The sequence below is a fragment of the Sphingorhabdus sp. genome, assembly GCF_044239665.1.
Taxonomy (GTDB): Bacteria; Pseudomonadota; Alphaproteobacteria; order Sphingomonadales; family Sphingomonadaceae; genus Sphingorhabdus_B.
Map to the genome: position 1 here is coordinate 55328 of NZ_JBIIBA010000002.1, position 57671 is coordinate 112998.

A 57671-nucleotide genomic window follows, 5' to 3' on the forward strand; every position below is an offset into this window, starting at 1 on the left:
GCGCGCACGCACTTAACCTGCTGTATGAAATCGTGACGCAGGAGACGTCCAATTACAATTGCAGTCAAAGATACCAACCTAAATTTTGCAGTTAGGGTCAATGCAGAGCGTGACATCGTTTTATCCAGCGCTGTGTTTCAACGTTCGCCCGCTTTGTCGGGTTTGCTGCGTTATCTTATCGACGAAACAATTGCCGGTCGCGCTAAAGCGTTAAAATCATTCATCGTCGCGGTCGATGCTTTGGGCCGTAAGAAAGATTTTGATTCTGCATCGGACAGTTCGGCCCGTGTGCAAATGGGACGGCTGCGCAAAACACTGGAAATTTATTACGCGCAAAATGCGCCAAGCGCGGGTTGCTGCATCTACCTGTTGTCGGGTTCTTATGTCGTCCATTTGGGTCCGCGCGAACTGGCCTATCCAAAACTGCCGCCCTTACCCAAAGTACAAGAATCTTCCTTTGCTGAAAACGCCGCAATTGCATCGCCGCCTAAAGGTTGGGCACAAACGTCAATTCCCTTTTACCGCCGGTCTTTGGTCGTACTTTTCCTCATCCTCCTCTTCTTCTCCATCGTTGCAGCAGCAACTTACTTCGCGCAAAAAAAACCAGCAGCCGTCTCTGTCTATCGCAGCCCAATCCTAGAAATAATTGCCGCCGACACTGGCAAAGACCCACAAGCGGCGCAAACCTCGCGCCGCATTGCGGGGTTACTGGCCGATGATCTCAGCCGCTTTGAAATATCGCGCGTCCGGCTCGGCACCGGACCTTCTTCACCTGCTGAACGCAATGATAGTTCCCATGTCTATCGTCTTTACTCACGGCTCGTAACCGACGAGAATAATGTCACCTTATATCTGAATATTGACGATGCGCAGGCTGATATCCTGATTTGGTCGCGTGTCGTGGTCATGCCGCCTGAGCCCGAAAAAATGCAGGCCGCACTTATTCCTATTTTGGGAGAGATTAATGGCGGGCAAGGCATCATTGCATCTTATGAGGCGGTGCAGACGCGCAACCAAAATGATGGCGGCTATCCATGCCTCCTAAAATATTTCGAATTTGTACGATATCGCAGCGATAGCTTAGAGGACAAGGTTGCCGCCTGTCTGGAAAAGCCAGTGCTGGAAACACATATCCGTGGCACAATGCTGGGCTTTCGCGCTTTATTCGAAATGGAACGCAAAAGCGCGGCGGCAGATGTTGATGCGGCTTATGCCCGCGGCACGTTGTTTGCGCGCGCTGCGGTCATCGTCGACCCCAATGACAGCTGGGCCAATTTTGCTGTCGCCAACCTGTCTTATTTGAAACGGGATTGCCCCACCGCACGACTTTACACCCAGCGGGCCATGGCAGCAAACCCAAACAGCCCGGCATTTTCGGCCGTTCTTGCCGGCCTCGCGCCCATATGTGATTATCCGGACGCGGAAAAACTGCTCGATCAGGCGATTCTAACACAAAGCCCCTATTTCGCCAGGGCACGACTTCAGTTGGTTTTGGCGGCGATATCACAGAATCGGCCAGACAAAATTGCAGAGATTTATGATGCAGAATTACCTCTATCGCCCTATAATCGCTCCAATTTTTACCTGACAGAGGCCATGATTGCCGCAAGCATGGGGCAAGGTCCTAAAGCCGCGCGCTATTGGGGCCTGTTTGAAACCACCACGGCGGGGCAAAGCAATGCGGCGGATGACAAGATGCGCCATTTCGTCGTCGTCCCGGCGGTGCGCCAACAAATGATTCAATATCTTCGCAATGCAGGCGTTACGATCTCCTGAGCCGACGGCACGCATGAGTCACCCCCACCCCCATCCCGCCGCCCCAGCGCAGGCTGGGGCCCATCACGCCTCGCGGGCGCGCACAAAACATGGTAGGCAGTGCCTTCCGCGCGCGCGACCGTCCCCCGCGCCGCATTATGTTAAGGAAATTGCATGATCCCCTTTGTCACCATGACCGATGTGCGCGGCCAAAAAATCTCGGTCAATCCGGAAATCGTGCAGTTTGTCCGCGTCGCCGACAATGCACATGACGAATGCTTGATCGTCTTTGGAAAAGACCAATTGCTGCGCGTGCGCGGCAGCCTAGATGAGGTGACGGACGCATTGCGGCACGGTTAATCGCCGGATGAATCCGCCCGACATATCCACAGCGTAATCCACAGGTTAATCCACATTCAGCGCATCAGGGTCAACCAACCCGCCCCACATTCTCCGCCAACACATTCGCCACATAGCTGTTCAACGAAACGCCCTCACGCGCGGCGACGATCTTGAGCTTCTCATGCAAGGAACGCGGCACGCGTTGACGCCATTGGCCGAGCGATGATGGTCCCGGCAATTCGCGGCCAAGTGCCTTTGCCGCGTCCATCCATTCGCCAATCGCGCGTTCGGCATCCGCCAAGGCTTCTTCGGGCGTCTCGCCATCGCCGATGCAGCCGGGTAGCGCCGGAACGCTTGCCAACCAGCCGCCGCCATCGGCCTCTGCCAAGGGTTCGACCATGATTGCATATTCAGTCATTTTCTGGACCATCATTTTCACCCTTCGTCATTTCAACCAGCTTGCGGATATAAATCGGTTTAATCGGCCGCTTTGCCGGGATGGTGAGGATCATATCTGCCCCCGGTGCGGCAATTTTCCAATGAGACCCGCCGCCCGTGGGCGGAAGGCAGCGCCAGCCAAGCGCCCTACACACCGTCTGGACATCCGATATTGTCCAATCCCCTGCAGGATTGCGGCGCATTTTGTCCAAGAGCCGGTCGGTTTTATCCATATTTATAATGATACCTTATGCGGTATCAATATTCAATATCTTTTCATTGCCCGCCACTTGCACCCCACCCCCAACCGCGCTAAGGCGCGGCCAGCAAACGAATCTCCCGCTTTTACGCTGGTTTGACGCGCGTTTATTGGCCGCAGATAGCGGCAACCGTGCTGTCTTCCCCATCCGGCCGAAAGCCCAAATTTTAAGGGACAATATCACCATGACCGCAATCGGATTAGACAGCCTGCAAACCCGCTCCACCTTGACCGCTGGCGGCAAGACGGTGGATTATTTCTCGATCAAGAAAGTGTCGGCGAAATTGGGCGATGTGTCGCGTCTGCCGTTTTCGATGAAGGTATTGCTCGAAAATCTGCTCCGTTTTGAAGATGGCGGCTTTACCGTGTCGGTGGACGATGTGCAGGCGTTGATCGATTGGCAGAAGGACGCCAAGTCTACCCGCGAAATTCAATATCGCCCTGCCCGCGTTTTGTTGCAAGATTTTACAGGCGTGCCGTGCGTGGTCGATCTAGCCGCAATGCGCGATGCGATGACCGCGTTGAAGGCGGACCCGTCGAAGATTAACCCACTTGTCCCTGTGCATCTGGTCATTGACCATAGCGTCATGGTGGACGAATTCGGTCACCCCAAGGCGGCGGAACAGAATGTGGAAATCGAATATCAGCGCAATGCCGAACGTTATGACTTTTTGAAATGGGGTTCCAAGTCGCTCAATAATTTCAAGGCAGTCCCCCCCGGCACGGGCATTTGCCATCAGGTCAATCTGGAGCATATCGCGCAAGCCGTTTGGACCAGCACTGGCGAAGATGGCGCGACCATCGCCTATCCCGACACCTGCGTGGGCACAGACAGCCACACGACGATGATCAACGGCCTTGGCGTCCTTGGCTGGGGCGTAGGCGGGATTGAGGCTGAGGCCGCGATGCTGGGCCAGCCGGTATCGATGTTGATCCCTGAAGTTGTCGGCTTCAAGCTGACCGGTGCATTGGCCGAAGGCGTGACCGCAACCGACCTTGTGTTGACCGCAACGCAAATGCTGCGCGCCAAGGGCGTGGTTGGCCGCTTTGTCGAATATTATGGCCCCGGCCTTGCATCGCTTAGCCTTGCCGACCGGGCGACATTGGCCAACATGGCGCCGGAATATGGCGCGACCTGTGGTTTCTTTGGCATTGATGAAAAGACCATCGAATATCTGCGCCTGACCGGCCGTGATGAGGACCAAATTGCGCTTGTGGAGGCTTATGCCAAAGAACAAGGCCTATGGGCCTATGCCGATATGGCCGACCCGATTTTCACCGACACGTTGGAACTGGACATGGGCAGCGTGGTCCCGTCGCTGGCTGGCCCCAAGCGCCCGCAGGACAAGGTTGTCCTCACGCAAGTCGACAATGTGTTCAACGATGACCTCATCAACGTCTACAAGCATGACAGCGCAAAGCGCGTCGCGGTTGAGGGCAAGACGCATGATATCGGCGATGGCGATGTCGTGATTGCGGCGATCACCAGCTGTACCAACACTTCGAACCCAAGCGTTTTGGTTGCCGCCGGATTGGTGGCGCGTAAGGCCAATGCCTTTGGACTGAAGCCGAAGCCATGGGTGAAGACATCGCTCGCGCCGGGATCACAAGTCGTGACCGATTATCTCGATCGTGCGGGATTGACGGCGGATCTGGATGCGGTCGGCTTTAACTTGGTTGGCTATGGCTGCACGACCTGCATCGGTAACTCCGGTCCATTGGCAGAGCCGATTTCGGCAGCGATTAACGGCCATGACATTGTGGCCGCTTCGGTCATTTCTGGCAATCGCAACTTTGAAGGCCGCGTGTCCCCCGATGTGCGGGCGAATTTCTTGGCCTCACCGCCATTGGTAGTGGCTTATGCGCTCAAGGGCACAGTGACCGAAGATTTCACCACCACGCCCATTGGGCAAGCGACCGACGGTTCGGACGTGTTCCTGCGCGATATATGGCCCAGCAATCAAGAGGTGCATGATGTCATGACCGCAAACATCGACCGTTCGATGTTCACCGCGCGTTATGCCAAAGTCTATGAAGGCGATGCGCATTGGCAGAAAATTCAGGTTGAAGGTTCGGACACCTATCAATGGCGCGCCGGGTCGACTTATGTCGCCAATCCGCCTTATTTTGAAGGGATGAGCATGACGCCCGCGCCGGTGATGGATATCATCGAGGCAAAGCCGCTGGCGATCTTGGGTGATTCCATTACCACCGACCATATCTCGCCTGCCGGAAGCATCAAGGCGGACAGCCCTGCTGGAAAATTCCTATTAGAGCATCAGGTGAGCAAAGCAGATTTCAACAGCTATGGCGCGCGGCGTGGCCACCATGAAGTCATGATGCGCGGCACCTTTGCCAATATCCGCATCAAAAACGAAATGGTCCCCGGTATCGAAGGCGGCATGAGCAGCTACCAAGGCGCAGTCATGCCCATCTACGACGCCGCCATGAAGCATAAAGCCGACGGCACGCCCTTAGTGGTCATCGCTGGCAAGGAATATGGCACCGGTTCTTCGCGCGATTGGGCCGCCAAGGGCACAAACCTGCTTGGCGTCCGCGCCGTCATCGTCGAAAGCTTCGAACGTATCCACCGTTCGAACTTGGTCGGCATGGGCGTCTTGCCTCTCCAGTTCATGGAAGGCGAAAGCCGGACAACGCTGGGCCTGACAGCCGACGACAGCTTCACAATCACCAGCGTCGGAAAGCTTCAGCCGCGCCAGATCGTGAATGTGATGGTCACGCGCAAGGACGGCTCAACGTTCAATTTCGACACTTTGTGCCGCATCGACACCGCGAACGAAGTGGAATATTTCATGAACGGCGGCATCCTGCATTATGTGTTGCGGAAGCTGGCGGCTTAAGCATAACGCCGGTTCAGTTTGCCCATCACCCCGGCGCAGGCTGGGGTGATGCATTATGTTGACCGCCTAAACGCGCGATAACGTCGAAAGCGCCGCTTTCAAATGCGGCGCGTCGATCATTTTACCATCAATTTGCAGCACCCCGGCTCCGGGGTTGGCGGCGAATGCATCGACGATGGATTGGGCATGCGCGATCTGCGCCGGCGTAGGCGTAAAGCCAGCGTTGATGGCGGCAACCTGCGATGGGTGAATGGCGAGCATACCCGTAAAGCCATCCCGCGCAGCGCGGGCGACATATGCGGCAAGGCCATCCTGATCACTGATGTTCGGAAACACTGTGTCAATCGCCGCAACGCGTGCGGCATGGGCCGCAAAAAGCGTTAACGCGCGGACCATTTCATAGGGTGCAGTATAGCTGCCATCCGCCTCAAGCGCGGTCGCTGCGCCAACTGAGGCCGGCAAATCCTCTGCGCCCCAGCTGACACCAGCGAGATAAGGTGCGACATCACGCAAGCTGCCAAGGTCAAACACTGCGCCTGGCGTTTCGGTCGCGATCGGCAAGATCGGCGGTGCTTCGCCATCCTGACTGTCGGCCACCGCCGCGGCTTCGGCGCGCAGCCAATGGACCGAGCGCGCGCCCTCTGCCTTTGGCAACACTATGCCATCGGGCATATAAGGCAAGATCGACGCCAAATCGTCATGCGTCAATTGGCTATCCTGCGGATTGACACGGACGAACACGGGCACTGGTCGGTCGCCGGACAGATATTCCGCCGCCGCCTCGCGTGCGGCCACCTTGCGGTCAAGCGCAACCGAATCTTCCAGATCGATGATAATCGCATCAGCGCCGCTGGCGGCGGCCTTGGCAAAGCGGTCGGGCCGGTCACCCGGGACGAAAAGGAGCGATCTTAGTTTCATATTTCTACCTCAGCAAAATTCACCTTAGTGCTGCACGCCTATCCGATAAGCGCCCTTCGACAGGCTCAGGGCTTCGGTACTAGCTTTCACTCCGCTTTAACAACGCAGCCCGTTCCGTTTGGCAAACAAGTTCGTCACGTTGATTGAGGCATCGGTGCAGGAACGTCACAACACCGGCATCGGGCCGTGATTTGCTTTCCTTCAACCCAATAACCTCAGTTTCGGCGCGCAATGTATCGCCGATAAACACAGGTTTTGGCATCACCAATTTATCATAGCCCAGATTGGCGACCAGCGTGCCAAGCGTCGTGTCACCCACCGATAGCCCGACCATCAGCGCGAAAGTGAAGGTGCCGTTGACGAGAATCTGACCAAACTCGCTAGCCTTGGCCGCCTCTGCGTCAATATGCAGCGGCTGCGGATTATGGGTCATGACCGAGAACAAAAGATTGTCTGTCTCGGTCACCGTGCGGCGAATGTCATGGGCGATGGTGTCGCCGATTTGCCATTGGTCGAAATATTTGCCTGCCATCTATCCCACCTCACAAAAAATCACTGTGTCATTCCCGCGAAAGCGGGAATCCATGGCCGGATCTGAAAGCTTGAACACAGACCGTTCGGTGACCCGATAGCTCAGGCCGTGGATTCCCGCTTTCGCGGGAATGACAAACAGGTGGTGAGAGATGTTCACGCCACCCCCTCAATCCGCACCAACACCGCCTCAACCTGCACCTGCGCGCCAGCCTCTGCGTTTAGCTCTTTTACCACACCGTCGAACGGCGCGGTGAGGCTGTGTTCCATCTTCATCGCTTCGAGCGTCGCGAGTTTCTGGCCCTTGGTCACTATGTCGCCCGCCGCGACCTCGACCGCGATGATGCGGCCTGGCATCGGCGACAATATTGCGCCGTCGCTTGCGGCACTGTGTCCAGACCCACGCGGTTCATCCAAGACATAGCGGCGGGCAAAGCCATCGGCAAAGGCGAGCACATCTGCGGTTGGTGCGTCGGCCTCAATCTCATCAAACGCGACGATATATAGGTTGCCCGCGTCGTCCAAGAGGCGTGCTTGTGCCCGTGGCGGTGCATTTAAACGGAAGCCAAGAATTGCGCTGACGGGACCGTCGCCGGGGCTGGCGCACAACAACGCCGCCGCCTCGGCAAGTTCTTCTGGCTCTGGCTTGGATGGATGAACAAGATTATCGACTTCGCGCGCAATCAGACCCGTATCAACATCACCAAGTCCGAAGTCGTCCAAGTCAAGCAACCGGCCCAAGAAACCGGCGTTCGTTTTCACTGGCCAGACTTCCGTGCCGTCAATGCCATCGCGCAATCGGTCCATCGCCGCGTCCCGCGTTTCGCCCCATGCGATCAACTTGGCGACCATCGGGTCGTAAAAGGGCGAGACTTCGCCGCCTTGCTCTACGCCTGTGTCGATGCGCAATTCTTCGGGAAACTCCAAATGGTCGAGCGGACCAGTCGAGGGTAAAAAGCCAGTCGCCGGATTTTCGGCATATAACCGCGCTTCCATCGCCCAACCGTTAATGCACAGTTCGTCCTGCCGCTTGGGCAAGGCCTCTCCGCTCGCCACACGCAATTGCCATTCAACAAGGTCAACGCCCGTAATCTCTTCGGTCACCGGATGTTCAACCTGCAACCGCGTGTTCATCTCCATGAACCAGATGCGGTCGGCGCGTAGACCCTCTGATGCGTCGGCAATGAACTCAATCGTGCCTGCGCCGACATAGTCGACGGCTTTTGCGGCCTTTACCGCGACCGCGCAAAGCTGCGCACGGGTCGCTTCGTCCATGCCCGGTGCGGGGGCTTCTTCAATCACCTTCTGGTGACGGCGTTGCAGCGAACAATCGCGTTCGAACAAATGGACGATGTTGCCATAGGTGTCGCCAAACACCTGCACCTCAATATGGCGTGGGCGCTGGATATATTTCTCGATCAAGACATGGGCGTTGCCGAATGAGGCGCTGGCCTCACGCTGGCACGAAGCGAGCGCGTCGGCAAAGTCTGCCGCGCCATCGACCTTGCGCATTCCCTTGCCGCCGCCGCCCGCAACGGCCTTGATGAGGATAGGATAACCGATCTCGGCGGCGCGTTCCTTAAGAAACGCTGGGTCTTGATTATCGCCCATATAGCCCGGCGTCACGGGCACGCCCGCTTGGGCCATCAATGTCTTGGCTGCATCCTTCAGGCCCATCGCGGTGATGCTGGCAGGGTTCGGCCCAACCCAGATGAGGCCAGCGTCAATTACAGCCTGCGCAAATTCGGCGTTTTCGGACAGGAACCCATAGCCCGGATGGATCGCATCTGCTTTGGTGGCTTTTGCAGCAGCGATAATCTTTGCGCCGACCAAATAGCTCTCCCGCGCCGCAGACGGCCCAATATGCACGGCCTCATCCGCCTCCCGCACATGCAACGCCTTGGCATCCGCATCCGAATAGACCGCTATTGTGCGAATACCCATATCGCGCGCAGTGCGGATAATCCGACAAGCAATCTCGCCCCGATTGGCGATGAGGAGGGATTGGATCATCTGACTCACATCCTAAACACCCCAAAGCGGGGTGCCTCCTCTACGGGGGCGTTTAGGGCGGCGGCGAAGGCTAGCCCCAACACATCGCGGGTTTGCGCTGGGTCGATGATGCCATCATCCCATAAACGCGAGGTCGCATAATATGGGTTGCCTTCATCCTCATATTTCTGACGGATTGGGGCTTTGAAGGCTTCGGCTTCCTCCGGCGTCCATTTTTCCGCATCGCGGTGGACGGTGGCGAGGACGGAGGCGGCTTGCTCGCCGCCCATCACCGAAATCCGCGCATTGGGCCAAGTGAACAGGAAGCGCGGGGAATAGGCCCGCCCACACATGCCGTAATTGCCCGCGCCAAAGCTGCCGCCGATCAGCACAGTGATCTTCGGCACGCTTGCGGTGGCAACGGCAGTGACGAGCTTTGCGCCATGCTTGGCGATGCCCTCCGCCTCATATTTGCCGCCGACCATGAAGCCGCTGATATTCTGCAAGAACAAGAGCGGTATCCGGCGCTGGCAGGCAAGCTCAATGAAATGCGCGCCTTTGACCGCGCTTTCCGAAAACAGCACGCCGTTGTTGGCAAGGATTGCGACTGGCATCCCCCAAATATGTGCAAAGCCGCAGACCAAGGTCGTGCCATACAGCGCCTTGAACTCATGAAATTCGCTGCCGTCAACCAACCGCGCGATGACTTCATGCACATCATAAGGCGCACGGACATCATCGGGGATGACACCGTAAAGTTCTTCGGTGTCGAACTTTGGCGGACGGGGTTCTTTTACATCAATGTCCGGTTTGTGGATTGGGCCTAAATGCGAGATGATATCGCGCACGATGGTCAGGGCATGTTCGTCATTTTCGGCGACATGATCGACCACCCCCGACTTGCGACCATGCAGGTCGCCGCCGCCTAAATCCTCCGCGCTAATCTCCTCGCCTGTCGCGGCCTTCACCAATGGCGGGCCAGCCAAGAAAATCGTGCCTTGATTGCGGACAATCACGCTTTCGTCCGACATCGCAGGGACATAAGCGCCGCCTGCGGTGCAACTGCCCATAACGCAGGCGATTTGCGGAATGCCCTTGGCGCTCATATTGGCTTGATTGAAAAATATGCGGCCAAAATGGTCGCGGTCGGGAAAAACCTCGTCCTGATGCGGCAGGTTGGCGCCGCCGCTGTCGACCAGATAAATGCACGGCAAATGGTTCGCCTCGGCAATTTCCTGCGCGCGCAAATGCTTTTTGACGGTCATTGGGTAATAAGTGCCGCCTTTGACGGTCGCGTCGTTGCAGACGATCATGCACTGACGGCCCGAAACGCGGCCTATTCCCGTGATGAGGCCTGCACCGGGGATTTCGCTATCATACAGGTCGCAGGCTGCAAGCTGGCCGATTTCTAGGAAAGGCGAACCGCTATCCAGCAGGCGCTCGACGCGCTCACGGGGGAGCAACTTGCCACGCGCAGTGTGCCGCTCACGCGACTTCTCGTTACCACCCAGCGCGGCTTCGGCAACCTTGGCCCAAAGCGCATCGCGCAACGCTCGGTTGTGTGCGGTGCGCGCCTTAAACTCCTCGGAGTCAGGGTTGATCGACGTTGGCAAGACGGGGGCGCTCATGCTGACACTCCGTCATGCTGAACCTGTTTCAGCATCCATTTTTCCTCTCAAGCCCGGCCGTTAGAGGCGCGATGGACCCTGACCCAAGTTCAGGGCGACAAAATTGCTATACTTAGGAAGTATATAACGGGGAAAGCAGGAAAAGGAATGCGCAACCTTATTACGCAAACCAATTTTTGGTCACCCGAATTTATTTTGTAACGCCAACAAGGCCATTGCCGCAATGGCCGCCTCCCCGCCCTTGTCCTTTTGCTTAGGATCAGCGCGGACTATGGCCTGGTCTTCGTTTTCAACCGTCAATATGCCATTGCCAATGGCGATACCATCCATCGTCAACGCCATGATACCGCGCGCGCTTTCGCCAGCGACGATCTCAAAATGATAGGTTTCCCCGCGAATAACAACGCCAATGGCGACAAAACCGTCATATATCTGCGCCTCTGCGGCCATCGATATGGTGCCGGGAATTTCGAGCGCGCCGGGCACAGTAATTACCTCAACCTCATGCCCCTTGGCCTTTAACGCCGCCTTCGCACCTGCCACGAGCATATCGTTCAGATGGTCATAAAACCGTGCTTCGACTATTAAGAATTTCGCCATTACTCGCCTCCGGTGCCGGGAATAGGCCGTTCGCCTACAATGGAAAGGCCATAGCCTTCAAGGCCAACCAGCGTGTGGTGGGTGTTGGTCAGCAATATCATGTCTTGCACGCCCAATTCCGTCAGGATTTGCGCACCCCCGCCATAATCGCGCAGTTCTTCGATTTCCGGCGCACCAGCTTGCTTGCCCTCGGCGCGCAACTGCATGAAGCGGGAGACGACACCCTTCATCGGCTTGTTAATAACTACGATGACGCCAGCGCCTTCGTCCGCAATGGCCTCCATCGAGCGCGAAAGCAGACCAGACCGCTCGCTTTCTTCGCCAAACACGTCAACGAACATCGACATGGTGTGCATTCGTACCAGTGTCGGTTTTTCAGGATCAATGCGTCCCTTGAGCAAAGCCATGGTCTCATCGCCCGTCGCTTTGTTGTAAAAGGTCATGGCGGTCCAATCGCCGCCCCAGCGGCTGTTGAACTTCATCTCCGCGCGCTTTTCGACGAGATGGTCATGCTGGCGGCGATAGGCAATCAAATCGCGGATCGTGCCCATTTTCAAATTATGCATATGGGCAAAGGCGACAAGGTCGTCCATCCGCGCCATTGTGCCGTCGTCTTTCATGATTTCACAAATCACGCCCGACGGGTTCAGGCCGGCAAGCCGGCTGATGTCGACAGCGGCCTCTGTGTGTCCGGCGCGAACCAACACGCCGCCATCGCGGGCAGTAAGCGGAAAGACATGTCCCGGTGAAACAATGTCGTCAGGCCCCATAGAAGCATCTACAGCGACAGAAATGGTGCGCGCGCGATCTGCGGCGCTAATGCCTGTCGTAACGCCCTCACGGGCTTCTATGGACACCGTAAAGGCGGTCTGCATGCTTTCGCGGTTTTCCCGCGCCATCGGCGTCAGGCCAAGCTGTTCACAACGTGCTTTGGTCATCGAAAGGCAGATGAGGCCACGGCCATGCGTGGCCATGAAATTGATCGCATCCGGCGTTGCCATTTGCGCAGGGATAATCAGGTCGCCTTCATTTTCACGATCCTCATCATCGACAAGAATATACATGCGGCCATTGCGCGCCTCTTCAATGATTTCCTCAATCGGCACGAGCGCCGGCGTGTCATCGTTGGAGAATAAATAGCTTTCCAACTTGCGCAAAGTCTCAGCGGTCGGGTTCCAGCCCGGCTCATCCAAGTCACGCAAAGTGTTGGCATGCAGGCCAGCAGCGCGGGCCAAGCCCGACCGTGACAAGCCACCGTCGTTGACGAGGCTACGAAGTTTAGTGATCAATTGTGTGCTCATGATTCGCCTTTTTTCACACTACGATGTGATTGTCAAAGCGGATAATCACATCAATGTGCACAATTGACGCCCTTGAACGCATAAGTTCAGCGCGTTATGCCCACCGCAGGAGAACCAAAAACATGGCATCGACAATCTGGGTAAACAAACAAGCGCTTACACAAACGCTATTGCATGAGGCTGCATTACCGCCGCTCAGCGAAGGTACGGTTCGTTTGCGTATCGAAAACTTCTCCGTGACTGCGAATAACATCACCTACGCCGTCATCGGTGACATGTTTGGCTATTGGAACTTCTTTCCAGCGGAAGGGGATTTTGGCGTCGTGCCAATGTGGGGCCATGCCATGGTGGAAGAATCACATTGCCCCGATATCGCGGTCGGTGAGCGCGTATATGGATATTTACCGATGGGGACGCATCTTGATGTTCTGCCCGGCAAGATCAGCGCGGGCGGCTTCACGGACATGGCTGCGCATCGCCAACCCATGAGCCCCATCTATAACCAGTATAGCCGCCTTGCCGCTGACCCCGAACATGACCCCGCAAAAGAAGCAGAGCGTATGTTATTTGGGCCTTTGTTCAAAACCGGGTTCCTCATTGAAGCCATGCTCCGCCGCGAAGGCTGGTTTGGCGCAGAAAACTTGCTCATCACCAGCGCTTCATCCAAAACGGCCATGGGCCTTGCGAGTGTTGCTAAGGATCTATCGCCCAGCGTAAAACGCATTGGCCTGACCTCAAAAGGCAATATGGGCTTTGTCGTCGCAACTGGCCTTTACGACGAAGTCATCTCTTATGATGCAGTCGGCACCCTGCCCAAGACCGCTTCGGTATGCGTCGATTTTGCCGGCAACTCGCGGTTGCTCCGTAGCGTTCACGAAACATTGGCCAGCCATCTAAAATATAGCTGCTTGGTCGGCGCCACCCATGTTGACGCGCGCGGCCCAAACAGTGCTGGTGCAAGTGGCGGCGAGATGCCGGGGCCGAAGCCCATCCTGTTCTTCGCCCCTGATCACGCGGTCGCAACTATTCAGGAACTGGGACCAAAGGGCTTTGGCGAAGCCGTCGGCCGCAGTTGGAAAAGCTTCCTAACCGCAGCCGATGGCGTTGTGGACATTGAAACCCATGCGGGATTGCAGGCTGCCGCAAGCGTCTTTGTGGAAACGCTTCAAGGCCGGACAGACCCGCAAAAGGGCATCATTATTCAGCCTTAAAAACCCGCCCATCTTTCATAACAAAACGCACGGATTTTAATGTAGTGATGTCCGCTATGGGGTCACCGGCTACGGCGATTAAATCCGCCGCCTTTCCGGGTTCAAGCGAGCCAACCTCTTTTTCAACGCCCAATAAGGTCGCGGCATTCATGGTCGCGGCCTGAATGGCGGCGCTGGCGGGCATGCCATGCTTGACCATCAATTCAAACTCGTCTGCATTCCGGCCATGTTTGGAAACACCGGCATCTGTGCCAAACGCAATTTTTACGCCTGCGGGATAAGCCTTGGCAAGGCTCTTGCCGGTCACACCAATCCGCCATTGTACTTTCGCCAGCACGTCGGGCGGATAGGCATTAGGGTTTGCGGCAAGCCGCTCAAGATAGCCATTTACCGTTGAGAGGGTCGGCACATAATAAGCACCTGCAGCCTTGAACAATTTGATGCTCTCGTCGGTCATCATAGTGCCGTGCTCAATCGAGTCCGCGCCTGCGGCTAAGGCGATATTGACGCCGTCGTCGCCATGGGCATGCACGGCAACTTTCTTGCCATAAAGATGCGCGGTATCAATTAACGCCTTCACCTCGTCATCGAATAATTGCCGTCCAAGTCCAGCGCCAATGCGACTGTTCACGCCACCTGTCGTTGCGATCTTGATGACGTCCACGCCGCGCCGGACTTGTTTGCGTATCGCCTGACGGCAGCTTTCAACGCCATCACACAGATTTTCCTGACCGATACTATTATGCAGGTCTTCGGAGACCGATAACGTTGCGTCCATATGCCCGCTGGTCGTTGAGATCGAACGGCCAGCATCGATAATCCGGGGGCCGGGAAGTTCGCCAGCCGCAACCGCGTCACGCAGGGCCAAGGTTGCGCCAGTGCCATCGCCCATGTTGCGCACCGTAGTGAAGCCAGCCATCAACGTTTTCTTCGCATTGCCCGCAGCACGATAAGCGGCGCGCGCCGGGCTGTCGGTGACGGCCTCGATCAAGGCTGCATTACCGCCAGCGTCACTATCCAAATGCACATGGCTGTCGATTAAGCCCGGGAGGACAAATTTGTCTTTCAGATCGATGAGCGTCGCACCTGCTGGTCCCTGCTGATGACCTGCCAAAACTTCGGCAATTTTGCCGTTGCGAATAATGACGGTAGATGGACCACGCGGCGGGTTTCCTGGCATGTCCAATAACTTGCCGGCATGGATCACCGTAACCCTGTCGGTTGATTGCGCGGCCAAGGGCGTGCTCGCTAGCAAGACTGCGCCTAATGAGACAAAAATGACTTTTTTCATGCTATTCAAACTCCCCTGTCGGCGCGATGCCGTGAACCTTTTGCTGGCGGGTCCTGTGGCGGCCCCGCAAAACATTGCGCCATAGACATCCATTGATGCGCGACTTCGCCTGTGACTTCAAGCGCAGTGTCCGCAATGTTGCGGCATTGGGTGACGACTTGACAAAATTCTGTCGCACTGCCCGAAATCATACCACTTTCGGAGAGATCGCCATATTCCCACACCGCGCCAGATGGAGCGGACAGGCGCAATTTCGGCATCTGTCCCGGTGGTTCAATACGGCGATTTTTCCATGTGAAGCCCCATGTATTCACGCCAAGACGTGCGATGTTTCCAATACGGTCAGTGTCCTGCCGCTCCACGCCAAGCACATCGTAAACGGCCTGCCCATGTGCCCAAGTTTCCATTAACCGCGCGGTAATTGAACTTAGCGCGCTCATGTCAGGGCCAACCCATTTGAGACGAAGCTTCGGATCCAACGCAGAAAATGCAGCGGCAGTGGCTTCGGCACGCTCTATCCAAGCGTTTCGCAAGGCATGGCCCGAAAGACCGTCCAAATAGCGCGCCTCAAACTCAGGCAGCTTACCCCCGCGAACGCCAGCCATCATCGCGGTGATAAACGCGCCAAACGCGACCTCATCACGCAATGATAAATCCACCGCTATGTTCCAAACATGCAAATGCCTGATGATGTTGTTAATGGTCCAGCCCTTGAAAAGGGTCGGCCTTTCAAAATCTATTTCGGAAAGCAGCGCCAGCTGTGCGCATAACGCTTTGCTTTCATACAAAAAATCATTTGCCTGTTGCATTAGTTTTGTCGTCCCAGATCAATTTCAAAGCGTTTGGTTTTGCCAATATGCGAACACATCATCCTGAAGCTTTCGGATATGAGCATGGGCTTGCGGCCCTGTCCATGCACCCTGATAATCGCTCCGCCCTGTCCACCAGCCTTGGCCCGGCAAGCCGTCACCTTCACGCACCACAAGCACCGCGAGCGCAGGTGCGCCTTCTTCGGCGGTAATCTGGTCTATCTTATCCAGCGTCTTGCATACCGCCCGCATTTTGGGCCGCGTGAAGCGAAAGCCAAGGTTCAGCAAAAGCTCGGAATAGCTAATCGCACGGCCATCACGCCCACATTGCTCTAATATGACCTTGATCCGCGCAACATCGTGCAGCGCCGAAACATCCGCCGCAGGATCGCTCAGAAACTCTTCTAGGACGGGGTCCAAGTCAAATCCTAAAGATAATCACGGCGCAAATCGTTTATGACAGCATAAAACTCGTCCATCACCTCGTTGATGATTTGCTTGGCGGGTTTCACCGCATCAATGCGTCCGGCCACTTGCCCGGAAAGGGCGATCGCAGCCTCCATGTCACCGCCGAAATACAAATCAAGCACACCGCGCATTTCAGCCATGATATTGTCCGTTGGCTCAACATCCAGCTTTGTTGTTCGTTCAGTACGCAAGGCGCGCAATGCCGGTCCCGGCCCATGGCGGTTAAGGAAAAGCGTATCGGTTTCCTTCGCGTTGATGATCGCGTCTTTCCAGTTATGGTGCACAGGCGATTCCGCAGCGCTGACCATCCGTGTGCCCATTTGCACAGCCTCAGCGCCAAGCGCAAATGCGGCTGCCATTGTCCGTCCGCAGACGATACCACCAGCAGCCACAATAGGCACATCAACTTTGCTCCGGATGAGCGGTAGTAGGACCATCAGCGCGACGTCCTTCGGATTTTTGAAACCACCACCTTCTCCGCCTTCAACCACAAGGCCATCAACCCCGGCATCAATCGCTTTCAATGCACCGGCCAGTGTTGGTACGACGTGAAATACGGTTAATCCCGCAGCCTTTAATGGACCGCAATATTTATTAGGGTCGCCCGCAGATGTGGTGACAAACTTGATACCTTGGTCGACGACAAAATCGACGATACCAGGATCACGCACAAAGGCTTGCGCGATATTCACACCAAAGGGTTTATCGGTAAGTTCGCGCATCTTGATGATTTCGGCGCGCACTTCATCCAACAGCCCCGAGGAGGTCTCGATTATGCCAAGCCCCCCCGCGTTCGACACCGCCGATGCCAGTTGCGCCCGCGCAATCCATCCCATTGGCGCTTGAATGATGGGATATTCGACGCCGAGCAGATCGGTCATGCGGTTCTTCATGGGCTTCATATCAATGTCCAATCTGGCTGGTGCGGATGTTTAACTGGCCGGCAAGCCCAGCTTTGCGGTGGGACTCAATGGCTTGATATTCAGGCGAAGATAGCATTTTCTGCATCGCCGCGAGTGACGGGTATTCGACCAAAGCGATCATGTCCCATTGGTCCTCAACTTCACCAATCATCATACCAGTAACGTTCCCGGCGAAGATTTGGCGCCCACCAACGGCAGCCAAACATGCCTGAATAGCCTTACCGTAGCGGGCATAAGCCGCTGCGCCCGAGAGGTCGGAATCGCTGCCATCGGCATATTCCGCTTTGTCTCTGAACTTCAGCAAATTGACCATGACAAACGGCCCGTTCTCCGGACCGCCGAAAAATGACTTAGCCTGCTCCATTGATGGAAATATTGCATTTTCGACACGCATGATAATCTCCCTCCCACTATGATTTAATCGCATGCTTAAATCAGCATTGAGGCGTTGTAAAAGTGATTATGCGCTCAAGAGGTTGCCACAAATATGGCGCGGGTTATGAAACGATTCTGATATGCGGCTCGGCAGGTGTTTGCGCCGACGATTTCTTGCCTAACCCACGAAAAATTGTCTCAATAATCGTTGCCAGTTTCTCAACCCTTAACTTAACCGTGCCGACGTAAAAAAGCGCATCAGGGTTTGTGTAGCATTGCACCATCTGGTTGATGAGTGACACGGCCTCATCAATCGAGAGGCCTTCAAAATAGCCCTGCTCCATGGCCTCTGCGACAATAAGGGAGAGATAATGATCTCCCAGATCAACATATCCGCGGACAACCTCAAAATATTGTTGGCCGATTTCGAGGTAACTTTTCAGCAGGTCTGGCTCTGCCTCATATTGGGCAAGCATCGCGAGGTAACGCCGCGCAAAATATTGGTACATCTTTTCCTGAACAGGCAGGTCGGATTCGGTTACCTCAACCATTATCCGAACTTTTTCGGCAAAAAAACGCTCGGCCACAGCCTCAAGCAGCGCTTCTTTATTGTCGAAAAAGCGATATAGATTGGAGGGCGACATGCCCGCGGCAGCCGCCAAATCTGTCATTGAAATATCTACTGCACCGCGCTTGCGGACCAAGTCATCCACCACCTCCAGCAATGCAGTTCTTCCAGCATCAATGTCCGTCTGCGGGCGCGCCATTTTATATCCTGTGTTATGTTTGTATAACAGTTTCATGATATGTAATAAATTATTTCAATTTTCAATCAACCAAATGTAAATTGTCCTTGCTGTGTTGCACCATGCGCGATTTCATTATGGTCTACCAACCCCGAAAGCGTCAGCCCAAGGAGCCGAACGCCCATTTCGACTGGTAAGATTTGATCAAGCAACGCATGCCCTAATTGGGCAATAGTCGCACGATCCGACAAAGCTCGTCCCATAGTGCGAGAGCGCGTGATCGTCCGGAAATCTGCATAACGCGCCTTCAACACTAATGTCCTGCCCTCTGCCTGATACCGGTCAATGCGGCCCCAAAGGATATCGACTATGTCTTCTAATGCTTCGCGCAGTTCTGGCTCACTGCTTTTGTCGTTGAAATAGGTACTTTCCGCCCCGATAGATTTGCGCACAGAATGTGCGTTGACCGGACGGTGATCAATCCCACGCGCGGCCCAGAAAAGATAGCCGCCCCAACTGCCAAAATGCTGCGCCAGCCACGCTTCATCCTTTAGAGCAAGGTCCGCGCCCGTATTTACGCCCAGCTTCGCCATCTTTTCAGCAGTGCGCGGCCCGACACCGTGAAAACGGCGGACCGGCAAGCCAGCTACAAATTCCGGGCCCTGCTCCGGCAAAATGACGCAAATTCCATCGGGCTTATTCTGGTCACTGGCCAGCTTTGCAATGAACTTGTTATAGCTTACACCCGCGCTTGCGGTCAGGCCCGTCTCGTCGCGGATAGCTGCGCGGATCGCCTTGGCAATCTTCACCGCCGACCCGATGCCCTGCTTGTCATGGGTCACATCAAGATAGGCCTCATCCAATGAGAGTGGCTGAATAAGGTCGGTGTGCCGCGCGAATATGTCACGGATCTGTCCGGACACCGCTTTATAGGCCTCAAACCTTGGTTTGACGAAAATCAGGTCGGGGCATTGCCTTTGCGCCACAACCGAAGGCATGGCGGAACGCACACCAAACGCCCGCGCTTCATAGCTCGCCGCAGCCACAACACCGCGTTTGGACGAGCCGCCGACTGCGACAGGCTTACCGCGCAGATCAGGGTTATCCCGCTGTTCCACACTGGCGTAAAATGCATCCATGTCGACATGGATTATCTTGCGGACGAGAGCGGAATCTCCTTCCATCGCAGACTAAGGCCTAGGAACCCAGCGCCACCCGCAACGCTTTGCGGTCAAGCTTGCCGATCATTGTTTTTGGCAAGGAATCCATGATCGTGACCCCCTTGACGCGTTCATGCTTACCCAATTTCGGGTTTAGCCACGTTGCAAGCGCGGCGCCATCTTCGGTCGCACCATTTTGTAATGTCACAAAGGCGTGTGGAATTTCACCGAGATATGCATCAGCAACGCCGATAACGAGCGCTTCCTTGACCGCAGGGTGTTGGTAGAGAATGTCTTCAACTTGGCTGGGGAATACCTTGAACCCGCCAACCGCGATCATATCCTTCAACCGGTCAACGATGTGGATAAAACCATCTTCGTCAATCGTCGCGACGTCACCAGTGCGAAGATACTTGCCGAGAAATACTTCTGCATCCGCCTCTGGCCGGTTCCAATATCCGCACATAACTTGTGGGCCTGAGAAAGTAAGCTCGCCGGGCTCGCCGGCAAGAGCGGGCTTAGTCGGGTCCTCCTTGTCAACAAGCCGGACGTCGGTTCCAGGGACAGGTTGCCCGATGCTGCCGATCTTGTTCATGCCCTCATAAGGGTTGCACGAAACCACGCCGGAGCTTTCAGTTAAGCCATAGCCTTCGATAACAACAGCTCCGGTAGCTGTCTCAAACCGCTTTTTCAGTTCACCGGACAAGGGCGCGCCGCCCGAAATACAGGCACGAAGGCTGCTGAAATCGGTCTTTGCAAGGTCCGGGCAATCTAGCAATGCTTGATACATGGTCGGCACGCCAGGAAGTGAAGTTACCTTTGCGCGGGTAATCGCCGCCAAAGCCGCCTTTGCCTCAAAACGCGGAAGCATGACAATTTCACCGCCATTGGCGACTGTGCGATTAAGAACAGTTGCATTTGCAAAGACATGGAAAAACGGCAGCACTCCAAGGATACGATCGTCCGATGGGTCCTCCGGCTGATTCATTCTGCTATGCGGATCAAGCATGTTAATCTGCCGCGCATTGGCGGTAATATTTTGATGACTTAACATTGCGCCTTTGGGGGTGCCAGTTGTCCCGCCCGTATATTGCAACTGCGCAATATCTTTTTCGGGTGCGCATGGCTGGATCGCATAATCGCCTTCATTTGCGACCAGACGGGCAAAAGTAGACACACGACTATCAGAGGGTGTCGCCGCAATCTCGCTGCGTTTGAACACACGATATGCCCAGCTTTTCGCTTTTGGCAACGCTTCGGATACGCTTCCGACGATCAATTCTTTCAAGCTGCTATTGTCGAGTACCTTCATCGCCGTGGGCAATAGCGCCGCCGCAGAGACCGCAAACAATATCGACGTGCCGCTATCGGCGACCTGATGCGCGAGTTCATCAACGGTGTAGAGCGGCGAAAAATTCACCACCGTCGCCCCCGCTGCCAAAGCGCCATAATAAGCCGCGATATATTGCGGAACATTGGGCAGGAATAGGCCAATATGGTCGCCCTTGCCTATCCCCTTATTTTGCAACCCACGGGCGACGCGCCGGACAGTTTGTGCCATTTCAGCATAACCATATTTGCGGCCCATAAAGTCGGCCATGGCTGCGCGGCCCATGCGCTCGGCCGATTGGAAAAACATGTCATGTAGCGCCAATGCGGGAAAATGCTGATCCCATTTGATAGGATGAAAATAGCGATCGTTCCAAATGCTCTGTGTCATACAGGCATTATGCCGCGTGATACCAGCCAACGCCATCGCGGATTTCACATTTTATCCGTCCAGCAAAATGCAAATGTCGCAGATGCGCCTGCGCCTCGCCCGCGGCTAAGCCATAGACGCTATCATCAATCTCGCGGTCAAACAGTAAGGAGAATGTATCAACGGCGCGCATTTCGGTGGTACGCAGTTGTAATTCAAGCTTATCAAGCCGTTCATGATGTCCCGAGGCAAGCTTGTCCAGACGGACATGCACACCCGTAAATGGTTCCCCATGTGCGGGCAGCACCAACATATCAGCAGGCAAAGCCGCACGGAATTTCGCAATGGACGCCAGCCATTCACCAAGCGGATCGGCCTCCGGCTCGCTGTCCATGACCGATACATTTGATGTAATGCGCGGCAAGATTTGGTCCCCAGCAATGATCATTCCATTACCGAAATCTACCAAGCAAGCATGTTCAGGTGTGTGCCCACCGCCAGTCATCACCGTCCAGTCGCGTCGCCCAACCTGAATGACTTGTCCGTCATCCATGCGCACATGCCCCGTCGGAAGTTTGGATACGGCTCTGGCAAAGCCGCCCCAATCGCCTTTTCGCAAAATATCAATGCGCTCTTCGTCAAATCCGGCAAATTTTCGATTGCTCAAGACGTCTTCTGGCGGGTGATCTAACTGCTCGGCGGTCAGCATGCGTGCCATCAGCCATTCGGTCCGGTTCATCCAGATCCGGACTTTGAACTTGTTTGCCAACCAACCAGCGCAACCCACATGGTCTGGATGGAAATGCGTTACGAAAATCCGTGTTAGGTCGCGGTGCGCCAACGCTCCCTTGAAAAGCGACTGCCATTGGTCAATCGTTGGCGGCATGAACAGGCCCGTATCGGCAATTGCATATCCGCCGTTCGCCTCATCCAGCAACCATAGATTGATATGCGCCAAATTGCCCGGCACGGGCATCCGCGTCCAACCGATATCGGGCGCTATTGGATAAATTTCACCATATTGCGGAGCGTGTTCGCCCAAAGGGTAGGTTAGCCCCTTTAGCTCTTTTGCTTCAAACCCATGATCGGCAAGCGATGCGTCATATGCGGGGGGTGTGTTAGTTGCCATCCCCCCGCCGTGCCTTAATCAAGCGATTAAGGCAATCATCACGTTTCGATTATTCGCCAGCTTTTTTGAATAAGGTGTCGGCGGTCAATTCTGCCTTGCCAACATTTTCGTCTTCGCCATTCAACGCAGCTTCGGCCCGGCGTGCAGCTTCCGTACGTTCTGCGCGTAATTCCTCGATCAAAGCGTCGCGATCGGTTCCAAGGCGCGCGTCGTTGGCAGCGGTATTGTCGATACCAGCTTTCTTTGCAGCGCGGTTCACGATCGCATCCAGTTCGCGCTGCGATGTCAAACCAAGCGTGACGGGGTCCTTCGCCTGAATTTCAGCGATGTTCCAGTGGCTACGCTCACGAATGGCCGCAATTGTATTGCGGGTCGTACCGATCAACTTGCAGATCGCGCCATCCGAAATTTCAGGATGATTGCGCAGCAACCAAGCAATGCCATCCGGCTTGTCCTGACGCTTCGACACTGGCGTATAACGTGGCCCTTTTGTGCGACGAACCTGATCCGGTCCCTTTGACATTTTGAGGACATAATCCTCATCCGCCTGCCCCTTTTCGATTTCTTCCATCGCCAATTCGCCGGCGTGCACAGGATCACGTCCGGTATACTTCGAACCCGTCATGTCATCAGCCATGGCTTGCACTTCAAGGATATGAATGCCGCAAAACTCAGCGATTTGCGAGAAGCTCAAACCCGTGTTGTCGACCAACCAAGCGGCAGTCGCATGTGGCATCAAAGGGGTAGCCATTTCATTTGCTCCAATAATAAGGGCCGCCCCTTACGGAGCGGCCTGAATGTCTTGGCTCGGCATTAGGCGAAGTTTGCCATATCGGCAAGCGACAATGCGCGTTTGGACTTGCACGCGCCGCACCAGCCGTGCATTCCCAAGCAATCATTGGGGGAAGAAATGCTACGTTTCATTAAATGGCTCTTCATTTTGTTGCTTGCCGCCTTGGCCGCACTGTTTTTCTGGGGCTATGCGCCTGACACGGATGCCGCGCAGATGGAGCGCAAATATGGCAGTGCCGCTTCGCGCTTTGCCAAGTTGGAGCCTGGTCTGCGCGTGCATTATCGCGACGAAGGAAAACAGGACGGGCCCGTGCTCGTTCTCATCCACGGCTCAAACGCATCACTACATACATGGGAGCAATGGGTTGGCATTTTGGGCAAAGACTATCGCATTATATCGCTTGATCTTCCCGGCCATGGCCTGACTGGAAATAACCCCGCAGGCGTCTACGACAGTGCATCTTATGTGCGCGTCGTTGACCGTTTATTGACCAAGTTAAATGTTGATAAGGCGGTGATAGGCGGCAATTCGATGGGCGGCGGCGTGTCATGGGCATATGCGCTGGAGCATCCGGAGAAGGTAGAAGCTTTGTTATTGGTTGATGCCAGTGGACAGCCATATGCAAGGTCTGGAAAAACGCCACTTGGATTCCGGCTGATGCGCATGCCAGTGATAAAAGAAGCCGCGCGCTTCATTGCCCCCCGCAGCATTTTTGAATCGAGCGTCAAAACGTCGATGAGTGTTCAATCCGAAATCGACGACAAGCTCATTGATAGATATTGGGAATTAAACCGCTACCCCGGCAACCGCAACGCAACCATGCAACGCTTTTCAAATTCCAAGAGCATGGTGCCTGGCACAAAAGAACGGCTTTCAACAATAAAGGTGCCTGTTTTGATTTTATGGGGCGCGGAAGATAATTTAATCCCCGTCACAGCGGCCAAATGGTTCGCGGAAGCCATGCCGCAGGCCAAGCTGATTATTTACCCCAATGTTGGCCATATCCCGATGGAGGAGATTCCGCAGAAGAGCGCCAATGATGTCAAAATCTGGCTGGATGGATTGGGAACGCAAGCGCCGAGCCCATAAAGCTATATTTCGTGCTTAAACCGCCAGCGTGATTTTCCCCACATGCGCGCAAGATTCCATATAAGCATGCGCAGCGGCGGCTTCGGCCAAAGGAAAGACCTTGTCCATTTCCGGACGCAGCGCACCATCACAGACTAGCGGCCAAACATTGGCCGATATCTCCTGCGCAAGCATCGCCTTAAACGTGGCGGTTCGAGGGCGCAGCGTTGACCCAGTCAGCGTCAGCCGGCGTGACATGACATAAGCCATGTTGATTTCTGCTGTCATCCCGCCCTGCACCGCAATGGTCACATGCCGCCCGTCTTCGCGCAAACACTGCAGGTTTCGCGAAACGTAACTCCCTGCGACCATATCAAGCACGATGTGAACGCCCTCACCATTTGTGATTGCCTTGACACGTTCGACGAAGTCGGAATCATTATAGTTGATAGCGTAGTCAGCGCCAATTTTTTCGGCGACTGCGCATTTGTCGTCAGAACCACAGGTCACAATCACCGTCAGGCCGAAAAGCTTGCCCAGCTTGATTGCCATGGTGCCAATCCCGCTGGTCCCGCCGTGAATCAATATGGTCTCGCCGGGGGTGGCATAGCCCCGCTCAAACACATTATGCCAGACGGTGAACAATGTTTCAGGCAAGGCCGCAGCCGCAGCCATGTCCATGCCCGCTGGAACTGGCAAGCACACATCCATCCGCGCGAGGCAATATTCGGCATATCCACCGCCAGATACCAAGGCGCAATAACGGGCACCGATTATGGTCGGGTCGACATCGCCGCCCACGGCGACAACTATGCCCGACACTTCAAGTCCAGGCAGATCACTCGCGCCCGGAGGCGCAGGATAAAGTCCTTTGCGCTGGATTACGTCAGGCCGGTTAACGCCCGCATAAGCCACTTTCAACAGCACTTCACCCACATCTGGAACCGGCAGCGGTCGACGCGACGCGACAAGCACTTCGGGCCCACCCGGCGTCGAAATTTCGATTGCGGTCATTTGATCCGGTAGCTGTGCCATTACGAAGTTATCCCTTGTGAATGGTCGGCCTTTAAGCAAGCTTCATATTGACAGCAACTGCCCATCGGTAAAATATGCGTTATGGATATTGACGAAAATCTACCGCGCCGGCGCGACGATCCTGTGGCCAATCTTGTTAAGCAGGATATTGACGCCCTATCTGTTGCGGAACTTGAATTACGGATCGCTGCGCTAAAGGCCGAAATTACGCGCTGCGAAGCCAAAATAACGTTTGCAAGCAAGCACAGAAGCGTTGCCGACGCATTGTTCAAGAAGTGACTCATAGCGGGCCAATGCGCAGAAAGCGGCAAGCCAAACCGTTATCTCTGTCATCATGCTTGAAAGCACCGAAGGCCGCGCCGATATAGTGTATAGAACGCGCAGCGACTCATTTTAGGGAGACCGAATTATGCCATCATTTGCAGAGTCGCTTGAAACCACACTTCATAACGCATTGAAGCATGCTGGCGACCGTGCGCATGAATACGCAACGCTGGAGCATCTCCTGCTGGCGCTCATCGAAGATGCGGACGCAGCGAAAGTCATGCAGGCTTGCGGTGTCGAGCTTGGCGAACTTTCGGACATCATCATTACATATTTGGATACCGAGTTGGAAAGCCTACGCGTGGAGGGTAAGGTCGACCCGTCGCCGACAAGCGGCTTTCAGCGCGTTGTTCAACGGGCGATTCTGCACGTCCAAAGTTCCGGCAAAGACGTCGTGACTGGCGCAAATGTGCTGGTCGCTTTGTTTTCGGAGCGCGAGAGCTATGCCGTATATTTCTTGCAACAGCAGGATATGAGTAGGCTCGATGCCGTATCTTATATCAGCCACGGCATCGGCAAGGACGGCAAGTTAGCCGAACCTCGGTCAGTCACCGGCGCTGAGCAGAAAAGCGAAGAGCCCGAAGACGCCAAGACGAAAAAAGACAAAAAAGAAGGTGCGCTGGACCAGTTCACCGTCAATCTGAATGAAAAAGCCAAGCAGGGCCGCATCGACCCGCTGATCGGGCGGACTGCCGAAGTTGACCGCACTGTCCAAATCTTATGCCGCCGGTCAAAGAATAACCCGCTATATGTAGGCGAACCGGGCGTTGGGAAAACAGCGATTGCAGAGGGGCTGGCCCGCCGTATCGTTGAGAATCAGGTGCCTGAGGTTCTTTTACCAGCAGTGATCTACTCGCTCGACATGGGCGCATTGCTGGCTGGAACGCGCTATCGCGGTGACTTTGAGGAGCGGTTAAAGGCGGTCGTGTCCGAGCTGGAAAAACTGCCAGACGCGATCTTGTTCATCGACGAAATCCACACAGTAATTGGCGCTGGCGCAACCAGCGGCGGCGCAATGGACGCGTCAAACTTGCTGAAGCCCGCTTTGTCCGGCGGAACCATCCGCTGCATCGGGTCGACCACCTACAAGGAGTTCCGCAACCATTTTGAAAAAGATCGCGCATTGCTGCGCAGGTTCCAGAAGATTGATGTCAACGAGCCAAGCGTTGAAGATACAATCAAGATCCTTGCTGGCTTGCGCAGCGCGTTTGAAGAGCATCACAAGGTGAAATACACTCCCGAGGCCATCAAGGCTGCGGTAGAGCTGTCCTCACGCTACATCAACGACCGTAAGCAGCCTGACAAGGCGATAGACGTCATTGACGAAGTGGGTGCCATGCAGATGCTGGTTCCACCGTCAAAGCGCCGCAAGCTTATCACAGCCCGCGAAATTGAGGCCGTTATTGCCACGATCGCCCGCATACCGCCAAAGCAGGTTTCGACCGATGACAAGACTGCGCTTGGCACGCTTGAGGCGGATCTCAAGCGCGTCGTGTTCGGGCAAGACAAAGCGATTGCAGTGTTGGCGAGCGCCATCAAGCTCAGCCGTGCTGGTCTGCGCGATACCGAAAAGCCAATCGGCAGCTATTTGTTCAGCGGTCCGACCGGCGTTGGTAAAACCGAAGTCGCGCGGCAATTAGCCTCTATCCTTGGCATTCCGCTCAAGCGATTTGACATGTCTGAGTATATGGAACGCCACAGCGTCAGCCGTCTGATTGGTGCCCCTCCAGGATATGTCGGCTTTGACCAAGGCGGATTGCTGACAGATGCTGTCGACCAAAGCCCGCATAGCGTGCTGTTACTCGACGAAATCGAAAAGGCACATCCGGACCTGTTTAACATCCTTTTGCAAGTGATGGACAATGGTCGCCTGACCGACCATCACGGCAAGACCGTTGACTTCCGTAATGTCATTTTGATTATGACGACCAATGCGGGGGCCAGCGACATGGCAAAGGAAGGCATTGGTTTCGGCAACAACATCAGCAAGGAAGATGCAGGTGACGAAGCCGTTAAGAAGATGTTCGCACCGGAATTCCGCAATCGCCTCGATGCAACGGTACCATTTGGTTATCTGCCGACCGAAGTTGTCGCGCGCGTCGTCGACAAGTTCATCCTGCAGTTGGAGTTGCAGCTTGCCGACCAAAATGTGCACATCAAGCTTGATGACGAAGCACGGGCTTGGTTGACTGAGCGTGGCTATGACAAGCTATATGGCGCGCGCCCGATGGGGCGCCTTATCCAAGAAAAGATCAAACAGCCGCTTGCAGAAGAACTGTTGTTTGGCAAACTCATTCATGGCGGTGAAGTTGCTGTGCGTATCAAGGACGACCAGCCCGCATTTGAAGTGACACCCGCACCGCCTAAAGCGGCTAAGCCTAAGTCGCCAAAGAAGATTGCTGCGAAAAAGTCCAGTAAAGCCCGCTAAATGAATGTTCCCCTGCGATCAGGGGAGCATTCTAAATCCGTCCAATTGGAAGCAACTGGGCAGACGGCCCAATATCCTTAAACAATTCGGGTTCAGTTCCGGTCATCCAGACTTGCGCCCCGGTGTCTGCCAACAACGCAAATAACGCAGCGCGTCTTGACGGATCGAGATGCGCCGCGACCTCATCCAACAGCAAGATCGGCGGGGCATCACGTTGCGCTGATACAAGCGCCGCGTGCGCAAGGATGAGGGAGAGCAATAATGCCTTTTGTTCCCCTGTGGAACATTGCTCCGCGACCTGTCCTGAGCCGCTGTGCAATACTTCGAGATCGGCACGATGCGGGCCAAGCAAAGTGCGCCCGGCAGCTGCGTCACGGCTACGTCCCTTGCGCCATGCAGACGCAAGATCGCCATCTGCAGTTGCAAGCTTTTCGACCAATTTAATCTGCGGCGTTGCAAATGGCCCGGATATATTTGTCAGCAATTGAGCACTCAACGCCTCAACAACCCAAATGCGGGCCGCCTGAATGAGGTTTCCGCTCTCCGCCATCTGCGCCTCAAGTGCATCTAACCACAATGGGTCGGCACCAACACCGCCTGCCAAAAGCCGGTTGCGTTGTTGCATGGCCTTTTCATATCGGCTGCTGTGCCGCGCGTGGCCAGGGTTTATCGCCAATACCAAGCGATCCAGAAACCGCCGTCGCGCGGCCGCGCCGTCTGCAAACAAGCGGTCCATCGCTGGGGTTAGCCAGATAACCGACAGCCATTCGGCAAGGCTGTTTATCGCCGCATTGCTCTCGTTCACCCGCACCTTGCGCCGTTCAGGCTGCTCTGCGCTGACCCCAGTTCCAATCACATTGCCGCCAGCGTGCGCAACGATAGCAAAGCCGCCACTGCCCTCGTTGCGCACCATGTCAGACATGGCCGCCCGGCGAAGACCTCGGCCTGGTACCAAAAGCGACACGGCCTCCAGTATATTCGTCTTGCCGGCCCCGTTTGACCCGTGAAGTGCAATGAACTGCGCCTCTGGCCGGATCTCCAGCGCAGCATGATTTCGAAAATCATTCAGGGTTAGTCGCGACAGCGTCATATCATGCGTCTGCTATAGTATGACCACTTTTGGTCAAGCGGCTATTGGCACTCCACCACTCCCAAATATTGGCATAATTTCCCAATATATGAATTTATTCCAATCATGCGGCAATCCCAAATATAGCATAATTAATTGTTTTTCATGGAAAAATCAATTTTGGCATAAGCTATGCAAAGTAGTTCGCATAGCCGGCATGGTCCGGGATCTTGAAAAGGAAATTAACATGACACAATATGTGCACACACAAATTCTATCGGCTTTCGCCGCAGTTATCTGCGCATTCATCACTATCGGCATCAGCGTGGCACCCGCCGTTGCACCTGCCGCCGCGATCATAGCATAACAAAACCCCATATTTTGAGTTTAGGGAGCAATTTAATGACACGTTTGACACTTGATAAAGCCAACAAGAAAATTCTCGGCGTTTGCGCTGGCCTTGCCAACTGGACCGGCATTGATGCCATGATCATTCGCTTGATCTTCGCTGTTGCAACGGTTGTCGGCTTTGGTTCGCCAGTTTTGATTTACATTTTGCTGGCGATGATACTCGACTAACGCGCACAAAGCCCTCGCCAACGCGCTGGCAGGGGATGTACAATAAGCGTGCATCCCCCAGACGGACCGAATTGCGCAAAGAAATGGCAGCTGACGTCAACCGGCAACGGGGTTTGCCGCCTAAATCCGCAGCCCCATTTATTAAGCGACTTTCCGCACAAATACCGAGCCCGCCGAATACCCCGCGCCGAACGAGCAAATCAGGCCAATATCTCCAGCCGTCAGGTCTTCATTATGCTTGTGGAAGGCGATGATGGAGCCGGCGCTTGAGGTGTTGGCATAAGTATCAAGCACTGTGGGACTTTCATCCTCGCTCGCTTCATGCCCCAAAACCTTTTGTGCAATCAGTCTGTTCATGCCCGTATTGGCTTGATGCAGCCACATGCGGCGTAAATCTGTTCCAGATAAGCCCAGGCTTTCGGCATGTTCAATGATCATTTGTCCGACCATTGGGACAACCTCTTTAAACACCTTCCTACCCTCTTGAACAAATAGCTTGTCATTGCGCGGCCCGCTTTGGTCGACCGGACCCTGCCCATGCGCGCGGTTGAGAAAACCAAAATTGTTGCGGATATTGTTCGAAAATTGCGTTTTCAGCCGCGTGCCCAGAATCTCCCAATGCTGCGCAGGGGCCATATCCTTTGCCTCAACTAATATGGCGGTCGCCACATCCCCAAAGATGAAATGGCTGTCGCGGTCGCGCCAGTTAAGATGGCCTGATGTTATTTCAGGATTTACGACCAATACCGAACGCGCATTACCGCTGCGGATATAGTCAGCAGCAGTTTGAATGCCGAACGTCGCTGAAGAACAAGCAACATTCATGTCAAAGCCAAAGCCGCGCTGCATACCAAGCTCATGTTGGATTTCTACAGCCATGGCAGGATAAGCGCGCTGCATGTTCGACGCAGCGCATAGCACGGCATCAACATCTTCAATCTTGCGACCAGCGCGTTCCAGCGCATCACGGCATGCCGCAACGCCAATTTCGGCCATTAACGAAATCTGGTCATCTGGCCGTTCGGGGTAACGTGGCTCCATGATGTCGGGATCGACGATGGCGCGCTTATCGATCACATGCCGGGATTTGATCCCGCTGGCCTTCTCGACAAATTCAACTGAGCTGTGCGTGAGTGGCTCTGCATCAGGGTTGGCGGCGTTGTAGCGGTCGGCATAGGCATTAAAGCTCGCGACCAGTTCCGCGTTGCTGATATTATGAGATGGGGTAAACAATCCGGTTGAAGAAATAACTGGAGTGCTACCGTGTGCATGTTGCGACATGTAAATTCCCGCGTTGATTTTTATTGCGCCCGGATGCCTAGCCTTTGCGTATTTACGAAACAAGCCGTTTGAAATGCATTGCAACGGCGTTATGTGAGCATTGGGGGAGGATGACGATAATGTTCTTGAATGAACGCCAGCCCAGCTGGTTATCCCAAATGTTTAGGCGGGTATTGGTTGCTATTTATAAACGCGGCGGATGGCGGGCGCATGGCGTCGTTCCGGAGCCACGCAAATTCGTGCTCATCGCCGCACCACACACCAGCAACTGGGACTTTGTCTATTTTTTAGGACTGACCGAAGACTTAGGAATTAAGCCACATTTCATGGCTAAAACTTCGCTTTTCCGCTGGCCGTTTACCAACTTCATGCTCGATATGGGCGGTGTTCCTGTCGACCGTAGTTCAAACCGCAATTATGTGCAGCAGATGATCGATGAATTCGGCCGTCGCGACGAATTCATGCTGACAATCGCGCCAGAAGGGACGCGCGGCACGGTTAAGGCGTGGAAAACTGGCTTCTACCATATTGCCATGGGTGCAGGCGTACCGTTGGTATTGGGCATGATGGATTATGGTTCCAAAACCGGCGGGCTTGGGCCTGCCATATGGCCAACTGGCGACTATAAAGCCGATATGGCGAAGGTTGCAGAAATCTACGCAAAGGTTAAACCAAAGCATCCAGCCAAAGGAATGACAGAAATATTTGCGAGGGACGAGGCATGACTGATTTTGGTTCGACGATGCTTATCAATGCTGCGGCGTTGCTAACCGTGATTCTTGCCTTATGGGCTTATTCGGTCAGAATTCGCGATGTGTCATTCATTGATGCCTTTTGGGCATTCGGGATGGTGTTACTGGCTTGGGCGACTTGGGCGCAATCAAGCGCGCCGGACGCGCGGTCCCATTTGCTGATAGGTTTGACTAGCCTTTGGGGCCTACGCCTGACCTTTCATCTGTGGACACGCTGGCGCGCGCATGGCGAAGACCCGCGCTACGCCAAAATCATGGGCAGCGTGATGGAAAAGAAAGGCTGGAGCTGGAGCAAGACATCCTTGCTTTCGGTGTTCCTTACCCAAGCGCCTCTGCTTTTCATTACTTCCCTCCCCGCGCAGCTTGGTATTTGGGCAAGCGAAGGCGGGAATATAGCGTTGGGCCCATTGGCATTATTCGGCACAATCATTGCGATCATCGGCATATTGTTTGAAACCATCGGTGATTCGCAGCTTAACGCATTCCGCGCCAATCCGGCTAATAAGGGCAAGGTTCTGGATACTGGCCTTTGGCGTTATACGCGCCATCCCAATTATTTTGGTGACGCCTGCACATGGTGGGGCATTTGGCTCATCGCTTGTGAAGTAGGGCTGGTAGGATGGGCTAGCGTCATTGGTCCGATATTCTTGACATTCACCCTGACGCGATGGTCGGGTAAGCCCTTGTTGGAACGGGGTATGAAAAAGACGCGGCCCGAATATGCCGATTATGTCGCCCGAACTTCAGGCTTCTTTCCCCTACCGCCGAAGGGCAGATAATCAGGCAACCACCCCAAACAGATCGTGCTCGTCAGCATCTTCGATGTTGACCAGCACGACGTCGCCGGCCTTCAAAGTCGGGTTAACATCCCGCAGATAGACATGGCCGTCAATTTCAGGTGCATCGGCCTGCGATCGTCCCGTGGCGCCAATGCTGCCATCTTCATCCGCATCGCCGATTTCGTCGATGATTACAGGAATATTGCGTCCGACCTTTGCCGCAAGCTTGGCAGCGCTGATCGCGGCGGTTTTTGCCATGATACGCTGGAACCGCTCTTCCTTGACTGCGTCGGGCACGGGATTGGGCAAATGGTTCGCCTGCGCGCCGTCCACCGGTTCAAAGCGGAACGCCCCTACCCGGTCTAGCTGCGCTTCTTCTAGCCAATTGAGCAGATATTCGAAATCGGATTCGGTTTCGCCGGGGAAGCCGACGACAAAGCTCGATCGTATCGCAATGTCCGGAGCCATATCGCGCCATTTGCGGATGCGTTCAAGCACCTTTGCTTCATTAGCTGGCCGCTTCATGGCTTTGAGGACATTGGGCGCTGCATGCTGGAACGGGATGTCGAGATACGGCGTCAAATATCCTTCAGCCATTAACGGAATGACATCATCCACATGGGGATAAGGATAAACATAATGCAGCCGGACCCATGGTGCGATGCCATCGCTGGTGCGCAAGCCGCCCAATTCGCGCGCAAGGTCAGTCATATGTGCACGCACCTGACGCCCCTTCCACTCGCGCGGTTCATGCCGCGTATCCACCCCATAAGCGGAAGTGTCTTGCGAGATAACCAGCAGCTCTTTTGTGCCAGCGGAAACAAGCTTCTCCGCCTCACGCAGCACAGCGTCAATCCGGCGGCTTGCAAGTTTTCCGCGCAGGGACGGAATGATGCAGAACGCGCAGCTGTGGTTGCAGCCTTCGGAAATTTTGAGATAGCTGTAGTGGCGCGGCGTAAGCTTTAATCCGCCTTCAGGGACAAGATCAACGAATGCACCGCGCGCCGGCGGCGCTGCCTCATGGACCGCCGATACGACAGCCTCATATTGATGCGCCCCTGTAATCGCCAACACATCGGGAAAGCGCGCGCGAATAACATCGGCTTCATTACCCATGCAGCCCGTCACAATAACACGGCCATTTTCCGCGATAGCCTCGCCAATGGCTTCCAGGCTTTCTTCCTTTGCAGAGTCCAGAAAACCGCACGTATTGACGAGCACCACATCGGCACCCGCATAATCGGGCGACAGGCCATAGCCGTCTGCACGCAGCTTAGTGAGAATTCGTTCGCTATCGACCAGCGCTTTGGGACAGCCAAGCGATACCATGCCGACTTTCGGCGCTGCTTTAATGATTGTTGCCATGATGGGCGGCGCATAGCGCGTTTCGGCAGGCTTGTCACGGCTGGCGAACAAGCGCATGATTGATGCTTATAGTTGTGCGAAGGATCATGATGGCTAACGCGAATTTATTAGCAATTTTGGTGGCTGCGGCGACCGGATTTCTGATTGGCGGCCTTTGGTACGGACCTCTGTTCGGCAAGGCATGGATGGCGGAGCATGGATTTACCGAGGAGCAACTGCGCGGTGGCAATATGCTTAAAATCTACGGCCTGACCTTTGCCTTTTCGGTGCTATCGGCAGTGTTTCTTGGCCATTTACTCGCGTTTTTTGATACCAATGCGCGTTCGACGCTCATGATATCTGTCGGCATTTCGCTGGGCTATATCATCCCCGCCATTGGCACCAATTATCTGTTTTCGCGCAAATCGGGCCGGTTGTTCGCGATTGATGCGGGATATTGGCTCGTATTTTACGCAGCGATGGGATTGGTTTTTTTATTGCTGGGGCATTAGGATCAGCCTGTCCCTAAGCTTCTGTCGGTAAGATCTGCACCAGCAAATCGCCTGCTTCCAATTTTTGCGCTTCGGGCTGCCAAAAGCCAAAATTCACGCCATTCCGGTAAATACGAAGGCCAATTCCCTCAGGCAAATCGCGTAAGCTTTTGCCAACTTCGCTTGGGTATACTTCACGTTCCTTAATAATGACCTCGCCGCCGACAGAAGCTAAATCGGTCAAATATTCCGAAATATGTTCGCCATGGCACGAACTGGCCAATAACAACCCAGTAAAACTGACTGGATTGATAACGGTCGTTGCCCCGGCCTGACGCGCGAGCAATTCGTTATCGTCAGCACGTATCACGACGCTGATTGGCACATTGGGCGACAGATGGCGTACAGTCAGCACCATCAAGATGGACGAATCATCGCGTCCGGCGGACACGATCACCGACGACGCCTGCTTAATGCGAACGGCGTTTAGAATTTCGTCTCGCGTGCCATCACCGCACAAAATATTGCAACCCAGATACTCGGCCTCGGCAAGCCGTTCCTCGCTGCTATCAATCACCACAATATCTTTTGGGTCAGTCCCGCGCTTAATAAGCTCATTAACAGCTTGCGACCCGCTGACGCCGAAACCCAAGGTCACAATATGTCCGGACAAGGTTTGCTGAATCTTTTTCATGCGCCATTTTTCCCAACTGCGTTTGATGACAAAATTATAGGCTGTGCCTACGAATATAAAAATGACGGCAATGCGTACCGGCGTCACGATAATCGCTTCGATAAAGCGTGATCGGTCAGACACTGGGGCAATGTCCCCAAACCCCGTAGTGGTGACGGAAATCATCGTGAAATAGACGACATCCAGAAAGCTGATGACGCCGTCATGATTGTCTTTCAAACCAGCCCTGTCAAACCAGTGAATGATGATGACCAACAAAATCAGGAAGAACGCCAGCGACAGCCGAAGGAGCACGTCCGCCCATACCGGCAACTTGCTTGCACGGCGAAGTGCTACTGTGAATTTGGTCGGGATATTGGGATCAGCCATGAATGGATCCACATAGCTTAGAGAAGTGACCTCCGGCGGGTTTTGCGGATTTCGAAATCACCATTAACCTCAACCGCATCCGCAGCCCCTTAAATGTTATATCTATGCTTCAACGTCGCCAAAGATTCATGGTGGGTCAGATCAAGTTGGAGAGGTGTGACTGCAATATAACCATCTTCAATGACTTCAAGGTCGGTGTCATGGCCCGGCGTGTGCAACATGCCGTGCAAACCAAACCAATAATAATCATATCCGCGCGGGTCCGTCCCTTTGACAATCGAACCACGGCTGTAATCATGAAAGCCCTGACGCGCGACTTTGATTCCCTTCACATCTTGCGGCAACAGCGGCGGAAAGTTGATGTTGGTCAATGTGCGCGGCGTGTCTGGCATATCAAGCAACGGACGAAGTACGCGCTCACCCCAAGCTTCGGCCGCCGAAAAGGGGACAGCGTCGGCCATGCCTTCTTTGCCATAGACTTGGCTCAGTGCAATGGAGCGAATGCCGGCCAACGCCCCTTCCATCGCGGCGGAGACCGTGCCTGAATAGGTAACATCATCGCCTAAATTGGCGCCACGGTTGACGCCGGATAGGATCAGGTCAGGCTTTGCGTCCTTCATGATCACACCAATGCCAAGCATAACAGAATCTGTCGGCGTGCCTGAAACCGAATAATGCTTTTCCCCATGCTGGCGAATGCGCACGGGCTTCGTCAGGGTAAGCGAATGGCCAGCGCCAGAGTTTTCCTCCGCAGGCGCAACGATCCAGATGTCATCACTGATCGTGCGGGCGATTGCCTCCAATACCTTAAGACCTGGCGCGTTTACGCCGTCATCATTGGTCAATAATATACGCATTAAGCTGCAAGCTCCAATTTTGTGAGGCCGCCCATGTAAGGCAGCAAAGCAGCCGGAATGATGACACTGCCATCGGCTTGTTGGTGATTTTCGAGAACAGCAACAAGTGTGCGGCCAACCGCGAGGCCGGAGCCATTCAGCGTGTGGACGAATATATTGCCTTTGCCTTCGGCGGGGCGGTAACGGGTGTTCATGCGCCGTGCCTGCCAGTCGCCGCAGTTCGAACAGCTTGAAATTTCACGATATAGCCCTTGACCTGGCAACCAGACCTCAAGATCATAAGTACGTTGCGCGCTGGCACCCATGTCACCTGTGCATAGCAGCATCTTGCGATATGGCAGTTCAAGCGCTTGCAATATACCTTCGGCGCTTTCCACCATGCGTTCATGTTCTGCCGCGCTGTCTTCGGGCCGGACAATGGAGACCAACTCCACCTTTTCAAACTGGTGTTGGCGAATGAGGCCCTTGGTATCGCGCCCTGCTGCGCCTGCTTCGGAACGGAAACATGGGGTCAACGCGGTCAACCGGATCGGCAGTGCGCTTTCGTCCAAAATTTGTTCCCGCACGCTGTTGGTCAACGACACTTCCGCAGTGGGAATGAGCCAGCGGCCATCGGTTGTCTGAAAATTGTCTTCGGCAAATTTAGGAAGCTGCCCGGTTCCAAACAAAGATTCCTGTCGCACCAAATAAGGCGTTGCGCACTCGGTATAGCCGCGCTGTGCAGTTTGATGGTCGAGCATGAATTGACCAAGCGCGCGGTTCAAGCGCGCCATCTGGCCGCGCATGAAGGTAAACCGCGCGCCCGAAATGGCAACGCCTGTTTCAAAGTCGAGGCCAAGGGCGGGACCGATATCCGCATGGTCGCGGGGTTCGAAATCAAAATCGCGCGGTTTGCCCCAGCGAGCAATTTCGACATTCTCGGTCTCATCTGCGCCATCGGGTGTGTCAGCCGTGGGCAAATTCGGTAAGCCTGCAAGCAAGGCGTCGAGTTCCATCCCAGCCGCGCGTTCGCGTTCTTCCAACTGCGGTAAAATGTCTTTCAACTGGGCAACCTCGGCCTTTAATGCCTCGGCGGTTGCGGTATCGCCCTTGCCCATGGCTGCGCCAATGGATTTTGACGCATCATTGCGACGGGCCTGCGCATTTTGCATCTCAGTCAAGATTGCGCGCCGGTTTTCGTCTAACGCAAGGATAGACATCGCAACGGGTTCAGAGCCCCGGCGCATTAACGCAGCATCAAAGTCGGTGGGATTTTCACGGATATATTTTAGGTCATGCATGACGGCAGGCTATGCCCCGCGAGTGGCGGTTTCGCAATGAAAAAGGGCGGCGGAAAGTTGGCGGCGTTTGCGCGGCACTTACACAATGTGGCTTGCCATCGCTTTCTTGGCCGGACATTGCCCGCATGCGGGAACAACGCACTCTTCCTCAGCTAACGGCGTACCCGACCGCAAAATTTTTCATGCATAAACAGCGAACCAGCGCCCGCTGAACATCTTCCAAAGCTTTTGCGCAATTGAAGACGCCGCGTAACATTTGGCTTGTGCCGCATTTGGCCCGAGTCTATAGCGCCGCCAAGAGTGGATTGGACGCAGACTCCTTCGTTCTGGAGGGCCTGCCCCGGGGTGGAGAATTACGATGGGCGTGAGCGCCAAGCCTCAAGATACGACCAACGAAACAAGCGCCGCTGACTTTGGCCTCGACGATTCATATGTACCTGGCGACGAAGAGCCATTTATGAACGATCGGCAGTTGCGATATTTTGAAAAGCAACTCGTTGACTGGAAAAATAGCATCTTGGCGGAGGCCCAAGGAACGCTGAACCAGCTTCAAGATGGCCCCATGCGTGAGCCAGATCTGAACGACCGCGCCTCAAGCGAGACCGATTGGGGTATCGAACTTCGTACCCGCGACCGACAACGTAAGCTTATCGCCAAAATCGAGGCCGCCTTGCGTCGCATCACGGAGGGCGAATATGGTTACTGCCAAGTGACCGGCGAGCCCATTTCTCTCGCACGCCTCCGCGCCCGACCGATTGCAACAATGACACTCGAAGCGCAGGAACGCCACGAACGCCAAGAGCGCGTTTCACGCGACGATTAAACAGCGCGTCAGCCTACCACATTTGGTGGAAAATTACGGCAAAACGCCGAGAAAGCATGCCGCATTAACCTTTTGGCGATGTTTGGATGCCAATGTGCAAGGCCTAGTTAACACTAACCTTGTTTGGCGCTGCAACATGGACGACCAATTGAGCGAGACGCAATGCCCTGCTGCACAACGCAGCGTGAATCGCGACAGCCTTTTGCTTACGGCAATATTACGTTTTCCAGCTACGCAGGAAGAATGGCCGGTGCGCATTCGCAACCTGTCCGCCGGCGGCTTAATGGCCGAACTCCCGAATGGCACAATGCGGGGCGAACTTGTCGAAGTGAACCTGCGCAGCATTGGCTGGATCAGTGGACGCATAGCCTGGGCCACCGAAGGGCGATTGGGTATCGCGTTCGATATTCCGATCAATCCGAAAGATGCGCGCAAACCCGTCGGCGTCTCCGAATTGGATATCCCGCCTTATCTTAAGAAGCTGAACGCAAAGACTATCCCCGGCAAAATGCGCCGAGCCTAATCAGTCGTCGAGGCAGTAAATGTCGACAGGCACGACAATCTTGTCAAGCACGCGGCCAATCGGATAGCTTGATTTGCCACCCTGTTCGATCGCCGCTTCAAGGACCTTGCGCTTTTCTGCACCATTGATCACCAAAATCGCCGTCCGCGCCGCGCCGATGGCGACACCTGTTAAGGTCACACGATTGACGGGCGCTTCGGGTGGTAACGGATCGGGCGCAACGCCCACGGCCCGCACATCTTTGCCGCTGTCCATCGCCGAATCAAAATCAGGGCCGGGGAAGATTGACGCTGTATGGCCATCTACCCCCATGCCGAGCCAGACCAAATCCGGCGGCCAATGGAGGTCCGCCAGCCGTGCATTCGCCGCGCTACCCGCCAGCTTATGGTCGGCGGCATCGCTTGCGATTGGTAGCACCCGCGCACCCTTTGGAATGAAAATTTTGGCAATCATCGCCACATTGGACAAGGGATTGTCGACAGGTACCAATCGATCATCGGTTGGAATAATCGTAACATTTTTCCAACGAATATTAGTTTGAGCAAGCTTTTCCAAAATCGGTTTAGGCGTTGCGCCACCGGGGAATGCTACCAGCGCCTGACCACGGGCATCCAATGCGCTTTCGATGATGAAGCTGACATCGCCTACCACTGCGTCGATCAGATCTTCCGCAGCATCAAAATCCCACCATTCGATTTCTTCGGCCATACGCCTTGTGTCTCCATTATTTCCGTAATGCCGATGCGGCACGCGCTGCCGATTCAATCGCGGCAACATCGGGAACGCCTTTACCAACAAGCCAGCTACCGCCAACACATAAAATTTCCGGAACGGCCAACCAATCTGCTGCTGTATCCTGTTTTATGCCACCCGTTGGGCAAAATTGGCACTGGCCGAATGGACCAATGAGGGCCTTGAGCGCAGGAAGGCCACCATTAGCCTCCGCCGGGAAGAATTTGAAATGCCTCAGTCCCAAATCCAACCCGCGCATGATGTCGCTTGCGCTGGCGATACCGGGCAAGAATGCAATGTCTTTGGCAATTGCTGCCTTGGCCAAATTGTCGGTGAGGCCAGGCGAGACAATAAATTCAGCGCCAGCGGCGATCGCGCATTCTAGACCCGGTATATCAACGATCGTGCCGGCGCCCACAATCGCGCCGGGGACCTTTTTCATCTCGGCAATTCCGTCCAAGGCTGCAGCGGTGCGCAAGGTAACCTCAAGCACAGGAAGTCCGCCCGCAACCAGCGCCTCCGCTATGCCACGCGCATACGCGGCATCTTCAATGACCAGCACCGGAATAACGGGCGCGCTGCGCATGATTTTTTCGATGGCGACCATATGCGATGCATCCTCAAACATGTTGCTGGGCGTAGGCTGCCGCTGCGCCAAAAAGACCGGGCTGCGGATGTCTAATCAGTTTTACGGGGATGGCGGACATCAGCCCTTCAAATCGGCCCTTTGCACGAAACCGTTCGGCAAATCCGGAACGAATGAGGCTATCTTTGATCCGTAAACCAAGCCCACCGGCAATCACTACGCCAGCAAACCCTCCCTGTGCGAGCATAATGTCACCGGCCACACTGCCAAGCGATAGGCAGAAGCGGTCCACCGCTGCGGCGGCAAGACTGTCCTTGCCTGACATGCCCATTTGCCACAAAGTCTTGTCGTCATATTGCTGGACCGCACGCCCCTCAATCGCGGCAAGCGTCTCATAAAGATCGATAAGACCTGGTCCAGACACGACCCGTTCAACAGATACCCGACGGTAACGTTTGCGCAACCGCGCCAAAACGGCGTCCTCAATCGCGTCGAGCGGCGCAAAATCCATATGCCCGCCTTCGGTCGCTTGCACATGATAGGTAGCGCCCTTGCGCCACACATGCGCCACGCCAAGGCCTGTTCCCGGCCCGATAATGCTCAACGTGCCATCCGTAGCAAAATCCTGATCCGGCCCTGTTAGATGCTGAAAATATTCTGGTCCTGCTTGCGCTACGGCATGCCCAACGGCGCCAAAGTCATTCACGATGACAAAATTATCCACCTGCAATTCATCGCACATCATGGAACGACGGATGATCCAAGGGTTGTTGGTTAGCTTGATGATATCAGCGTCCACGGGCCCCGCAATGGCAATCGCCGCCGCGCGCGGGAGGTGCGTGCCATTGAGCCGTTCAAATTCCTGCCACGCCGTCTGGAAACTTGCATGTTCAGCCGTCTTGAGCGTTATCGCCTCGCCAAGCGCCAGCACGCGACCGTCCTGAACCTCGGCTATGGCAAAGCGGGCATGAGTTCCGCCAATATCGACAGCGACAATAGCCGTCATAGTCCCGCAACCGCCAACATGGCCGACCCGCCTTTCTCTGCCTCATCCGCGCCTGCCTGCATCAATGCAAACAGCTCGCGACCCGTGCCTATACGCCGTGCTGGCGTCGGCGCTGGCACGCGCGCCGCCCAGATATCTGCGTCCACCAACACCGACAATGTTCCGGTATTCGCGCAGAGCCGAACGATGTCACCATCCTGAAGCTTAGCAATCGCCCCCCCGCGTGCTCCTTCTGGACTTAAATGGATAGCGGCAGGTACTTTGCCCGACGCGCCCGACATGCGGCCATCGGTCACGAGCGCCACATGAAAGCCCTTATCCTGCAACACACCCAAAGGCGGGGTCAGCTTGTGCAATTCAGGCATGCCGTTGGCTACCGGCCCTTGGAAACGGATAACGACGATGACATCGCGGTCCAATTCGCCCACCTTGAATGCCGCCAATGCCTCATTCTGGTCATGAAACACGCGGACGGGCGCTTCTATGGTCCAGCGGGCAGGATCGACGGCGCTGGTCTTAAATGTTGCACGCCCCAAATTGCCCGTCACCAAACGCATCCCGCCATCGGGGCTGAACGGCGCAGATGGCGGCCGCAACATAGTATCGTCGGCAGTGACGGCTGGCGCGTCGCGCCAGACAAGCTGGTCATCCTCCAACATTGGCTCACGCCCATAATCGGCCAAGTCATCGCACGCGACCGTCATGATATCGCGGTGCAGCAGGCCTGCATTGATCAGTTCGCGAATGACATAGCCCATGCCGCCCGCAGCGTGGAAATGGTTCACATCGCCCGACCCATTCGGATAGACCCGCGCAATGAGCGGCACAGCCGAAGACAGTTGGTCCAAATCTTCCCAATCGATCATGATCCCCGCTGCCCGCGCAATGGCCGGAATGTGCAGTGCATGGTTGGTTGAACCACCCGTTGCGAGCAAGCCAACACAGGCGTTCACAATCGCCTTTTCATCAACACAAAGGCCCAAGGGCCGATAATCATCGCCATCCCAGCCAATTTTGCTCAGGCGGTGGACGGCGGCACGGGTCAATTCGGTCCGCAATTTCGTGCCGGGGTTAATGAAGGCGGAACCGGGTATATGCAGCCCCATGACCTCCATCATCATCTGGTTTGAATTTGCAGTGCCATAAAAGGTGCAGGTACCTGCGCTGTGATAAGACGCCGCCTCCGCTTCTAACAATTCGGCACGGCCGACTTTACCCTCGGCGTAAAGCTGCCGAACGCGTTGCTTTTCTTTATTGGCAAGACCAGATGGCATGGGCCCGGCGGGCACAAATATGGTCGGCAAATGGCCAAAGCGCAACGCCCCGATCAACAGGCCGGGAACAATCTTGTCGCAAATGCCAAGCATCGCAACGCTTTCGAACATACCATGACTCAGCCCCACCGCCGTCGCCATGGCGATAACATCGCGGCTGAACAAGGACAGTTCCATCGAATCCTGCCCCTGTGTCACGCCATCGCACATGGCCGGTGTGGAACCGGCCACTTGCGCGGTGGCGCCAACCTCGCGCGCAAAAATCTTCATCTGCTCTGGGTAACGGCCATAAGGCTGATGCGCGGACAACATGTCGTTATAGGCGCTGACGATGCCTATATTCATAGCCTTACCATCGCGGATCGCCGCCTTGTCCTCGCCACTGGCGGCAAAGCCATGCGCGAGATTACCGCAGCTTAAAGTCGGGCGGTTAACGCCAGCGTCGCGTTGTTTGCCGATCAGGTCGAGATAGGCCTGACGCTGCGGCTTGGAACGTTCAATAATCCGCGCGGTGACGGCTTCGATTGTGACGTGTAATTCACTCATGCCAGCTCACTCCATCGCGTTCAGTCAGGGCAATTGCCGCATTGGGGCCCCAGCTTCCCGCGCCATAGGTTTTTGGCTTTAGCGCCATGGCTTTCCACAAGGCCCGTATGGCATCAATCCACACCCACTGCGCCTCAACCTCATCGCGGCGGACGAATAACGTCTGGTCGCCTTCTACGAGGTCAAGAAGCAGTCTTTCATAGGCAATCCTGCGGCGCGACCCCGCGAACGCGGCGGTGAGCGATAAATCCAGCGGTACTTCGCGCAAGATAACTCCGCCTCGGTCCAGCCCCGGCTCCTTTGCCATCACTAACAACCGCACATATTCCTCAGGTTGCAAACGGATGATAAGCGTATTTGCCTCAAGTTTACCGCCACGGTCGCGGAACACATTGTGCGGGACTGGTTTGAATTGAATGACAATTTCGCTGCGCCGTTCGGGCAGGCGTTTGCCCGTGCGCAGGAAAAATGGCACCCCCTGCCAGCGCCAATTGTCGACATAAGCTTTTATCGCAACAAATGTTTCGGTGTCGGATGCTTTGCCCAAGTCACTTTCATAGCTTTTGACCGCATCGCCTTGAACCGCGCCTTCGGTATATTTGCCCGTCACAACGTCGCCTTCAGTCACCGGACGGAGCGCGCGCAGAACCTTTACCTTTTCGTCGCGAATAGCGGTGGCATCAAGGCTGGCGGGCGGCTCCATCGCGATCAACGCAAGCAATTGCAGCATATGGTTCTGCACCATATCGCGCAGCGCGCCTGTATCATCGTAAAAACCTGCGCGCCCCTCAAGCCCAACTGTCTCGCTGACGGTAATCTGCACATGCGCGATGGCATTGGCGTTCCAAAGCGGTTCGAACAACATATTGGCAAAGCGCAACGCCATGAGGTTCTGGACCGTTTCCTTGCCCAGATAATGGTCAATGCGAAAGGTACGCTTCTCCGGGAATACGGCGTTGACGGCGTCGTTGATATGTCGCGAGGAAGCAAGATCATTGCCCAAGGGTTTTTCAAGGCCGATACGGACATTCTCTCCCGAAAGACCGGCATTATGCAAGCCCTTGATCGTCGCTTCGAACAAAGACGGCGCTGTGGACAGGAAAATCGACAAGCCCCCCGATATATCACCAATCGTCGCCGCCAGTTCGGTAAAGCCATCTGGATTGGACGCATCAAGCGCGACATAATGCAAATGTTGCAGAAAGGCGTCGATCAACCCTTCGGCCTTACGATCATCGGGCAAAAATTCGCACAATGCCCCGCGCGCCATGTCGCGGAAGGCCTCGTCGGTCAGCGCGCTGCGTGCCGTGCCGAAAATGCGTAAATTGGGGTCAATCAACCCATCAGCATGCAAAGCATATAAGGACGGCAACAGCATCCGGCGCGAAAGGTCACCCGTCGCCCCGAACAGCAGCAAGGTTGAGCTATGGTCGCGCATTCCGTCAATCTCCTGGCAAGGCAGCAGACATTTACCCCGCAATTCTCCCTCCCTTTATCCGGAAGCGAGGGGGCGTCTAGCGTTTATTCGTATGCAGTGATTAGCTTAACGCCAACGCGCGCTGTTCAGCCATGCCCATGGAAATGAGGATCGGGTCATTCTGCTGCCGCGCCTGAAAGTCCGCTTTGCTCGACAGACCGCGCCAGCCTGAGGCAATCAACGCCTGAACCGTCGGCGCGCCCAAGGTCGTGCCGGGGCCCAAGACAATGATTGTCTCGGGCGCAAATTCGGCCGCTGCAACCTGAACCGCACGCGTGAAATCATAGCTTTCGGTCAGTTGCGCGCCGAATGTGTAGTCATAAATAGCCTCACGGCTGAACGCGCGCGGGGACCAAATCCGGCCCTGCCCGTCAATCGCCGGAATATCACCAGCCGCGAAATCGCCAACAAGATTGCTAGCCCGCGCCATCGGAACGACATGGTTCAGTAAAGGACTATGGAATGCAGCATGGTGCATAAGTTTTAGAGGAAAACGGTCATCTTTAGGCAGCCGTTCCGTCAACCATTTGAGCCCCGCCTCGTCTGCCGCAAAAACTATCATGCCACCGAGCCGGATGGAAATATCTACGCGTATTTCAGAATTTATACGAGCCTCGGCCAATAAATAATTAACAAATAATATTTTATCTGGCCGCATATTCCAATTGTCATCAACGACTGACCAGACAATTTGTCCGCCGGTTCCATGCTGATGCATGATCCCGCCCATATTATTGACGAGCCGCGCACCTTCCGCGAGATCGACTATGCCTGCGCAAGCCAATGCCAGATACCAGCCCATGGAATTGCCAGTCACGGCAACAATCTCATATCGTTCGCGGTCAATCGCGGCGAAGTCGGCCATGGCGCAGGCATAGATCAACGCCGATGCATTATCGCCCGTCATATGAACCGATGGCGCATATTTGGCGGCATTATCAAGTTGCGAGACAGTCACCTGCCCCAACTCGGTCCGGATGGCATCAACCGTGGCGATAACGTCCTGACGCGCCGCATGATGCGTTTTCAAATAGCCAAGCTCTGCCGCATTATAAGTGCCGCGCCCGGGACAAACGACTAAAGCCCGTTTTTTCACGCCACCGCCGCCCGTGCCGCTTCGATGATTGAGGCTTTGCTCGGCAATACCAGTTCAGCCGCTGGGCCCAATGGGATGAAGCAATCCTCGGCCGTAATACGGCTGACGGCGTCGCCACGTCCGGCTTCGGTTAAGATGGTCATCAACTTCTCGCTCAGGCTTCCCGATTTTCGGCATTCATCAACAATCAAAATTTTCCCGCAATCCGCCACAGCCGCAACAGTCGCCTCAGCATTTAACGGGTGCAACCAGCGTAGATCGATAATCCGCAGATCAATCCCCTCTGCCTTTAATTCATCCGCCGCTTGCCGCGAAAGGAAATAACCATTTCCGTATGTTATGATAGCAAGTTCAGTACCCTTACCAAATTGACCGAGCGTACCAAGGGCAATAACCTTGTCTTGATCCGGTGCCACATAAGGTGCGCTCCAACCGCCGTCGTCCGCCTGCTGCAGGTCGGCCGTGTGATATAATGCGATCGGTTCAATAAAGACCACCACCCGCCCATCTTCATGCGCCAGACGAACGCATTCCCGCAACATCGCTGGCGCGTCAGCGGCGCTGGATGGACAGGCAACGATAATGCCTGGAATATCGGTAAGGACGGCCAAGCTATTGTCATTATGGAAATGCCCGCCAAAGCCCTTTTGATAAGGCAGGCCGGCAATGCGGATAACCATCGGGTTGCGATATTGCTGGTTCGAAAAGAAAGATAAGGTCGCCGCTTCGCCGCGAATCTGATCCTCGGCATTATGCAGATAGGCCAGAAACTGAATTTCCGGGATCGGAACAAAGCCGTTATGCGCCATGCCAATGGCAAGACCCAAGATCGTTTGTTCGTCCAGCAAGGTGTCGAACACACGCACGGGGCCGAATTTCTCCTGTAAGCCCTGTGTCACGCCATAAACGCCACCCTTGCGCGCGACATCTTCGCCAAACGCCGCGACATTGGGATATTGCAGCATGATATCTGCCAAAGCAAAATTGATGCTTTTGGCCAAGGTCGCTGGCTTGGCAAGGTTGCGCGCGTCATGCGCGAACAGGGCATCACGCGCCGCCATATCAGACAGTGGCTGCGGCGGCTTTTCGGATTTCGCGGGCTCAATCGACGCCATAACCTCTGCCGCCGTCAATAGTCGCGGCTTTGATAGCGCCTCGCGTGCCACCCAGTCGACCCGCGCACGCATATCTTCATAGCGCGCAACAATCTCCGCGCCTGACATGCCTGCGTGCTCATGCAAGATCCGCGCGCTGTGCAGCAATGGGTCCTGCGCCTCTGCGGCCTCAATCTGCGCGACGGAGGCGTAGCTTAATTCAACATCCGCACCGGCATGCCCCATCAGTCGGATCGTCTGCATGTGCAGGAACACCGGTTTACGCCGTGCGCGGGCATAGGTCACCGCCTCTGCGCATCCGCGCAGCGCGTCACGCATGTCCGCACCGTCGCAGCTAATGTAATGCAGCGCCGGCCTATGCGCGAAGTTAGCGGCGATCCACCCGCCCGGCGTGCGCACGGAAATCCCTATGCCATTATCCTCACACAAAAAGACAATAGGCATCGGTAAATGCTGATACGCGGCCCAGCACGCGGCGTTGAACGCGCCTTGCGAGGTTGAATGGTTCGCAGACGCATCGCCGAACGAACATAAAATTACCGCATCCTGCGGCAGCACAGCATCGGCAAGCTGCAAGCGTTGCGCCATGCCCAATGAATGCGCCGCGCCAACGGCCTTAGGGAGATGGGACGCAATCGTGCTGGTTTGCGGCGGGACAAAGCTATGTGCGCAGCCCAATACTTTGTGCCGCCCACCCGAGATCGGGTCATCAGCCGACGCAGCGAAGGACAAAGCCATGTCATGTAACGGCGTCAGGCCGCCCGCTTGCTTCTTACGCTGGATCAGGAACGCAGCATCGCGGTAATGCAGGAATGCCATATCCGTCGCGCGCGTTGCCGCCGCCATTGCGGCTGTGCCCTCATGCCCCGAACTGCCAATGGAATAGAAAGTGTTGCCCTTGGAACGCCGTGCCCAAAGGTCGAGATGGCGGCTCATAATCTGACTATCGAACAGATCCACAAGCACGTGCGGCGCAACCATTTCGACAATGTGGTTGATACGCGAATGTGGAAAGTCATGCGCAGCGACGCGGCGGGAAAATGCCTCGTCCAAAATCGTGGGGCGGTCAAACATAGCCTAGGATAATTAACGTCATAAGGCACAAAAGCCACAGTAAAATGATATCTTCAATCGCGTGATTAAATTGCTGGATTTGTGAAATTTCGGCGATAGGATGATGGCTGCTTAGAGTTTCTTCCCGGAATAATCCCACCCGGGAAGCGTTAAGAGCGCCGCCAACCATATATGAGCAGCAAATGCCAATGGGTGGTCGGTTAAATGGAGGAGAGAGAAATGCGTCGATTTAATCGTGTGATTACCGCTGCCTTGTGCAGCACCATCTGCAGCGCGATGTTAGTGCCTGCAGCTTACGCCCAAACAGCCCAAGCCGAAGAAGACAGTGGTGATGAACCCATCATTGTGACCGCGACATTGCGCGCAATGGATGTGCAGGACATTCCGCTGGCCGTGACCGCCGTCGCGCCAGAGGCGCTGGAGCGCGAGGGCGTATCGGACATCAAGACGCTGTCCTCCATCTCACCAAGCTTCAACATTCAGTCGTCGCAGACTGAAACGCAAGGCACGTCGATTAAAATTCGTGGCGTCGGCACAACGGGTAATAACACCGGCCTCGAAAGCTCGGTTGGCGTCTTCATTGATGGCGTTTACCAGTCACGCCCAGGCGTTGCGTTGGGCGATCTTGTCGACCTGGAGCGTCTCGAAATCCTGCGCGGCCCGCAAGGTACATTGTTTGGCCGCAACACGTCGGCTGGTGCGTTGAACATCACAACAAAACGCCCTAACCTGTCTGAAGTCGAAGGCTTTGCCAACGCCTCATACGGCAACTACAACTTCATGAATGCGCAGGGCGGCGTGAGCGTTCCCGTGGTACAAGACGTAGCCGCCATTCGCTTGTCGGGCACATGGCGCAAGCGTGACGGTTACTTGAAAAGCTCAACTGGCGCTGAAAGCAACAACCGCGACCGTTACCTCATTCGTGGTCAATTATATGTAGAGCCCAATGCAGATGTCAGCATCCGCATTGTCGGCGACTATTCCAAGGTAGACGAAAATTGCTGTGACGCGGTTATCGTGCGTGAAACGGAACTCGCACCTTTCTCGGCATTCCATGGATTGGCCAATGACGGCGTTGCAGAATCCGGAAAGTCAGCGCTTAAAAATCTGGCCACAAACAGCCAGACGTTTTTCAATGGCGCAAAACAATGGGGCATTTCCGGTGAAGTCAAATGGGACCTTGGCGGTGCAAAACTGACGTATGTCGGTTCCTATCGCGACTTTAAATCCAGTTCGACGGCTGAGTCCGATTTCACGAGCCTGAAAATTTTCACAACTGGTGTCGGCGGCTCGATTCAGGCTCCGGGTGTTCTGCCCAATGGTGACCGGATTAAAACGTTCACGCAGGAACTCCGGTTGCAAGGTACCGCGCTTAACGATTCTCTAGATTGGTTGATCGGTGGTTTCTATTCAAAGGAAAAGATTGCTGCACAGCAAACCATGTCCTTCGGTGCCGACTATCAAGCCGCGAACAGCGCATTTAACTTTGCGAATGCGGCAGGCGTAAATCCATTGTTTGCGCTCACTGCTTTGGGTTCTGGCGGAACAGCGGCGGCTCCAACGATCGGTGCGCCCGTCAATTCGAACAATTCTTTTGGTAACAACCTGTTTTCGCAAGATGCCGAAAGCTATTCAATTTTTACGCACAATGTCTTCAACGTAACGGATAAATTGAGCCTAACAGTTGGCGCGCGCTATGTCTCTGAAACGAAGGATGCATCCTTCGGTCAAATCAGCGCAAGCAACGCAGCATGCCAAGCAAGCGTCAACGGCGTACTGACAGGTCGCGTGCCCGGTGCGCTTGCGCCTGGTTTGGTAGGCCTCAACTGCTTTCCCTTTGCCGTTCCGGTCAACCTGACTGCACCGGCTGCTGCCGGAGGTGGTTTGGCCAGCTCGAAATTGCCTTTGCCGCGTGCATGGTCCAACCAATTTGAAGATGACGAAATCACCTACACAGGTCAGATTGGTTATAAGGCAAATGAAGATTTGCTGCTCTATGCCAGCTATAGCCACGGGTTTAAGTCTGGCGGGTTCAACCTCGACCCGACCGCAGCCAACCTAACGAACTCTACTGCAGTTCTGACGACTGGCGCAGCGCCGGTTTATGCCGACCCACGGTTCAAATCGGAGAAGGTCAACCAGATCGAACTCGGCGTGAAAGCTACCTTTGGTCCGATCAAGGCCAACCTTGCCTTGTTCGACATGAAGATGAGCGATTTCCAAGTTCTGGAATTCACTGGCGTCCAGTTCCTCACCTTCAACGTTAATTCTGCACGTTCGACAGGGGCCGAGCTTGAGCTGTTCGGAGACTTTGGTAATTATATGCGGGGCAATCTTGCGGTGACATATGCAAATGCCCGCTATCCAAGTGATTGCGCCGACGGTGTTGCCGCAAGCGCTCTTGGCTCTGTAGTGCGACTCTGCGGCCAAGACCTCACCAATGCACCGAAGCTAACGGGTGTGGCGGGCCTGACCTATGACGGTCCGCTCAACAGCTCAGGCTGGGGCTTGCTCCTCAATGGCAGCGTTAACTATTCCGATAGCCGCACGACCCGTACGATTAATCTTGATACCAACAATCTGCCGATCCCACTGGCGCTGCAGGAAAATTATTTCAAGATGAACGCACGCATCGGTCTTACCACGCCAGATGGGCGCTATACGTTCGAGCTTTGGGGTACAAACCTGACCAACGAAATTACGCGAGGGGTTACGGCCAACACGCCGCTGCGTGGCGCAGCTGGTACACGCTCGTTAATTGGTTTCGTGGAAGAGCCACGCATGTACGGCCTGACCGTCCGCGCCAAGTTCTAATCCAACGACACAAACAAAAAGGGCGGCCTCCGCGTGGAGGTCGCCCTTTTTTGTGCCTTACTTGCGGGTGTTTATGCCGCAGCTTTATACAAAGTCTCGCCCTTGTCCGCCATTTCGCGGAAGCTTTTGGGTGGCGCAAACCGGTGACCAAAACGTTGTGCCAAATTGTCGGCGGTGCGGACGAAATTCTCAAGGCCAACGGTATCGATATAGCTCATGGGACCGCCCGTATAAGGTGCAAAGCCCCAACCAAAGATCGCGCCCAAATCCGCGCTTTGCGGATCCTTGACAACATCTTCTTCAAAGCACTGCGCCGTCGCAATCAGTTGGATATACAACAAACGCTGCTTCACCTCTTCCACCGACGGCTGTTCCTCGGCCAGCGGATAATGCTCGGCCATGCCCTGCCATAGGCTCAGGCGCTCGCCCTTGGCATCATAATCATAAAAGCCAGAGCCAAAGCGGCGGCCCTTGCGGCCAAGCTTGACCACCATCAACTCCATAAAGTCTTCAGTGCCGCTTGGCTGATAAGCGTCGCCCAGTTCTTTCTTGGTCGACTGCATAACGTCATAGCCCAGTTGCAAAGTGGTCTCGTCAAGCAACGCCAGCGGGCCGATGGGCATACCAAGTGCCTTGGCGGCATTTTCGATCAGAGCGGGCTTCACGCCCTCCGTCACCAGCTTCATCGCCTCACCCATATAAGGCGGGAACACGCGGTTGGTAAAGAATCCGCGCACATCCTTCACGACAATCGGCGTTTTCTTAATCTTGGCGTTATAATCAAACGCTGCTGCCAAGGCACGATCACCCGTCAACGCGCCCGGAATAATCTCCAACAACGGCATCTTTTCAACGGGTGAGAAGAAGTGCAGCCCGACAAACAATTCAGGACGTGACGAATTTTTCGCCAAACCGGAAATCGGCAGGGTCGACGTATTGGACGCAAAAACGACATCTGGACGAATGACCGCTTCTGCCTTTTTGATAACATCGGCCTTTACATCAGGACGTTCGAAAACGGCTTCGATGATCAGATCGACATCTTTCAGATCGTCATAATTGTCCGTTGGCGTAATCCGCGCCATGAAGGCGTCACCGGCTTCTTTGGTCATCTTGCCACGGCTGACGGCCTTGTCGATGATTTTGCGGCTGTAATCGACTGCCTTGTTGGCGTCTTCTAGGCTACGGTCGAGAACAACGACGTCCATGCCACCCTTCACGGTAACATGCGTGATGCCCGACCCCATAAGGCCGCCGCCCAACACGCCAACCTTCTTAATCTCAACCGGCGGCATGCCTGCGGGACGGCCAGCGCCCTTTTCGGCGGCCTGCTTGTTAATGAACAAGGTACGGATCATGTTCTTGGCTTGGCTGCCCGAAAGCAACTTGGTGAAATATTTCGATTCCACACGCAGCGCGGTGTCGATTGGCAGGATCGAGCCTTCATACAGGCACGACAGAATCGCCTTTATGGCATCGAAATTGCCTTTGCTTTCCTTGTGCGCCATGGCGTTGAGGCCAACGAATAACTGCACGGCGCGCGGCTCCATTGCCCCTGCCCCACCTGGGAATTTGAAATCCTTCTTATCCCAAGGCGCGATAACCTTCGGATTGGCCTTCACCCATGCCTTGGCATTGGCAACCAAGTCAGCTGCTGGCGCGACTTCGTGGACCAGGCCTTGTGCTTTTGCCGTTGCCGGGTCGAGCGCCTTACCTTGAATGATCATCATCGCTGCATTCTGCAGGCCAATCAGGCGCGGCGTCCTTTGTGTGCCGCCGCCACCGGGCAGCAAGCCAACCATGACTTCCGGCATGCCAAGCTGAATTTTCGGATTGTCAGCGACAACGCGGTAATGACATGCAAGCGCAAGTTCCAAACCGCCACCCAATGCCAGACCATTTAGCGCGCATGCAATGGGCTTGGCCGAAACTTTGCCGCTGCTCAGGTCCTTGGCAGACTGGCCACCCGTTTCCATTTTGCGCAGCAATGCGTTCAGGGCAAATGCTTGGTCAAAAGCTTCCTTGGTGCTGTTCGCCTTCGCGCCGCCCAGCATCGTAAGGTCAGCGCCAGCCAAGAAACCGGATTTTTTGCCCGAGGTAATGACCGCGCCCTTTACGGCTTCGTTGGTCGTAAAATCATCAACCCATTTGCCGAATTCTTCAATCAACGCGCCATTCCACACATTCATGGAGGCATCGGGCAGATCGATTGTCAAAAGCGCGATGCCATCGGCGTCGATATCGACGGAGAAAGTATTGTAAGTCATATCTTCGTTCCTTGTTCGCGCGTTTTCGCGCCAATCTAAAACTTTGTCACCCCCGGCTTGATCGGGGGTCCATGACCATATCCGTCGGTTTACGCTGACGTGCCGGACCATGGATCCCCGCGTTCGCGAGGATGACAAAACTAGGTTAATTCACACGTTCGATGATGGTTGCGGTGCCCATGCCTGCGCCGATGCACAAGGTGGTGAGCGCAGTCGACTTGCCGGACCGCTCCAGCTCATCGAGCACCGTCCCGAGGATCATCGCACCTGTTGCCCCCAAAGGATGGCCCATGGCGATTGCGCCGCCGTTCACATTGATATCGGAATGATCGATATGCATCGCTTCCATGAAACGTAGGACAACCGAAGCAAAAGCCTCGTTCAATTCCCACACGTCTATGTCGTTTTTGTCCATCCCTGCACGCGCCAGTGCCTTTTGCGCAGCAAATTCGGGGCCAGTAAGCATGATGGAAGGTTCCGAACCGACAGAAGCCATCGACACAATCCGCGCCCGCGCCTTCAGGCCGTATTTTTCGCCAGCTTCCTTAGTGCCGATCAGCACGGCTGCAGAACCATCCACAATACCTGAGCTGTTGCCAGCATGGTGGACATGATTGATCTTTTCGACGTCGGGATAGCGCATGATGGCAATGTCATCAAAGCCGGGCATCATCGTGCCCATCATCTGGAATGCAGGTGCCAATGCGCCCAAGGACTGCATATCGGTTTGCGGACGCATCAATTCATCATGGTCAAGCACGACCTCACCAATGACATCCTTGATAGGCAGGATGGAGCGCGCAAAGCGCTTCTCGGCCCATGCACGGCCTGCACGCTTCTGGCTTTCAACGGCATAAGCGTCGACATCGTCGCGGCTGTAACCATATTTGGTGGCGATAAGGTCGGCCGAGATACCTTGCGGGATGAAGTAATTGGCAATCGCCGAACGTGGGTCGATAGGCCATGCGCCGCCGTCTGAACCCATGGGCACGCGGCTCATCGATTCAATACCGCCGCCAACCGCAAGATCGCATTCGCCGGATTTCACCTTGGCAGCGGCGATGTTCGATGCCTCAAGGCCAGAACCACAAAAACGGTTCACTTGAATACCCGAAGTTGTGTGCGGATAGCCAGCGGCGAGGATCGCGGTGCGCGTAATGACTGCGCCTTGTTCTCCCACGGGCGAAACGCAACCAAAGGCCACATCCTCAATCTCTTCGCCCGACAGGCCATTACGATCACGAATTGCCGCCAAGACCTGCGCTGCCAGATCGATGGGCGTAATTTCATGCAACGCACCATCGGGGCGGCCCTTGCCACGCGGGCTGCGCACCGCATCATAAATATAGGCTTCAGTCATATTTAATCCTTATTTGTGACCACAGCGCCCGCCGCGATCAATTGGGAGATTTCATGTTCACCAAGGCCAGCCTCGGTCAATATATCGGCATAATCGCCGCCTTTGGTTGCAATATCGAAATGGGTAGCCAGTGGCTGCGTTGCAAGTCGCGGCGCAACTTGCGGATGCAACCAGCGACCATCCTGCACAAAGGCCTGCCGCGCGGCGTTTGCAGGGTGGGATGCGGCCTCGACATAATCCAGCACTGGCGTAACGCACGCGTCGGTTCCGGCAAAAATCGCCTCCCATTCGTCGCGGGTTTTGGTCGCGAATACATCTTCCAGCAGTTCATGCTGCTGAGCCCAAGCCGAGCGGTCATGCTGCCCGCCATAGGCATCCTTGTCGACAGGCAAACGCTCCATCATCGCGGCGAAAAACTGCGGTTCGATGCAGCCAACGGCCATAAACTTACCGTCAGACGTCATATAACAACGGTAGAATGGCATCGCCCCGTCGAGCAAATTTGCCTCACGCTGCGTGTGCCATTGGCCAAGCCCGGTCATGCCATGCACAAAGCTCATCAGGCTGTTGGTGCCATCGACAATCGCCGCATCCACGATATTGCCTTTACCAGTCCGTGCGCGTTCCAATAAGGCCGCAAGGATACCATTGACGAGAAACATTGACCCGCCGCCAAAATCGCCGATCATGTTGAGCGGCGGAACCGGCGGCTGCCCATGCTTTCCAATCGCGTTCAAAACACCCGTCATGCCGATATAATTAATGTCATGTCCGGCCATTTGGTTCCATGGCCCCTTCTGACCCCAACCAGTCATCCGGCCATAGATAAGACGGGGGTTAAGAGCGTGGCAAACATCAGGGCCAACCCCCATCCGTTCCGTCACACCCGGCCGCAGTCCTTCGATCAAGACATCCGCAGATTCAACCAGCTTCAACAATGCGGTAACCGCTTCGGGTTTCTTCAAATCAAGGATAATTGATTTTTTACCCCGCGCATCAATGGCCTTGGGCACGATTGAGCCACCTGGCCTGTCGATGACAATCACATCTGCACCCATGTCCGCCAGCAACTGTCCCGCATAAGGCCCCGGCCCAATACCGGCGAGCTCGACAATCTTTATGCCGCTTAAGGGACCGGACTTGGCGCGAGAATCGGTCATGACGTGGGCTCCGTTACGATAGGCGTTTAATCGCCCGATTAAGACACGTCTTTTAAGGTGCCCACGCACTTGACGCAAGCGTCAACTAAGTTTTTTAGCATAGAGCAATTGTCGGGCGGCGCTTCTTGAAACAAGTGCAGCCTGACGGGCTAACAGACGGAAAATTAATCCACGTCGTCAACGGCGATGGCTTCACCTGTAACCCGCTGGGCCAATGCCGCGGCGATGAAATTGTCGAGGTCGCCGTCTAGTACGTCGCTGGGTGTTGGCGATGTGACGCCGGTGCGCAAGTCTTTGACCATTTGATAAGGTTGCAACACGTACGAACGGATTTGGTGGCCCCAACCGATTTCGGTTTTGGCCGCATATTCGCCGCTCGCGACCTCTTCGCGCTTGCGCAGTTCGGCTTCATATAGCCGTGCCTTCAACATGCCCATCGCGGTGGCGCGGTTTTTATGTTGGCTGCGGTCATTCTGGCTCGCAACGACGATGCCTGAGGGTTTGTGCGTGATGCGGACGGCCGAGTCCGTGGTGTTAACGTGCTGCCCGCCTGCGCCAGACGCGCGGTAGGTGTCGATCTTCAAATCGCCTTCGTTGATTTCAATGTCGATATTGTCGTCAATGACCGGATACACCCAGACGCTTGAAAAGCTGGTATGCCGCTTTGCCGCGCTGTCATAAGGCGAAATGCGGACCAGACGGTGGACGCCGCTTTCGGTCTTGGCATAGCCATAAGCATTCTCGCCCTTCACCAGCAAGGTGGCGGATTTGATGCCCGCCTGATCGCCTGCCTGATAATCGACCATCTCAACCTTATACCCGCGTTGTTCGGCCCAGCGATAATACATGCGCTGAAGCATTTCGGCCCAGTCCTGGCTCTCGGTGCCGCCAGCGCCCGCATGAATTTCAATGAAAGTGTCGTTGCCGTCTGCCTCACCCGACAGCAATGCAGAGACCTTGTCGCGGTCGGCACGGTCAGCCAATGCTTTCAATGCAGCGGCGCCCTCATCGCCCAATTCGGCGTCGCCTTCCATCTCGGCAAGCTCGATTAATTCAACCGTGCCCGCCTTGTCGGCGTCGATTTCGCGCACGGTCCCAATGGCCGCATCCAAGCGGCGGCGTTCGCGCATAACTTCTTCGGCAGCTTTCGGATTATCCCACAAGGTCGGGTCCTCAACCTTGGCGTTCAGTTCGTCCAAGCGGCGCAAAGCACGGTCCCAATCAAGCGACATCTTGACGAGGTTGAGGGCGGCATCAATGCGGGCAACATAGCCTTCTGCGTCGGCGCGCATAAGAAACTCCAAGGGAATGAAAAGGTCAGCCGCGGCCTTTAGCGGATTGGGCGCTCAAGTCAAAGGCAGCGATGACCGCAATTATCTGCCGCAACCCAAAATCTAATAGGGTCCTGACCCTAAGCACTAAACCTAATAAATTCCGCCTTCTTGCTGGATAAACTCCTGGTCGCGCTTTGTCCCGACGCTTGCGCTTGGGGCATTGGCTGCGCCGGCAGCACCAGCAGACTCCGTTTCAGCCGCTTTCTTTGGCGTGTCATCCCGCGTGGCCAGCTCTTCTTGACGGATAGATCGCTTGGGTTCTGTCTCGGCCTTGAACGCCTCCCAAATCACGGCGCTTAGCGGGTCATCACTCGGCCAAGCACCATATACGCGCTTGCCACTTCTGCGATCTACGCGAACAAGCCGTGTTCCGGCAGGCGCGATAAACGGTGTCTTTGGCATATCGGCCATCGCTGTGCGCGCGAACTGTTTGAAAACGGGCGCAGCCAGTGAGCTTCCCTGCGCATAGCCGCCCATATTGCGCGGTTGGTCAAAGCCCAGATAGAGGCCAGCGACCAAATGCGGTGATCCGCCAATGAACCAGACATTTGTGGGGCCGGTGGTTGTTCCGGTTTTGCCGAACAATGGCCGGTCAAGTTCACGCAATGTGACAGCCGTGCCACGCGCAATCACGCCTTCCAACATATGCACGACTTGATAGGCCGTGATGGGATCCATGACTTGCTTGCCGGCAGGTGTGAAGCGCGGCATTGGCCTGCCATTCCAATCGGGCGCGCGGCACCCCACACAAGGCTTCCATTTGGCGGGCCAAATAACCTTGCCTTTGCGATTTTGGGCAAAATCAATGAATGTCGGTTTCAATTCACGGCCATGATTGACCAGCATCGAATAGGCATTGACCATCTTCAACACTGTCGTGTCCCCTGCACCAAGGGCATAAGAGA

51 protein-coding genes (1 of these 51 cut by a window edge) are annotated in these 57671 nt (G+C 55.2%); 14 read left to right on the forward strand and 37 right to left on the reverse strand.

Annotation, left to right across the window (positions count from 1 at the left end):
* Positions 1-132: 132 nt before the first annotated feature.
* Entirely contained in the window at positions 133-1776 is a 1644-nt protein-coding gene (locus ACILP3_RS01040) for a tetratricopeptide repeat protein (protein ID WP_395614819.1), read from the forward strand.
* Between the two features lie 153 nt (positions 1777-1929).
* Entirely contained in the window at positions 1930-2115 is a 186-nt protein-coding gene (locus tag ACILP3_RS01045) for a hypothetical protein (RefSeq protein ID WP_395614820.1), read from the forward strand.
* Positions 2116-2185: 70 nt separating this feature from the next.
* Here the strand turns inward: ACILP3_RS01045 and ACILP3_RS01050 are convergent, their stop codons facing one another.
* Positions 2186-2515, reverse strand: coding sequence for a type II toxin-antitoxin system HicB family antitoxin (locus ACILP3_RS01050; protein ID WP_395614821.1), 330 nt, complete (start codon positions 2513-2515; stop codon positions 2186-2188).
* Positions 2508-2768 carry a type II toxin-antitoxin system HicA family toxin gene (locus tag ACILP3_RS01055; RefSeq protein WP_395614822.1) on the reverse strand — a complete coding sequence of 87 codons (261 nt, stop codon included), beginning with the start codon at positions 2766-2768 and terminating at the stop codon, positions 2508-2510. The genes ACILP3_RS01050 and ACILP3_RS01055 overlap by 8 nt, the downstream gene beginning before the upstream one ends.
* Before the next feature lie 211 nt (positions 2769-2979).
* Here ACILP3_RS01055 and acnA point away from each other — a divergent pair, with 211 nt between their 5' ends.
* Positions 2980-5655 carry an aconitate hydratase AcnA gene (gene acnA / locus ACILP3_RS01060; RefSeq protein ID WP_395614823.1) on the forward strand — a complete coding sequence of 892 codons (2676 nt, stop codon included), beginning with the start codon at positions 2980-2982 and terminating at the stop codon, positions 5653-5655.
* A gap of 66 nt (positions 5656-5721) precedes the next feature.
* On the opposite strand, the gene ACILP3_RS01065 is transcribed toward acnA, so the two are convergent.
* From ACILP3_RS01065 to ribB, 6 genes are all read right to left on the reverse strand, one after another.
* The gene (locus tag ACILP3_RS01065; RefSeq protein ID WP_395614824.1) at positions 5722-6573 is read right to left on the reverse strand and encodes an HpcH/HpaI aldolase/citrate lyase family protein; all 852 of its coding nucleotides are present in this window, start codon (positions 6571-6573) and stop codon (positions 5722-5724) included.
* Between the two features lie 79 nt (positions 6574-6652).
* A complete protein-coding gene (locus ACILP3_RS01070; protein WP_395614825.1) occupies positions 6653-7105 on the reverse strand; it encodes a MaoC family dehydratase in 453 nt (150 codons plus the stop codon).
* Between the two features lie 155 nt (positions 7106-7260).
* Positions 7261-9117, reverse strand: a complete 1857-nt coding sequence (locus ACILP3_RS01075; RefSeq protein WP_395614826.1) for an acetyl/propionyl/methylcrotonyl-CoA carboxylase subunit alpha — start codon at positions 9115-9117, stop codon at positions 7261-7263.
* Positions 9118-9122: 5 nt separating this feature from the next.
* Complete coding sequence (locus ACILP3_RS01080) at positions 9123-10724, reverse strand: carboxyl transferase domain-containing protein (RefSeq protein WP_395614827.1); 1602 nt, start codon at positions 10722-10724, stop codon at positions 9123-9125.
* 180 nt (positions 10725-10904) lie between these two features.
* Positions 10905-11324: a 6,7-dimethyl-8-ribityllumazine synthase gene (ribH, locus tag ACILP3_RS01085; RefSeq protein ID WP_395614828.1), complete on the reverse strand. Its 420-nt coding sequence runs from the start codon at positions 11322-11324 to the stop codon at positions 10905-10907.
* Entirely contained in the window at positions 11324-12625 is a 1302-nt protein-coding gene (gene ribB, locus ACILP3_RS01090; RefSeq protein ID WP_395614829.1) for a 3,4-dihydroxy-2-butanone-4-phosphate synthase, read from the reverse strand. The genes ribH and ribB overlap by 1 nt, the downstream gene beginning before the upstream one ends.
* A 122-nt stretch (positions 12626-12747) precedes the next feature.
* On the opposite strand from ribB, the gene ACILP3_RS01095 reads away from it, so the two are divergent.
* Positions 12748-13836, forward strand: coding sequence for a DUF2855 family protein (locus ACILP3_RS01095; RefSeq protein ID WP_395614830.1), 1089 nt, complete (start codon positions 12748-12750; stop codon positions 13834-13836).
* Here ACILP3_RS01095 and ACILP3_RS01100 read toward each other — a convergent pair.
* The 10 genes from ACILP3_RS01100 to ACILP3_RS01145 all read right to left on the reverse strand — a co-directional run bounded on the left by ACILP3_RS01100 (position 13823) and on the right by ACILP3_RS01145 (position 23187).
* On the reverse strand, positions 13823-15127 hold the full coding sequence (locus ACILP3_RS01100) for an amidohydrolase family protein (protein WP_395614831.1): 1305 nt from the start codon (positions 15125-15127) through the stop codon (positions 13823-13825). The genes ACILP3_RS01095 and ACILP3_RS01100 overlap by 14 nt on opposite strands.
* 5 nt (positions 15128-15132) lie before the next feature.
* Positions 15133-15936 (reverse strand): TIGR03084 family metal-binding protein, encoded by an 804-nt coding sequence (locus tag ACILP3_RS01105; protein WP_395614832.1) that lies wholly within the window; start codon positions 15934-15936, stop codon positions 15133-15135.
* A 24-nt stretch (positions 15937-15960) separates the two neighbouring features.
* Positions 15961-16356, reverse strand: a complete 396-nt coding sequence (locus ACILP3_RS01110; RefSeq protein WP_395614833.1) for a ribose-phosphate pyrophosphokinase — start codon at positions 16354-16356, stop codon at positions 15961-15963.
* Positions 16357-16364: 8 nt separating this feature from the next.
* The gene (locus ACILP3_RS01115) at positions 16365-17285 is read right to left on the reverse strand and encodes an NAD(P)H-dependent flavin oxidoreductase (RefSeq protein ID WP_395614834.1); all 921 of its coding nucleotides are present in this window, start codon (positions 17283-17285) and stop codon (positions 16365-16367) included.
* A 22-nt stretch (positions 17286-17307) separates the two neighbouring features.
* Positions 17308-17721, reverse strand: a complete 414-nt coding sequence (locus tag ACILP3_RS01120; protein ID WP_395614835.1) for a DUF1330 domain-containing protein — start codon at positions 17719-17721, stop codon at positions 17308-17310.
* A gap of 103 nt (positions 17722-17824) precedes the next feature.
* Positions 17825-18469 (reverse strand): TetR/AcrR family transcriptional regulator, encoded by a 645-nt coding sequence (locus ACILP3_RS01125; protein ID WP_395614836.1) that lies wholly within the window; start codon positions 18467-18469, stop codon positions 17825-17827.
* A 65-nt stretch (positions 18470-18534) separates the two neighbouring features.
* Positions 18535-19632, reverse strand: a complete 1098-nt coding sequence (gene dinB / locus ACILP3_RS01130) for a DNA polymerase IV (RefSeq protein WP_395614837.1) — start codon at positions 19630-19632, stop codon at positions 18535-18537.
* Positions 19633-19645: 13 nt separating this feature from the next.
* Complete coding sequence (locus ACILP3_RS01135) at positions 19646-21328, reverse strand: AMP-binding protein (protein ID WP_395614875.1); 1683 nt, start codon at positions 21326-21328, stop codon at positions 19646-19648.
* Between the two features lie 7 nt (positions 21329-21335).
* Positions 21336-22436, reverse strand: a complete 1101-nt coding sequence (locus tag ACILP3_RS01140; protein WP_395614838.1) for an MBL fold metallo-hydrolase — start codon at positions 22434-22436, stop codon at positions 21336-21338.
* A 49-nt stretch (positions 22437-22485) separates the two neighbouring features.
* Complete coding sequence (locus ACILP3_RS01145; protein ID WP_296201100.1) at positions 22486-23187, reverse strand: DUF1013 domain-containing protein; 702 nt, start codon at positions 23185-23187, stop codon at positions 22486-22488.
* A gap of 159 nt (positions 23188-23346) precedes the next feature.
* Between ACILP3_RS01145 and ACILP3_RS01150 the strand changes: the two genes are divergently transcribed.
* On the forward strand, positions 23347-24318 hold the full coding sequence (locus ACILP3_RS01150; RefSeq protein WP_395614839.1) for an alpha/beta fold hydrolase: 972 nt from the start codon (positions 23347-23349) through the stop codon (positions 24316-24318).
* Positions 24319-24333: 15 nt separating this feature from the next.
* Here the strand turns inward: ACILP3_RS01150 and ACILP3_RS01155 are convergent, their stop codons facing one another.
* Positions 24334-25332, reverse strand: a complete 999-nt coding sequence (locus tag ACILP3_RS01155) for an NAD(P)H-quinone oxidoreductase (RefSeq protein ID WP_395614840.1) — start codon at positions 25330-25332, stop codon at positions 24334-24336.
* Positions 25333-25413: 81 nt separating this feature from the next.
* Between ACILP3_RS01155 and ACILP3_RS01160 the strand changes: the two genes are divergently transcribed.
* Complete coding sequence (locus tag ACILP3_RS01160) at positions 25414-25611, forward strand: DUF1192 domain-containing protein (RefSeq protein ID WP_296199516.1); 198 nt, start codon at positions 25414-25416, stop codon at positions 25609-25611.
* Between the two features lie 130 nt (positions 25612-25741).
* Positions 25742-28084, forward strand: a complete 2343-nt coding sequence (gene clpA / locus ACILP3_RS01165; protein WP_395614841.1) for an ATP-dependent Clp protease ATP-binding subunit ClpA — start codon at positions 25742-25744, stop codon at positions 28082-28084.
* Between the two features lie 31 nt (positions 28085-28115).
* Here the strand turns inward: clpA and recF are convergent, their stop codons facing one another.
* On the reverse strand, positions 28116-29174 hold the full coding sequence (gene recF, locus ACILP3_RS01170; protein ID WP_395614842.1) for a DNA replication/repair protein RecF: 1059 nt from the start codon (positions 29172-29174) through the stop codon (positions 28116-28118).
* Between the two features lie 381 nt (positions 29175-29555).
* On the opposite strand from recF, the gene ACILP3_RS01175 reads away from it, so the two are divergent.
* Complete coding sequence (locus tag ACILP3_RS01175; RefSeq protein WP_395614843.1) at positions 29556-29732, forward strand: PspC domain-containing protein; 177 nt, start codon at positions 29556-29558, stop codon at positions 29730-29732.
* A 141-nt stretch (positions 29733-29873) separates the two neighbouring features.
* On the opposite strand, the gene ACILP3_RS01180 is transcribed toward ACILP3_RS01175, so the two are convergent.
* Complete coding sequence (locus ACILP3_RS01180; protein ID WP_395614844.1) at positions 29874-31013, reverse strand: beta-ketoacyl-ACP synthase III; 1140 nt, start codon at positions 31011-31013, stop codon at positions 29874-29876.
* Positions 31014-31171: 158 nt separating this feature from the next.
* Between ACILP3_RS01180 and ACILP3_RS01185 the strand changes: the two genes are divergently transcribed.
* Together ACILP3_RS01185 and ACILP3_RS01190 are read left to right on the forward strand one after the other, a co-directional pair.
* Positions 31172-31738: a lysophospholipid acyltransferase family protein gene (locus ACILP3_RS01185; RefSeq protein ID WP_395614845.1), complete on the forward strand. Its 567-nt coding sequence runs from the start codon at positions 31172-31174 to the stop codon at positions 31736-31738.
* A complete protein-coding gene (locus ACILP3_RS01190) occupies positions 31735-32544 on the forward strand; it encodes a DUF1295 domain-containing protein (RefSeq protein ID WP_395614846.1) in 810 nt (269 codons plus the stop codon). The genes ACILP3_RS01185 and ACILP3_RS01190 overlap by 4 nt, the downstream gene beginning before the upstream one ends.
* Here the strand turns inward: ACILP3_RS01190 and rimO are convergent, their stop codons facing one another.
* Positions 32545-33909, reverse strand: a complete 1365-nt coding sequence (gene rimO / locus ACILP3_RS01195) for a 30S ribosomal protein S12 methylthiotransferase RimO (RefSeq protein ID WP_395614876.1) — start codon at positions 33907-33909, stop codon at positions 32545-32547.
* A gap of 86 nt (positions 33910-33995) precedes the next feature.
* On the opposite strand from rimO, the gene ACILP3_RS01200 reads away from it, so the two are divergent.
* Complete coding sequence (locus tag ACILP3_RS01200) at positions 33996-34400, forward strand: DUF1761 domain-containing protein (protein WP_395614847.1); 405 nt, start codon at positions 33996-33998, stop codon at positions 34398-34400.
* Positions 34401-34413: 13 nt separating this feature from the next.
* Here the strand turns inward: ACILP3_RS01200 and ACILP3_RS01205 are convergent, their stop codons facing one another.
* The 3 genes from ACILP3_RS01205 to serS form a co-directional block, all read right to left on the reverse strand.
* Positions 34414-35442 (reverse strand): potassium channel family protein, encoded by a 1029-nt coding sequence (locus ACILP3_RS01205; RefSeq protein ID WP_395614848.1) that lies wholly within the window; start codon positions 35440-35442, stop codon positions 34414-34416.
* Positions 35443-35531: 89 nt separating this feature from the next.
* Positions 35532-36299, reverse strand: coding sequence for a 5'/3'-nucleotidase SurE (surE, locus tag ACILP3_RS01210; RefSeq protein ID WP_395614849.1), 768 nt, complete (start codon positions 36297-36299; stop codon positions 35532-35534).
* Positions 36299-37579, reverse strand: coding sequence for a serine--tRNA ligase (gene serS, locus ACILP3_RS01215; protein WP_395614850.1), 1281 nt, complete (start codon positions 37577-37579; stop codon positions 36299-36301). Before serS ends, surE begins: the two co-directional genes overlap by 1 nt.
* A gap of 457 nt (positions 37580-38036) precedes the next feature.
* Between serS and dksA the strand changes: the two genes are divergently transcribed.
* Both dksA and ACILP3_RS01225 read left to right on the forward strand, forming a co-directional pair.
* Complete coding sequence (gene dksA, locus ACILP3_RS01220; protein WP_296199528.1) at positions 38037-38402, forward strand: RNA polymerase-binding protein DksA; 366 nt, start codon at positions 38037-38039, stop codon at positions 38400-38402.
* Between the two features lie 136 nt (positions 38403-38538).
* Positions 38539-38925, forward strand: a complete 387-nt coding sequence (locus ACILP3_RS01225) for a PilZ domain-containing protein (RefSeq protein ID WP_395614851.1) — start codon at positions 38539-38541, stop codon at positions 38923-38925.
* On the opposite strand, the gene pgl is transcribed toward ACILP3_RS01225, so the two are convergent.
* The 7 genes from pgl to ACILP3_RS01260 form a co-directional block, all read right to left on the reverse strand.
* A complete protein-coding gene (pgl, locus tag ACILP3_RS01230; protein WP_395614852.1) occupies positions 38926-39633 on the reverse strand; it encodes a 6-phosphogluconolactonase in 708 nt (235 codons plus the stop codon). It abuts the gene before it with no gap.
* Positions 39634-39649: 16 nt separating this feature from the next.
* The gene (eda, locus tag ACILP3_RS01235) at positions 39650-40264 is read right to left on the reverse strand and encodes a bifunctional 4-hydroxy-2-oxoglutarate aldolase/2-dehydro-3-deoxy-phosphogluconate aldolase (RefSeq protein WP_395614877.1); all 615 of its coding nucleotides are present in this window, start codon (positions 40262-40264) and stop codon (positions 39650-39652) included.
* Between the two features lie 13 nt (positions 40265-40277).
* Positions 40278-41249, reverse strand: a complete 972-nt coding sequence (locus ACILP3_RS01240; protein ID WP_395614853.1) for a glucokinase — start codon at positions 41247-41249, stop codon at positions 40278-40280.
* Positions 41246-43069, reverse strand: a complete 1824-nt coding sequence (gene edd / locus ACILP3_RS01245) for a phosphogluconate dehydratase (protein WP_395614854.1) — start codon at positions 43067-43069, stop codon at positions 41246-41248. Before edd ends, ACILP3_RS01240 begins: the two co-directional genes overlap by 4 nt.
* On the reverse strand, positions 43062-44507 hold the full coding sequence (gene zwf / locus ACILP3_RS01250) for a glucose-6-phosphate dehydrogenase (RefSeq protein ID WP_395614855.1): 1446 nt from the start codon (positions 44505-44507) through the stop codon (positions 43062-43064). The genes edd and zwf overlap by 8 nt, the downstream gene beginning before the upstream one ends.
* A gap of 100 nt (positions 44508-44607) precedes the next feature.
* On the reverse strand, positions 44608-45642 hold the full coding sequence (locus tag ACILP3_RS01255) for an ACP S-malonyltransferase (RefSeq protein ID WP_395614856.1): 1035 nt from the start codon (positions 45640-45642) through the stop codon (positions 44608-44610).
* Positions 45639-47831 (reverse strand): thiamine pyrophosphate-dependent enzyme, encoded by a 2193-nt coding sequence (locus ACILP3_RS01260; RefSeq protein ID WP_395614857.1) that lies wholly within the window; start codon positions 47829-47831, stop codon positions 45639-45641. Before ACILP3_RS01260 ends, ACILP3_RS01255 begins: the two co-directional genes overlap by 4 nt.
* 219 nt (positions 47832-48050) lie before the next feature.
* Between ACILP3_RS01260 and ACILP3_RS01265 the strand changes: the two genes are divergently transcribed.
* Complete coding sequence (locus ACILP3_RS01265; protein ID WP_395614858.1) at positions 48051-50645, forward strand: TonB-dependent receptor; 2595 nt, start codon at positions 48051-48053, stop codon at positions 50643-50645.
* A 71-nt stretch (positions 50646-50716) separates the two neighbouring features.
* Here the strand turns inward: ACILP3_RS01265 and ACILP3_RS01270 are convergent, their stop codons facing one another.
* The 5 genes from ACILP3_RS01270 to ACILP3_RS01290 form a co-directional block, all read right to left on the reverse strand.
* The gene (locus tag ACILP3_RS01270; protein WP_395614859.1) at positions 50717-52912 is read right to left on the reverse strand and encodes a 3-hydroxyacyl-CoA dehydrogenase NAD-binding domain-containing protein; all 2196 of its coding nucleotides are present in this window, start codon (positions 52910-52912) and stop codon (positions 50717-50719) included.
* 145 nt (positions 52913-53057) lie between these two features.
* Positions 53058-54272: an acetyl-CoA C-acetyltransferase gene (locus tag ACILP3_RS01275; protein ID WP_395614860.1), complete on the reverse strand. Its 1215-nt coding sequence runs from the start codon at positions 54270-54272 to the stop codon at positions 53058-53060.
* A gap of 2 nt (positions 54273-54274) precedes the next feature.
* Positions 54275-55432, reverse strand: coding sequence for a CaiB/BaiF CoA transferase family protein (locus tag ACILP3_RS01280; protein ID WP_395614861.1), 1158 nt, complete (start codon positions 55430-55432; stop codon positions 54275-54277).
* A 164-nt stretch (positions 55433-55596) separates the two neighbouring features.
* On the reverse strand, positions 55597-56724 hold the full coding sequence (gene prfB, locus ACILP3_RS01285) for a peptide chain release factor 2 (RefSeq protein WP_395614862.1): 1128 nt from the start codon (positions 56722-56724) through the stop codon (positions 55597-55599).
* A gap of 132 nt (positions 56725-56856) precedes the next feature.
* Positions 56857-57671 carry the final stretch of a penicillin-binding protein 1A gene (locus ACILP3_RS01290; protein ID WP_395614863.1) on the reverse strand. It continues 1702 nt past the right edge of the window, so only the last 815 of its 2517 coding nucleotides appear in the window; its start codon lies beyond the right edge, outside the window; the stop codon is at positions 56857-56859.

Coding starts and splice junctions, on each gene's coding strand:
- ACILP3_RS01045 (WP_395614820.1), top strand. CDS start 1,930: ATGATCCCCTTTGTCACCATGACCGATGTGCGCGGCCAAAAAATCTCG.
- ACILP3_RS01050 (WP_395614821.1), bottom strand. CDS start 2,515: ATGACTGAATATGCAATCATGGTCGAACCCTTGGCAGAGGCCGATGGC.
- ACILP3_RS01055 (WP_395614822.1), bottom strand. CDS start 2,768: ATGGATAAAACCGACCGGCTCTTGGACAAAATGCGCCGCAATCCTGCA.
- acnA (WP_395614823.1), top strand. CDS start 2,980: ATGACCGCAATCGGATTAGACAGCCTGCAAACCCGCTCCACCTTGACC.
- ACILP3_RS01065 (WP_395614824.1), bottom strand. CDS start 6,573: ATGAAACTAAGATCGCTCCTTTTCGTCCCGGGTGACCGGCCCGACCGC.
- ACILP3_RS01070 (WP_395614825.1), bottom strand. CDS start 7,105: ATGGCAGGCAAATATTTCGACCAATGGCAAATCGGCGACACCATCGCC.
- ACILP3_RS01075 (WP_395614826.1), bottom strand. CDS start 9,117: ATGATCCAATCCCTCCTCATCGCCAATCGGGGCGAGATTGCTTGTCGG.
- ACILP3_RS01080 (WP_395614827.1), bottom strand. CDS start 10,724: ATGAGCGCCCCCGTCTTGCCAACGTCGATCAACCCTGACTCCGAGGAG.
- ribH (WP_395614828.1), bottom strand. CDS start 11,324: ATGGCGAAATTCTTAATAGTCGAAGCACGGTTTTATGACCATCTGAAC.
- ribB (WP_395614829.1), bottom strand. CDS start 12,625: ATGAGCACACAATTGATCACTAAACTTCGTAGCCTCGTCAACGACGGT.
- ACILP3_RS01095 (WP_395614830.1), top strand. CDS start 12,748: ATGGCATCGACAATCTGGGTAAACAAACAAGCGCTTACACAAACGCTA.
- ACILP3_RS01100 (WP_395614831.1), bottom strand. CDS start 15,127: ATGAAAAAAGTCATTTTTGTCTCATTAGGCGCAGTCTTGCTAGCGAGC.
- ACILP3_RS01105 (WP_395614832.1), bottom strand. CDS start 15,936: ATGCAACAGGCAAATGATTTTTTGTATGAAAGCAAAGCGTTATGCGCA.
- ACILP3_RS01115 (WP_395614834.1), bottom strand. CDS start 17,285: ATGACCGATCTGCTCGGCGTCGAATATCCCATCATTCAAGCGCCAATG.
- ACILP3_RS01120 (WP_395614835.1), bottom strand. CDS start 17,721: ATGCGTGTCGAAAATGCAATATTTCCATCAATGGAGCAGGCTAAGTCA.
- ACILP3_RS01125 (WP_395614836.1), bottom strand. CDS start 18,469: ATGGCGCGCCCGCAGACGGACATTGATGCTGGAAGAACTGCATTGCTG.
- dinB (WP_395614837.1), bottom strand. CDS start 19,632: ATGGAAGGAGATTCCGCTCTCGTCCGCAAGATAATCCATGTCGACATG.
- ACILP3_RS01135 (WP_395614875.1), bottom strand. CDS start 21,328: ATGACACAGAGCATTTGGAACGATCGCTATTTTCATCCTATCAAATGG.
- ACILP3_RS01140 (WP_395614838.1), bottom strand. CDS start 22,436: ATGGCAACTAACACACCCCCCGCATATGACGCATCGCTTGCCGATCAT.
- ACILP3_RS01145 (WP_296201100.1), bottom strand. CDS start 23,187: ATGGCTACCCCTTTGATGCCACATGCGACTGCCGCTTGGTTGGTCGAC.
- ACILP3_RS01150 (WP_395614839.1), top strand. CDS start 23,347: ATGCTACGTTTCATTAAATGGCTCTTCATTTTGTTGCTTGCCGCCTTG.
- ACILP3_RS01155 (WP_395614840.1), bottom strand. CDS start 25,332: ATGGCACAGCTACCGGATCAAATGACCGCAATCGAAATTTCGACGCCG.
- ACILP3_RS01160 (WP_296199516.1), top strand. CDS start 25,414: ATGGATATTGACGAAAATCTACCGCGCCGGCGCGACGATCCTGTGGCC.
- clpA (WP_395614841.1), top strand. CDS start 25,742: ATGCCATCATTTGCAGAGTCGCTTGAAACCACACTTCATAACGCATTG.
- recF (WP_395614842.1), bottom strand. CDS start 29,174: ATGACGCTGTCGCGACTAACCCTGAATGATTTTCGAAATCATGCTGCG.
- ACILP3_RS01175 (WP_395614843.1), top strand. CDS start 29,556: ATGACACGTTTGACACTTGATAAAGCCAACAAGAAAATTCTCGGCGTT.
- ACILP3_RS01180 (WP_395614844.1), bottom strand. CDS start 31,013: ATGTCGCAACATGCACACGGTAGCACTCCAGTTATTTCTTCAACCGGA.
- ACILP3_RS01185 (WP_395614845.1), top strand. CDS start 31,172: ATGTTTAGGCGGGTATTGGTTGCTATTTATAAACGCGGCGGATGGCGG.
- ACILP3_RS01190 (WP_395614846.1), top strand. CDS start 31,735: ATGACTGATTTTGGTTCGACGATGCTTATCAATGCTGCGGCGTTGCTA.
- rimO (WP_395614876.1), bottom strand. CDS start 33,909: ATGGCAACAATCATTAAAGCAGCGCCGAAAGTCGGCATGGTATCGCTT.
- ACILP3_RS01200 (WP_395614847.1), top strand. CDS start 33,996: ATGATGGCTAACGCGAATTTATTAGCAATTTTGGTGGCTGCGGCGACC.
- ACILP3_RS01205 (WP_395614848.1), bottom strand. CDS start 35,442: ATGGCTGATCCCAATATCCCGACCAAATTCACAGTAGCACTTCGCCGT.
- surE (WP_395614849.1), bottom strand. CDS start 36,299: ATGCGTATATTATTGACCAATGATGACGGCGTAAACGCGCCAGGTCTT.
- serS (WP_395614850.1), bottom strand. CDS start 37,579: ATGCATGACCTAAAATATATCCGTGAAAATCCCACCGACTTTGATGCT.
- dksA (WP_296199528.1), top strand. CDS start 38,037: ATGAACGATCGGCAGTTGCGATATTTTGAAAAGCAACTCGTTGACTGG.
- ACILP3_RS01225 (WP_395614851.1), top strand. CDS start 38,539: ATGGACGACCAATTGAGCGAGACGCAATGCCCTGCTGCACAACGCAGC.
- pgl (WP_395614852.1), bottom strand. CDS start 39,633: ATGGCCGAAGAAATCGAATGGTGGGATTTTGATGCTGCGGAAGATCTG.
- eda (WP_395614877.1), bottom strand. CDS start 40,264: ATGGTCGCCATCGAAAAAATCATGCGCAGCGCGCCCGTTATTCCGGTG.
- ACILP3_RS01240 (WP_395614853.1), bottom strand. CDS start 41,249: ATGACGGCTATTGTCGCTGTCGATATTGGCGGAACTCATGCCCGCTTT.
- edd (WP_395614854.1), bottom strand. CDS start 43,069: ATGAGTGAATTACACGTCACAATCGAAGCCGTCACCGCGCGGATTATT.
- zwf (WP_395614855.1), bottom strand. CDS start 44,507: ATGCGCGACCATAGCTCAACCTTGCTGCTGTTCGGGGCGACGGGTGAC.
- ACILP3_RS01260 (WP_395614857.1), bottom strand. CDS start 47,831: ATGTTTGACCGCCCCACGATTTTGGACGAGGCATTTTCCCGCCGCGTC.
- ACILP3_RS01265 (WP_395614858.1), top strand. CDS start 48,051: ATGCGTCGATTTAATCGTGTGATTACCGCTGCCTTGTGCAGCACCATC.
- ACILP3_RS01270 (WP_395614859.1), bottom strand. CDS start 52,912: ATGACTTACAATACTTTCTCCGTCGATATCGACGCCGATGGCATCGCG.
- ACILP3_RS01275 (WP_395614860.1), bottom strand. CDS start 54,272: ATGACTGAAGCCTATATTTATGATGCGGTGCGCAGCCCGCGTGGCAAG.
- ACILP3_RS01280 (WP_395614861.1), bottom strand. CDS start 55,432: ATGACCGATTCTCGCGCCAAGTCCGGTCCCTTAAGCGGCATAAAGATT.
- prfB (WP_395614862.1), bottom strand. CDS start 56,724: ATGCGCGCCGACGCAGAAGGCTATGTTGCCCGCATTGATGCCGCCCTC.